This is a genomic window from Paenirhizobium cremeum, assembly GCF_047553425.1.
Classification (GTDB): domain Bacteria; phylum Pseudomonadota; class Alphaproteobacteria; order Rhizobiales; family Rhizobiaceae; genus Allorhizobium; species Allorhizobium cremeum.
In genome coordinates this window covers 1-56109 of record NZ_CP180218.1, presented here as the reverse complement: position 1 = coordinate 56109, position 56109 = coordinate 1, and the positions used below count along the sequence as shown (strand labels likewise).

Sequence of the window (56109 nt, the reverse complement as noted above, 5' to 3'; positions counted from 1 at the left end):
GACGGCTGAAATCGACCTGACGAAGACCTACACGAACGCGTTCGTCGACAAGGTCGGCACCGTCGTCGCCAACTGACAGGAGGAGGTCATGGCATTGGCTGTAGTGAAGACAAAACCCCCGGCGGACAGTCCGCGTCAGGCGAAGTCGATGGTTTCCATCGACAGCGTCACCATGTCCTTCGGCGCCTATGTGGCGGTGCAGGACGTGAATCTGAGCGTCGCCGACGGCGAGTTTCTCGCCATCGTCGGACCCACCGGCTGCGGCAAGAGCACTATTCTGAACGCGATCGCCGGCCTTCTGAAACCGTCGAGCGGCACAGTCTCGATCGACGGCCAGCCGGTGCGCGGTGTCCAGAACGACATCGGCTATCTGTTCCAGCAGGATGCGCTGCTTCCGTGGAAGACGGCGCTGGAGAATGTGGAGCTCGGCCCCATGTTCAAAGGTGTGGGCGCCGCGGAGCGACGCGAGCAGTCGATGACGTGGCTCGCGAAAGTCGGACTGAAAGGGTTCGAGCACCGTTACCCGCATCAGCTCTCCGGCGGTCAGCGCAAGCGGGTGCAGATGGCGCAGGCGCTGATTACCGGCCCCAAGGTCATCCTGATGGACGAGCCCTTCTCGGCGCTCGATATCCATACCCGACACCTGATGCAGAATGAGCTGTTGCGGCTCTGGCAGGAGGAACGGCGCGCCGTGGTGATGATTACGCACGACCTCGAAGAGGCAATTGCCCTTGGGGATCGGGTTGTGGTGCTTGCCGCCGGACCGCGCTCGCGCGTGATCGACAGTTTCCCCGTCGATCTCGAACGTCCGCGCGATGTCGCGGAAATCAAGCTCGATCCACGCTTCCTGGATCTCTATCGCAACATCTGGTCATCGCTGCGCGGCGAAGTGGAGAAAAGCTATGAACGCCATGACTGAACGTCTCATCCAGGTCGTGCTGCTGGTCGCCATTGTCGGCGGCTGGCAGCTCGGCGTCACGGCCGGCATCATCGACGTCTTCTTTTTCCCGGCTCCGGTCGACATCTTCAATCAAGTGGTATCCTGGATCATGGACGCCGGCTTCTACAGCCATGTGGCGATTACCCTGACGGAAACCGTGCTCGGCTATCTGGTCGGAACGGCCCTTGGCGTGGCGGCGGGCGTCTGGCTCGGCCTCAGCCGTTCGGCGGCGCGCATTCTGGACCCTTTCATCAAGGGCTTGAACGCAATCCCCCGCGTCGTGCTTGCGCCGATCTTCGTCCTCTGGCTCGGCCTCGGCCTCTGGTCCAAGGTGGCGCTCGCCGTGACGCTGGTGTTCTTCGTCACCTTCTTCAACGCCATGCAGGGTGTGCGTGAAGTGAACCCGGTGGTGCTGTCGAATGCCCGCATTCTGGGAGCCAGGCGGTCGGACCTGCTCCGCCACGTCTACTTCCCCGCGGCGGCAAGCTGGATTCTCTCGTCGCTGCGCACCTCGGTCGGTTTTGCCGTCGTCGGAGCGATTATCGGGGAATATCTCGGCTCCTCCGCCGGGCTTGGCTATCTGATCGCTCAGGCGGAAGGCAATTTCGATGCGGTCGGCGTCTTCGCGGGCATCCTGATCCTCGCGATCTTCGTGCTGATTATCGACAGCATCCTGGACATCGCCGAAAAGCATCTCATCAAGTGGCGCCCAAGCGCTTCCGAACGGCCTGCCTGACGATCTTACCGGCAATCGGCCAGCCTGTTGACAAGCGTTCTCCCTTTCACCCAGGAAGGGAGAACGAAGCCGTTTTGCACCTCCCGCCGGAGGTGACGACCTTCCTGCCCCCTCCAACGGTCCCGCCTCCCCAGCGGCGGCCCGCGCGCACCCATCCAGGGCTTGTGCACCTCGATATCCGGTCGGACGCGTAGTCCCGGACGATCCCGCATAGGACTGAAAACGCTCGATATTGTCTTTGCGACAGGGAGATCGGCCGGTACTGCCGGCGTATCGACAATGGCAAGGTCGTCAGTCGAAAAAGAGCCCGCTCTCCTCAAGGCTCGCAACTCATCCATCGCCGAAAATTCCGCGACGCGACAGCAATATGCCGATGCGCGATCCGTGGCTATTGACAAGACCTTTCTCATAGGACTTCATATATCAATCCAGTAAAACAGACATATGTCCGCTATATTGGATTGATAGACGACTTAAATCCAAGGGGAACCGCCATGAACATTTCCTTCCGCGCCGGCGTGATGTCGCTGGTCGCCGCCACCTTCCTTTCCGCCTCGCCGGTACTCGCAGACGGCAGCAAGCTTGACGAGGTTCTTGCGCGCGGCCATCTCGTGCTCGGCACGGGCAGCACCAATGCGCCCTGGCACTTCAAAAGCGCCGACGACAAGCTTCAGGGTTTCGATGTCGACATGGGCCGCATCGTGGCCAAGGCGCTCTTCGGCGACCCGGACAAGATCGAATATGTCAACCAGTCGTCGGATGCCCGCATCCCGAACATCACCACCGACAAGGTCGACCTGACCTGCCAGTTCATGACGGTGACAGGCGAACGCGCCCAGCAGATTGCGTTCACCATCCCCTACTACCGCGAGGGTGTAGGCCTGATGCTGAAGGCTGACGGCCAATATGCCGACTACGCGGCCCTGAAGGCGGCCGGCTCGTCCGTCACCATCTCGGTGCTGCAGAACGTCTATGCCGAAGACATGGTCCATGCCGCGCTGCCCGAGGCCAAGGTCGACCAGTATGATTCCGTCGATCTGATCTATCAGGCGCTCGAATCCGGCCGGGCGGATGCCGCCGCCACCGACCAGTCGTCCCTCGCCTGGTACATGACGCAGAACCCCGGCCGCTACAAGGACGCCGGATATGGCTGGAATCCGCAGACCTATGCCTGCGGCGTCAAGCGCGGCGATCAGGATTGGCTGAACTTCGTCAACACCGCGCTGCATGAAGCCATGACCGGGGTGGAATTCGACTTCTATGCCAAGTCCTACAAGACCTGGTTCGGCAAGGATCTGGCGCCGCCGCAGATCGGCTTCCCGGTCGAATACAAGTAAACCTCGAAACTCCCTTGGGACGGAGGACACCTGTCCTTCGTCCTCTCCCATTCCGCTATGGCAGGATGACACTATGGGCTACTCGCTCAATTTTGCCGCCGTCTGGCGCAGCTTCGACCAACTGCTCGAAGGCCTCCTGCTCAGTCTCGGCCTGGCTTTTGCTTCCATTCTGATCGGCGCCGTGATCGGTCTCTTTGTCGCCTTCGCGCTGATTTCGAAAAGCGGCTGGGTCAAGGCTCCGGCAGCCACCTACGTCACGATCATCCGGAACCTGCCGATCCTCGTCCTGGTTCTCTTTGCCTATTTCGCCTTGCCGCAGCTCGGCATACGTCTTGGCAAGATCGAGAGTTTCATCGCCGTGCTCGCGATCTATTCCGGCGCCTATCTCGCGGAAGTGTTTCGCGCGGGCCTCCTGTCGATCCCGAGGGGACTGACGGAAGCGGGACTGGCGATCGGCCTGACGCCGATGCAGATCCGCACCTCGATCATCGCGCCACTGATGTTGCGCAACGTCCTGCCGTCCTTGTCTTCAACGGTGATCTCGCTGTTCAAGGATACGTCGCTTGCCGCTGCGATCGCCGTTCCGGAACTGACCTTCGAAGCGCGCAAGATCAATGTCGAAACCTTCCGCGTTATCGAAACCTGGATTGTCGCATCGGCTCTTTATGTTGCCACCTGCTCCGTGCTTGCGGCGCTGATGCGTGTCGCCGAACGGCGTCTGGCCGTACCGAGGTAATGTCATGATGGATTTTCCCGCCTTCCTCGACCAGATCTGGCTCGCGCGCTACGTCATCCTCAAGGGCCTTGGCGTCACGACGTCGATCTCTCTTTTGTCGATCGTCGCAGGTTCGTTGCTCGGCGTCATCGTCGGCCTGTCGCTCGTCTATGGCAACCGGATGCTGCGGTTCGTCATGCGGACCTATACCGATTTCATCCGCGGCACGCCGGTGCTGGTGCTGGTTCTCGCAAGCTACTACGTGCTCTCGACCGTCGGCATTGAGCTTGGGCCATTCCAGGCCGGTGTCCTGGCGCTGGCCATCTTCTGCTCGTCGCATGTCGGCGAAATCGTCCGCGGCGGCCTGCAGGCCATCCCGAAAGGCCAGACCGAGGCCGCAAAGGCAATCGGCCTGACCTTCGGACAGACATTCGCCTACGTGCTCTGGCCACAGGCGCTGCGGCAGTTTCTGCCGGCCTGGGTCAACACGGCAGCGGAAATGGTCAAGGCCTCGACGCTGCTTTCCGTCATCGGCGTCGCGGAACTGCTCTTGCGCACACAGGAGATCATCTCCCGGAACTTCATGAGCCTGCAGTTCTATTTCTTCGCCGGGTTTCTCTATTTCGTCATCAACTATGGCATCGAACGCTTCGGCAAATATGTCGAGCGCAAGACCGCCGTCCCGTCCTGAGGCTGCATGTCATGAGCAAGGTACTTCTCGAAATCAAGGATCTGCACAAGCGATACGGGACGCTCGAAGTCCTGAAAGGCGTCGATTGCACCATGCAGGAGGGCGAGGTGATCTCGATCATCGGCTCGTCCGGCTCCGGCAAGACAACCATGCTTCGCTGCATCAACATGCTGGAGGAATTCCAGGGCGGGTCTATCCGGCTGGCAGGGGAGGAAATCGGCTACGAACATTCCGGGGCGAGCCGCAAGCGCAAGAGCGAAAAGGAAATCGCCCGCCAGCGCGCCATGACCGGCATGGCCTTCCAGCAGTTCAACCTTTTTCCGCATATGACGGCGCTGCAGAACGTCATGCTCGGTCTCGTGAAGGTCAAGAAAATGGGGCGGGACGAGGCCGAGGCCATCGCCGGAAAATGGCTTGATCGCGTCGGGCTCGGCACACGCGGGGGCCACTACCCCGGCCAGCTTTCCGGTGGCCAGCAGCAGCGCGTTGCCATCGCCCGTGCGATCGCCATGGCGCCGCGGCTTATGCTGTTCGACGAAGTGACGTCGGCGCTCGACCCGGAACTCGTCGGCGAAGTGCTGCAGGTCATAAAAGACCTGGCTGCCGACGGCATGAGCATGCTGCTCGTCACCCACGAGATGCGCTTCGCCTATGAGGTCTCCGGCCGCGTGATCTTCATGAATCAGGGCGTCATCTGCGAAGAGGGCGATCCCAAGGAAATGTTCATCAGGCCGAAGACGGAACGTCTTGCCGAATTCCTCAAGACATCCAGCTTCAACTAAAAGAAAAGAGAGAATGCAATGACGATAAAGCGTTACGGTGCAGGCGAAACCGGCGCGGGCGGACAGCCCCTTCCCTTCGCACGGGCGGTCGAAGCCAATGGATGGCTGCATGTTTCAGGCCAGGTTCCGATGGACAAGGGTGAAATCGTCCGCGGCGGCATCGTTGAGGAAAGCCGCAAGGCGATCGAGAACCTCATTGCCATCCTGCATGAGGCGGGTTACGGCATCGAGGACGTGGTGCGCGTCGGCGTCTGGCTCGACGATCCGCGCGACTTCTGGAGCTTCAACGGCGTCTATGCCGAGTACTTCGGCGAAAACCCGCCGGCGCGCGCTTGCGTCCAGTCGCGGATGATGGTCGATTGCAAGGTCGAGGTGGATTGCATCGCTTATCGCGCCGATCGCGCCTGAAAACACTATGGAGAAGAGCATGACGGAAGCCGTAGGCGACACGATCTCGCGACGCACGCGGGGACTGGATCGCGCTTTCGAGATACTCGAATTCCTGCGCGTGAAGCGTCAGCCCATGCGGCCGAACGAAATCGCGTCGGAAATCGGCGCGCCGCGCTCTTCGATCTATGAACTGGTCAACCTGCTGCTCAGTCACGGGATGCTGGATTACCAGGGGGGAGACGGCCGGGTATTTCTCGGTCGCCGCCTCTATTTCCTTGGAACGGCCTATGCCGAACAGTTCGACCTGATGCGGGAATGCGACCGCATGCTGGTGCGGCTGGCGGAGGAGACACGCGAGACGGCGCAGATGTGCTTGCTGGAAGGCCGCAAATACACCGTCGCCATGATGCGGGAAGGCATTCGGCCATTCCGCATCTCCTCCAATGTCGGTGAACTCGTCTCCATCGTCTGGACGGCTTCGGGTCGTCTGCTGGTCTCCCACCTGAGCGACCAAGAGATCGTTGACCTCATCCCGCCGGAGGACTTTGTCCTGCCGAGCGGCAAACGCATGGAGCCCCGAGACTTCATCGCACAGGTGCGTCAGGCGAGCCGCGACGGCTTCTTCACCTTCAACAGCGAAGTGGAGAACTTCACCCACTGCTTTGCCGTGCCGATCTTCCAGGCGGATGGCGTCTGCATCGCGACCCTGTGCCTCGTCACCCCGCGCGAAGACGGACTGCGCAATCGCGACGCCTATCTCGAAAGCCTTTTGACCGCAGCAAACGAGGTCTCCGAAAAGCTGGGCTACAACGCCAAGACGACCAGGTTCAGTTCTGCGGGCTAGAGCGGTTTCAACACAGTAGAAACAAGAAGACGAGCACTGAAGGCGGTCTTCTCTTCGCCGGAAATGCTTCAGGCCCAGGCATAACCAAGCAACACAATTAACAATTGTCAGATTGTATTGCTTGTCGCACGAAGCTCGCTATCCTGATCCTTCGATAGGCATAGCCAGTTAAGCGGCCGATGTCGGTCCGGCGGAAGGCGGGAAGATGGTGGAAGACGAGGTCCAGTTCGGCCCGTTCGTCTTGAGTCCGGGAAAGCGTACGCTGACGCGGGATGGCGATCCCGTTCCGTTGGGAAGCCGTGCGATCGACATTCTGGCTTGCCTGACCGCCAGCGCAGGGAAGTTGCTCACAAACGCAGAGATCATTCGCCACGCCTGGCCCGACACCTTCGTGGACGAAACCAATCTGCGCGTCCATATCTCCGCGATCCGCAAGGCTCTCGGAGACACCAAACGCGAACCCAGGTATATCAACAATGTCCCCGGTCGCGGCTATACCTTCATCGCTGCGGCAACGCCGCTCGCAAACCCCGTCTCGAAAATGGAGGTCCGGAAACCGGCTCAGCCGACACCTGCGGAACGCCGTATCAACGCCAGGGTCTTCGGACGCAGCCAGGTGGTGGAGGCACTGTCCGAGCGTTTGCTCAACGTGCGGCTTCTGACCATCGTTGGGCCCGGCGGCATCGGGAAGTCCACCGTGGCGCGTGCCGTGCTGGGGCGATCGTCCACGGAAGTCGTTTGGGTGGATCTCGCCGAATTGAGCTCGGGCGAACTCATCTCGACCGAAGTGGCGTCCAAGCTCGACATTCTCTCAAGGTCCGACGACATCGACCGGGAGATAGCGGATGTGATGGAGGAGCGCGACATCTGCATCGTGCTCGACAGTTGCGAACATGTCGTCGACGAAGCGGCACTTTTCGTGGAATCCATTCTTGGGCGCACATCGTCGGCGCGGTTCCTCGCCACAAGCCGGGAACCCTTGAGGGCTTACGGGGAATGGGTACACCGTCTCAGCCCCCTGGAACTGCCTGAAACCGGAACGTCGGCATCGGAGGCTTCCCTGTCGCCTGCAGTCCAACTTTTCGTGGAGCGCGCGGCCGCGTGCAGGGGCGGTTACCGGCTCGGCGAAGACGACGTGGTACACGTTGTGGAACTCTGCCGGCAGTTGGACGGTATCGCGCTCGCCATCGAGCTGGCGGCCGCACGAATGGACACCATGTCCGTGAAAGCCCTCTCGACATCCTTGAAGGAGAGTTTCAGGGTTCTCAGCAGAGGCAGGCGAACGGCGTTGCTGCGCCATCAAACGCTGCGGGCAACGCTCGACTGGAGCTACTATGTCCTTTCCCCCGTGGAGCAGACGGCTCTCCAGCGATTGTCCGTTTTCCGTGGCTGGTTTACGGCCGATGCCGCCACGGCGGTTCTTGCCGATCCCGAAGACGTTGTCGAAACCCTGGTTGCCAAGTCGCTCGTTGTCGCTGAAGCCCTGTCGGATACCACCCGGTACCGCCTTCTGGACACGACGCGCCTCTATGCCGCCGAGAAGCTCATGGAGAGCGGAAGCCATCGCTCGATCATGCTGCGGCTCGCCGAATATCTGTCCAGCCTTTTCGAGAGGGGCGAACAGGAACTCTACCTCGCATCGATGGACGATTGGTCCGAGGATTTTTCGCAGCATGTCGCAAGCCTGAGGCTCGCCCTGGAATGGGCGTTCGAGCCCGACGGCGACGAGATGACGGGCGTCCGGCTGACTGTCGCAGCCCTGCCGCTGTTCTTCCGTCTTTCGCTTCTCGACGAGTGCTTCACCGCCGTTACCAAGGCGATTGCCTATCTCGACGCCCACCCCGATGCCGACGAGCGGCGCCGGATGAAACTCTACGCCGCTTTGGGCTGGCCGCAGATGCGGTCGACCGAGATCCCGGAGAAGGGAATCAACGCGTGGACCGAGGCCTTGCGGATCGCGGAACGTCTCGGCGATGTCGACTATCAACTCCGTGCGATATGGGCCATGTGGGTCGATGCAATAAACCGCGCGCAGCCTCAGTTGGGGCTTGAATGCTCAAATCAGTTCGCGACTGTTGCGGCGGGTTCCCGCGATCCGGCGGACCGGATCGTCGCAAGGCGCATCCTGGGCGCGACATTGCATTGGCTTGGACGACATGCGCAGTCGCGCGAAATCCTGACGCAGATGATCGCCGAGTACGACGCTCTGCCGACCAGCCAGACGACCCGGTTCCAGTTCGATCAGCGGATCACCGCCAGAATCATTCTCGCTCGGGACCATTGGGTTCTGGGCGAGAGCGAACGGGCGCTGTCGGAGGCTCAGGCCTGTGTCGAACAGGCCATCTCCATCGGACATGAATTGTCCCTGGCCAACGTGCTTGCGGAGGCCGCGTGCCCGCTTGCGCTGCTGGCCGGCAAGATCGACCTTGCCAGGGACTATATCGCGCTGCTGAAAGACCATACGAAGTCGCTGTCGCTGGATGTCTGGCACTGCTATGCGAGTTGTTTCCAGGCGGAGGTGAAGCTCTGGGAGGGAAATGCCCCCGGATGCCTGGAGGAGCTTCGGGCCAGCATGGCCATCCTCGACCGCGCCGGCTTCGTCCTGTTCAAGACCTATTTCCAATCGGTCGAAGCGAAGGCGCTGGCGGCGTTGCGCCGTTTCGATGAAGCGGTGGTGAAGATCGAAGAGGCGCTTGCGCATTGCGAGACGTCGGGAGAGCGCTGGTGCAAACCGGAATTGCTTCGGATCAAGGGCCATCTGGTTCTTGAGGGTGGCGATCCAGACGGGTCCGCGCTTGCTGACGTTTGGTTCGAGGCAGGCAGGACCGAAGCGAGAACACAGGGCGCAATCGCATGGGAAAGACGGTTCGACCCGAGCCTCCCGTGGCTGCCGCCGGCTTTTGGCGCCGATGGAGAGAGCGAGATTGTCGACTTGCCCGCCGCCGAGCCTAACGCACCCGATCGCCGGGCTCTACACTGATCGGCCTCCTTTACTTCGATTTACAACGCCTCACTGGCTCGCCCGCAGCCGCGCTCATATTCTGTCGGCAACAGAGGCATTGGCATGGCGACCCTTCCCTTCAGAGCACTGATTATATTGGACGGCGAGGATAGAGCGGGTTTCCCCGACAGGGATCTTGCTCTGGACGTCGCAAGGAGCTGCAATGCCCTCCGGCATTCGGGAGTTGAGGTCGTGTTTGCTTGCGAAGGCGGCGGCTTCCCCGCCGTCGCCGGCCACATGCGCAAGTTTTCGGAAGAGCCGGAGATCGCAAAATTCCTGGGCGATAAAGTGGCCCGGAGCGACATCGCCGACGCGCTTACCATCGAACAGATCGTCGTCGACGACTTCGACTTTGCGGTTTTCTTTCCGGCCGAGCCGACGGAACCCGGTCCCGCGAGAGCGCTGAAACTTCTGTTTCTGGAAGAGGGCAGGAAAGTCGTGCCTCCGCACGCCTCGCCGGCGCGCCAGATCGGCCGGGGCCTCCTCATCGTTCGCACCGCGACTGCCGGTCTTGACGGGCTCACCTCATTCTTCGGTTAAGAAGACGAGGCCCTTTCGCACCGATTCACAAGCATTCACTCGGCCGCAGGCAGGCATGCGCCCAGAATTGACGTGTTCAACCCAATCTGTCGGAGACATGTCGATGACCAATTTTCACCCGTATGCGATCGATCGAAGGCAATTCCTCTCACTTGCGGCAGGCGCGGCGCTGGCAGGCGTGGCGGAAGTTCCCGCCTATGCTCAGGCCATGCATCGATTTGGCCACGGAGATTTCGATATCTCGGTCTTCAGCGACGGCTTTCTCACGCTTTCAGCCGAGATCCTGCTCCCTGACGCCACACCCGAGCTTCGCGAACCGATCCTGCAATCCATGGGCGGCGACAAGACGGGCGCGAGGGTCCAGGCAAATGTTCCCTTGATCCGCTACGGCCGCGACCTGATCCTGATCGACACCGGGGCCGGCGGCAACTTCCAGCCCAGTGCCGGACGCCTCGCAGACAATCTCAGGGCAAACGGGGTCGATCCTGCATCGATCACCAAGATCGTGTTCACGCACGCCCATCCCGACCACTCGGGTGCGACGACCGCCGCCGACGGGACGCTCCTCTATCCCAACGCCGAGTACTTCATCGGCCAGGCGGAGTGGGATTTCTGGACCGACAAGGACTTCGAAACGCGCCGGCCGGCCGCGCTGCATGGCTTCGCCAAGGGCGCCCGACGAGACCTTTTCGCCGTCGAGGACCGTATCACGCGGGTAAAGGAAGGAGATCAGATCGTCCCGGGGATGTCCATCGTCGATACGCCCGGCCACACGCCCGGCCATATCTCCATCGAACTCGCCGGCCGCGACAACCTCGTTATCACGGGTGACGCCTGCACAAGCGACGTCATCTTCTTTCAGCATCCTCGCTGGCATTTCGGATTCGACACCGATGCAGAGCTCGCACTCAAAAATCGGCGTGACCTGCTCGACCGCGCCGCAAATGAAAAGCTGAAGCTGCTCGGTTACCACTGGACCTATCCAGGCGTGGGATACGCCGAAAAAAAGGGCGATGCCTACAGGTTCGTCGCAGCCTGACGACAGTCCGATCGTGTTCCGGAGGGGACCGGGCCCACGCGGCCAGGTCCCTTTCCTTATGGCCGCACGCCACCCGGAACTTCGATTCTCAGAGATTTACGACGCTTTACTCGCGTTACATCGCCCGCTCCGCCAAGCTTCATCTCGTCGAACAGAGGCATTCAGCCCGCCAAGGAGACGACCATGAACGCCACCACAATCGCACAGGCTTCGTTCACCGCGACCCGGCGCGACATGCTTCTCGGAGGAAGCGCGGCGCTCGCCGTCGCGGCTCTCCCGAAGATGGCTCCGGCCGCCACCGCAGAAAAAGCAACCGAAGAAGGGAACTCGATCATGTCTTACATCACCACCGAGGACGGCACCGAAATCTTCTACAAGGACTGGGGCCCGCGCGACGCCCAGCCCATCGTCTTCCATCACGGCTGGCCGCTCTCTGCCGATGACTGGGACAACCAGATGATGTTTTTCCTCGGTCAGGGCTTTCGGGTCATCGCCCATGACCGCCGCGGTCATGGCCGCTCCACCCAGACCGACACCGGCAACGAGATGGATACCTACGCCGCCGACGTCGCGGCGCTCGCCGAAAAGCTCGACCTCAAGGGGGCCATCCATGTGGGTCACTCGACGGGTGGCGGCGAAGTCGTCCATTACGTCGCCCGCTCCAAACCGGGCCGCGTGTCCAAGGCCGTCATCATCGGTGCCGTCCCGCCGATCATGGTCAAGTCCGAAAAGAACCCCGGCGGCTTGCCGATCGAGGTTTTCGACGGCTTCCGCGCTGCGCTGGTCGCCAACCGCGCCCAATTCTTCCGCGACGTGCCGGCGGGTCCGTTCTACGGCTTCAACCGTCCGGGCGCCCAGGTCTCGGAGGGCGTGATCCAGAACTGGTGGCGGCAGGGCATGATGGGCGGCGCCAAGGCCCACTACGATTGCATCAAGGCCTTCTCGGAAACCGACTTCACCGAAGACCTCAAGAAGATCGATCTTCCGGTGCTGGTGATGCACGGCGACGACGACCAGATTGTGCCTTACGCCGATTCCGCACCACTGTCGGTCAAGCTGCTGAAGAACAGCACGCTCAAGACCTATGCGGGCCTGCCCCACGGCATGTGCACGACCCATCCGGACGTCATCAACGCCGACTTGCTGGCGTTCTTCAAGTCCTCGTCCTGAGACATCCGGGCCCGGACAGCACGACAAGGAGAATTCCGATGACGAAGACAATCATGCTCATCCACGGAGCCTGGCTGAATGCGAAGAGCTGGGAAGGCTTCAAGGCCCGCTACGAAGCCAAGGGTTACTCCGTCGTGACCCCGAACTGGCCGTATGACGACGGCGATCCGGCCGATCTGCGGGCCAATCCGCATCCCATGCTCAAGACGGTCGGCGTGAAGGCGATCGTCGACCACCTCGAAGCCGAGATCCGCAAGCTGCCGGAGCAGCCCATCCTGATGGGCCACTCTGCCGGCGGGGTCTGGACCCAGATACTGCTCGACCGCGGTCTCGGGGTCGCCGGCGTCGCGATCGATCCGGCGCCGACGACCGGAGTGCGCCTCGGCATCCATTCGATCGTCTCCGCCCTCCCGGTGCTGGCCTCCTGGGGCAGCTGGAAGCGAACCATGCATATGTCGCGCCGGTTCTTCGGCACGCGCTTCGCCAATACGCTCCCGAAGGATCGGGTCGACGATTACTACGATCGCTATATCGTGCCGACGGCTGGCAAGGTCTATTGGGACGGCATCCTGACGTCGGTCGGAAAAATCCGCTGGGACAATCCCGACCGCGCGCCGCTCCTCCTGATCGGCGGCGGCCTCGACCTCATCGCCGATGCCAGCATGACGAGAGCGATCTACGACAAGCAGAAGCGCGGGGCGTCTCGCACCGAACTCAAGATATTCGACGACCGTTCGCATTTCACCTGCATCGACGCGGGCTGGGAAGAGGTCGCCGACTTCGCGCTTGACTGGGCCGAGCGCCATGCGCGGCCCGCTGCGTCCCAGGTAAGCGCCCTCCCCGTCGGCCATGCCGCCTGACGCCCGATGGCGCGACCGAAAAGTTCACGCGCGGTAAGTCCCTGTCAGCCAATTTAAGGAGATTGCCATGACCAGACCCATTGCCATCGTCACGGGAGCATCCTCCGGCATCGGTTCGGTTTACGCCGACCGGCTCGCCGCCCGAGGCCATGACCTCATCATGGTCGCCCGAGACCCTGAACGACTGCGCAACGCCGCCAATAAATTGACTGAGCGTTACGCAGTCTCCACCACGCCGCTGTCTCTCGACTTGAGCAGGCATAGCGACCTCGACATTCTTCTCAAGCGCATCCGAGAAGAGGAGAATATCGAACTTCTCGTCAACAGCGCAGGCATCGCGCCGAGCGGCAGTGTCCTGGACTCCAGCGAGGAGGTCCTCGACCAAGTGGTGCATCTGAACGTCAATGTGCTGCATGCACTCACTGTCGCAGCCGCAAAGACATTCGTCGCCAAAGGCGCGGGAGCGATTATAAACATTGCGTCCGTCGTCGCTCTGATGCCAGAAAGCTTCAATGGAAGCTATGCTGCCGGAAAGGCGTTTGTGCTCTCGCTCACACAGGCGCTCGATGCCGAACTTCGGCCCAAGGGCGTCCGCATCCAGGCGGTTATGCCCGGCTTCACCAAGACTGAGATTTTCAAACGCGCCGGTCTCGACAGCTCCGTCATCCCCGCAGGAATGATGATGGACGCAGGGCAGATGGTCGATGCTGCGCTATCCGGCTTCGACGCTGGCGAACTCGTCACGATACCATCGCTCGGCAATGAAGGCCTCTGGAAGGCACTCAACGATGCCCGCCACGATTTGGGACCGCATCTCTCCCTCGACAGGCCAGCCGCCCGGTATCTCGGCTCGGCCAACCGCTATGACCTTGTCCCGCCGAACTAATCGATTTTGAAGTAAGCTCGCCCCTTTGATCGGCAATGGCGAATGAAAATGGTCGGGACCGGATAGTCCGCGGCCACAGGTCTTGAGGACGCACGGCCATCGCGGCGCATACCGGCCGCTAACGCGATGGCGCCTCTCCACGCATAGCCGCCAGTTGAATGCTGTCGTGCGAGGCGAATATGCGCACTTCCGAACCGTGATCCCGTTTGAGATCACGCAGTCTCTCGATGTTGTCGAGGCGGGCATACCGATCGGTGCTCATGATGGCCTGATAGATTTCGATCCCCGTTGGGCAGTACGGATGGACCCCATCGAGTTGCCGATCATGCATGAAGCTGTCTCCTGCATTCAGGAGCCAGCGGTCGCCCGACCTGATCGCGACCCCGGCATGGCCGGTCGTGTGGCCCGGCAGCGGAATCATCAGTATCTCGGGCGGAAGGCCATCGAGGTCGCGGACCGACCGAAACCCGAACCACGCTTCACCTTCCGCTTCGTACATTCGCCAATCCGTGACGTCTTTCCACATTGAAGGTCTGTAGCGCTGCCGAGCGACGAACCCTTTCGCGTTCTCCGCCGCTTTCCGTTCGCCGGTCATGACATGGACCCTCGCTTGCGGAAAATCCGCGATACCGCCCGCATGGTCGAAATCCAGATGCGTGAGTACGATGTGTCGCACATCCCGCGCCGAAAAGCCCAGCGCTTCGATCTGCCGGATAGCCGTGTCCCCTTCGCGCAGACGGGTGTTGAGGATGAGCGGCCATGTAAGCGGCAGTCTTCGCGCCGATGTCCGCATCACGTCCTTCAATCCATAGCCGGTATCGACAAGGACCAAAAAATCCGCGGTCTCGACGAGCAGGCAGTGCGTGCAGATATGTGCGAACAGCCCATTGCTCGTTCCGTCGAACAGGCGCCCTCCGACGGGACAATGCGAGCCGCAGTTGAGGTGGTGGATGCGCAAGACGAGTTCCCGACATCGTTCTCGAGGGCAGTTTGCGAAGAAGATCACAACCGCCATCGCCGATCAATTCTGCGGATGGATGCCGCATCGCCTCGGGTCCGTCTTCCCCGAAGGGCTTGACGGGCCACTCAGCCCGAATTACCAAATGGCCATCGCGAAAAGCGACCGCTTACCTTGATCCGCCAATGGCGCGAGTAAGCAGGTGGACGAATTGTCGTCCATGCGGTCAAGCACACGTCGGACCACATGAAATGTGAGCCGGCCAGCGTCTCCCTGAAACCTGCACCCGAGACATCTCGGGCTTCAATGGACGTTCCGGCCACGCACACCCGCGCGTCGCCGGCTGGCGTCCGGAGCGAACGCTATGACCAAACCTCTCCTCGTTATCCTGATAACGGTCGCCCTCGATGCGGTCGGCATCGGGCTGATATTTCCTGTCCTTCCCTCGCTGCTGAAAGACGTCACGCATGTTGGCGACGTTACCCCATACATCGGCATCATGATGGCGCTTTATGCCGCCATGCAGTTCGTCTTTGCTCCAGTGCTCGGAGCGCTCAGCGATAGCCATGGCCGACGTCCGGTCCTGCTGATCTCGCTCATCGGCGCGATGACCAACTACTTGTTCCTGGCGTTTGCCCCCAGCCTCTGGCTGCTGCTCCTTGGCCGGGCCCTTGCGGGCCTCACCAGCGCCAACATGTCCGTTGCTGCCGCCTACATAACCGACACATCGTCCGAGGAAATGCGACCGCGGCGTTTCGGGCTGCTGAATGCCATGTTTGGCATCGGCTTCATCCTCGGCCCAGTCCTCGGGGGACTGCTCGGCGATCATTGGGTCAGGCTGCCCTTCGTGGCAGCGGCGGTTCTGACCGGCATCAATTTCCTGCTGTGCATTCTCGCCTTGCCCGAGTCCCGTTCGCCCGCCGGCGAAAACGTCCGCGTCCGGGCATTGAACCCGCTTCTACCGCTCCGCTGGGCCTTCACAATCGAAGGCGTCCTGCCACTTGTGTTCATATTCTTCATATTCAGCGGCCTGGGTGAGGCTTACGGCACCTGCTGGGCCTTGTGGGGCAACGACGTCTTTCAATGGAACGGTTTGTGGATCGGTCTGTCCCTTGGCACCTACGGCACCTGCCAGACACTGGCACAGGCATTGCTCCCCGGACCTGCCACAAAGCGTCTCGGCGAGCGAGGTGCGATACTCACCGGAATTGTGAGCGCCTGCGCCGCGCTTGCCGTGTTTGCCGGCGCAAAACAGGGTTGGATGGTATTCGCGGCAATGCCGCTTCTGGCGCTCGGCGGCATAGGTGTCCCTGCTCTTCAGTCGCTTGCCACCCGCCAGGTGAGCGAGGCGGAGCAAGGGAAATTCCAGGGTGTGCTGCAATCGGCGGTCAGCCTCGCCTCCATCCTGGCTCCGCTCGGGTTTTCGAGCGCCTACCTCTCCCTGAGATCCGACTGGCCGGGAGCGATCTGGCTGCTGGTCGCCGCCCTCTATGGGATCGGCGCCATCATGATCCTGCGTTTGCGGTTCGAAAAGAAAGAGCCGCTTGCCGCAAGTCGCCAGGCCCGGGACTCGTCGGCTTGAGGGGCTGCGGATCGACGCAGGCAAGTTCTTGCCCGCCTCAAGCAACTTCTTGCCTAAATACATGGGGCAGAGATCTCGCTTTCTCGCCCCCCTCTTAAAAAATGACGTCTTTACAGCACGTTACAAATGGCCATGCGCCTCCCTCCCGTTCTGGCACGCCGTCTGCATAGAAGGGATCGACCCTAGGAGGGGTCTACCTGTTTTGGGAGGAAATCATGAAGACTTTGATGCGCCACCTTTTGGTGGCCACCGCACTCGTTGCCGCAACATCCGCGCAAGCCGCCGACAAGGTGCGGCTCGCCAATCTCAAGTTCGCACACTACGGCGCAATTTCCTACATGAAGGAACTGGCGCCGAAATATGACCTTCAGATCGAGGAGCGCTTCTTCGCCAAGGGCATCGACATCCTGCCGGCCATCGTCGCCGGCGAAGTGGATATCGCGGCCAGCGCCGTCGATGCCGCGATTGCCGGCCGCGCCTCCGGCGTGCCGATCTATGCCGTCGCCGGTTTCGCCAAGGGTGGCGCACGGATCGTGGCCGGCGAGAAGAGCGGCATCGGCTCGGTCGCCGACTTCAAGGGCAAGAAGGTGGGTGTCGCCCGGGGCGGCGCGCAGGAACTGCTGCTTCTGGCCGAACTCAGCAAGGCCGGCCTCACCTGGTCGGAAAAGCCCGGCAAGGATGTGCAGATCGTCTACATGGCTTTTGCCGATCTCAATCAGGCACTGATGGCCGGCAATATCGACGCCATGTGCCAGTCGGAACCGCAGGCGAGCCAGGCCGTCAACAAGGGCTTCGGCATCGAAATCCTCAAGCCTTACGATACGCCGCTCGGCATGCCCGTTCGTTCCCTGGTCTTTTCGGAAAGCTTCTACAACAACAAGGACGTCGCCGAGCGCACCATGAAGCTCTTCGTCGAGGCGACGAAGTATTTCATCGACCATCCCGCGGAAGCCGAGAAATACGTCATCAACGACATGTTCAAGGGCCAGATCACCGATCAGGACTTCAAGGACGCCATCGGCAACTCGCCCTATACCTATGAGATTACGGCCGAGCATGTGCAGATCACGACCGACCTGATGGTCAAGTTCGGCGTCGGCAAGCTCGCCAATCCGCCGAAGGCGACGGACTGGGTCAAGACCGACCTGCTCGACGACGCATTGAAGGCGAAATAAGCCATGGCCCGCACGCTCTTCAGAAATCTGGCGGTTCCGGTGGTATTGCTCGTGCTGTGGCAGTTGCTGTCACAGTCCGGCTTCATCAAACCGGTGATCCTGCCGTCCCCTCTCGCCATTATCGAGAGGCTGTGGATCTATCTCCTGCCGGCGCAGAACCTTGCGGAAAGCGCCGGCTTTGCCGACTGGATCTGGTCGAGCGAACTGCTCAGCGATCTCGTCGCCAGCATGCGTCGCGTCCTGCTCGGCTTTGCCGTGGGCGCGGGCCTCGCGCTGCCGCTTGGATTGCTGATGGGCACCGACCGGCGGTTCGAGGCCTATCTCAACCCGGTGGTCCAGTTTTTGAGGCCCATTCCGCCGATCGCCTATATTCCGCTGGCGATCCTCTGGTTCGGGCTCGGCGATCCGCCGGCGATCTTTCTGATCTCCATCGGGGCCTTTTTTCCCGTGCTGATCAACACGATTTCCGGGGTGCGCAACGTGGACAGCATCTATATCCGCGCGGCGACCAATCTCGGCGCCAGCCGCATGACCATGTTCCGCCGCGTCATCCTGCCGGCTGCCACGCCCTATGTGCTGACCGGCATGCGGATCGGCATAGGAACGGCCTTCATCGTCGTCATCGTGGCGGAGATGATCGCGGTCAACAGCGGCCTCGGCTACCGGATTCTCGAAGCTCGCGAATACATGTGGTCCGACAAGGTGATCGCCGGAATGATCGCCATCGGCCTTCTCGGGCTCGCCATCGATGTCGGCGTCAACCGCGTCAACAACCACCTGCTTCGCTGGCACCGGGGCATCGAATCCTGACGCTGCCGGAGCCCGCCTTCGCGGGCTCCCTTACCGACCGCTCATCGGCAAAGCGAGCAACAACTCAATCGGGAGGAGACATCATGAACGCGCATCACACCGTTTCGAAGGACATGGAAGCCGAGGTCAAGCCGCTGGTGCGGGCCGCAGGCGTCAACAAGATTTTCGGCGCAGAGCCGGGCGGGGTCGTGGCCCTGAAAGACATCGATCTGGAAATCCGGCCCGGCGAATTCGTCTGCCTTCTGGGGCCCTCGGGCTGCGGAAAATCCACCTTGCTCAATGCCATTGCCGGCTTCTCGCTGCCGACGTCGGGCACACTTGAAGTTTCCGACAAGCCAGTCACCGCGCCGGGGCCGGATCGCGGCATGGTCTTCCAGGAATATGCCCTGTTCCCCTGGATGACGGTCGAGGCGAACGTCGCATTCGGCCTTGAGATCCGCGGCACGGGAAAGGATCAGATCGCCCGCATCGTCAACGAACTGCTCGATATGCTGGGTCTCAAGGAATTCCGCCACCGCTTTCCGAAGGACCTTTCCGGCGGCATGCGCCAGCGCGTCGCGATTGCCCGCGTTCTGGCGCTCGATCCGCCGATCATGCTGATGGACGAGCCGTTCGGCGCGCTCGACGCGCTGACCCGCCGTTCGTTGCAGGACGAACTTCTGCGCATCTGGCGCAGCGTCGGCAAGACAATTGTCTTCGTCACGCATTCCATCGAGGAGGCCGTTTATCTCGGCTCGCGCGTCGTTATCCTGACCTATCGCCCAGGCACGATCAAAAAGGATGTCGCCATCGATCTACCCTACCCGCGCGACAGCAATTCGGTTGAGTTCAACGCCATCAAAAAGGAACTGGCGAGCCTCGTCCATGCCGAACATGACCGCTTCACCCTTGACGAACGCAAGGGACTGACCCTTGATTGACGCAAAGCGCACGGCGGGAGACCGTGCGGACAGTTTTCGCCTCATGGGCGAGGACGCGGGAGGAGGACGGGGATTGCGCGGTCGTTATCTGCCGCTCATGCTGATGTTTACGTTATGCTTGGTCGGCACCGCCCTCCTGGTTCGGGCGGTTGCCGTCGATTACGGGGCGCGCGACGTCTCCCGCACCGCGCAGGAGCGTCTTCGTCTCATCTCGGCGACGCTCTCGACCAGCATCGAGCGGTTTCGCTATCTGCCTGATGTCGTCGCCCGCTCACGGGAAATCGAAGACCTGTTCCGGCAGAATGCGACAGCGGATCAGCGTCTGGCCGCCAACCAGCTTCTGGAGCGCATCTCCAACGCATCGGGCGCGCTTGCGCTTTTCGTGGCCGACACATCGGGCCTGACCATCGCTTCCAGCAATTTCGGCAGTCCCGGCAGTTTCGTCGGACAGAATTACAGCTATCGTCCGTATTTCCAGGATGCGCTGGCCAAGGGCTTCGGCAATTATTACGCAGTCGGTGCGACGACCGGTCAGCCGGGCTATTTCCTCGCCACCCCGATCACCCTGGACGGCGCTGTCGTCGGCGTCGCCATCGTGAAGATCGACCTTCTTCCCGTTGAGCAGCAATGGCGCGACGCGGGCGAAACGGTTGCGATGAACGACAGCCAGGGCGTGATCTTCCTCTCCTCGAATCCGCAATGGCGCTACACGGCCATTGGCGCCGTCAGCACCGGGCAGCTGAAGCAACTGACCGACGAACGGCGCTACGGCGACGCCGCGATTGGCCTGGCAGGCATCGCGCTGAAGAACGAAGGCGGTTATGAGAAGGCCTCGTTCGGCGGTGCAGAGGCGCCCCAACGCCTGCGCGCTACGGCGGCTTTCGGCCCGGATGGCTGGGTCCTGAACTATTTCGCCGACCTCGGTTCGGTGGAACGGCTTGCCAATACGCTGGCGCTGGCCGCGGTTCTTGCCTTGATGCTAGCCGTGGCCGGGCTGATGATCCTGCTGCAGCGGCGCAAGGCGCAGGCGGTCGCGCGGCGGGCGCTGGAGGTTCTGGAGGCGCGCGTCGACGAACGGACAAGCGAATTGCGCGAGACGAACGCGCGGCTCGCCCTGGAGATTGCCGAACGGCAGGAGGCGGAACGACAACTGGACGTCACCCGCACCAACCTGACGCAGGCGGAGAAGCTGGCGGCCATCGGCCAGAGCTTTGCCGGGCTTGCCCACGAAATCAACCAGCCGCTCGCAGCCCTTCAGACCTATATCGCCTCGACCCGCCTTCTGGTGGAGCGAAGGAAGCTCGATGTCGCCAAGGGGAATTTCGACACGATGGGCGATATTGTCAGCCGCGTTTCGGAACTGACCAATCAGTTGAAGCGCTTGGCGCGCCGCAAGGACGAGGACTTTGTCGAGCTCGATCTCGCCCTCCAGGTCCGTCGCACACTGACGCTGCTGAAATTCCGCTTCGCCGATCTGGGTATTGCCGCCATCGACCGTTTGCAGGAGGGCGTGGTTGTCCACGGCAGCGGAACGCAGCTCGATCAGGTTGTTCTCAATCTCCTCAACAATGCCGTCGACGCGGTGCGCAATGTGGAAAATCCGCGAATAGAGGTGGCGATCGAGATCGGTGACGGGGCCTGCGCGCTCACCATTTCCGACAATGGCGCAGGCATCGATCCCGCCGAACAAACGCGGCTGTTCGAGCCCTTTCACACCACGAAGGCCGCAGGCGAAGGCCTTGGCCTCGGACTTGCGACGGCCAACCGCATCGTCACGGACCACCATGGCCGGCTGTCCTATTTCCCTTCACCGCTCGGTGGCGCGGGTTTCCGGATCGAACTGCCGCGCGTGGAGACGGATCGCGGGAGACTGCGCGCATGAACGCCGCCCCCGTTCTGCCCGCCCTTGTTCTTCTTGTCGAAGACGACCATACGCTTCGCCAGTCGATGGCTCAGTGGCTGGAGCTCAACGATCTCCGTGTCATTGAGGCCTCCAACGCCAAAGAGGCACTCAAGATGCTTTCGGCGGAAAAACCGGATGTGGTTCTCTCGGATGTTCGGATGCGCGGCATGTCGGGCCTCGAACTCCTCGACGCCATCAAGGCCAGCCACCCGACCTTGCCCGTGATTATCCTGAGCGGTCACGGCGACGTGCCCATGGCAGTCGCGGCGATGCAGGGCGGCGCCTTCACCTTTCTGACCAAGCCGTATCTGCCCGACCAGTTGATCGCGACGTTGCGAAACGCCGTCGAAAGCTCGAGCCTGCGCCGCAAGGTGGCCGCCTATGAGCGCAGCAACGAGATTGAGGCGCTGATCGAGCGTCATCTCATCGGCGAGGACCAGTCGACCGCGAGGCTCAAATCGGCCATCGCACGGCTGGCGGCGCTGCCTGTCGATGTGTTGATCCTTGGGGAGACCGGCACCGGCAAGGAGGTCGTCGCCCGGCTGCTTCACGATGGCAGTTTGCGCCGGGATAAGCCCTTCGTCGCCCTCAATTGCGCGGCCCTTCCCGCCGATATCATAGAAAGCGAGCTTTTCGGACATGAGGCCGGTGCATTTACCGGCGCAAGCGGGAGCCGGCTCGGCAAGTTCGAATTTGCCAATGGCGGGACCGTCTTTCTCGACGAAGTGGAGAGCATGCCCGCCGCCGCGCAGGCCAAACTCCTGCGCGTGCTTCAGGAACGCACGATCACCCGACTCGGCTCGAACAAGGATATCGGGATCGACATCCGCGTCGTCTCGGCCACCAAGGAAAGTCTCAAGAACCTTTCCGCACGCGGCGGCTTCCGCGAAGACCTCTATTACCGGCTCATGGGCGCGGAGATCTCGATCCCGCCGCTGCGCGAGCGCGGCCATGACGCAATCGTCCTCTTCAGCCACTTCACGGCGGCCATGGCCAGCCGCCTTGGGGTCCCAAACCGGCCCCTGACGGGCGAGGAGATGGAGAGAATTCTCTCTTATCCCTGGCCCGGCAATGTGCGTGAACTGAAACTGCTGGCGGAAAGACGGGCACTCGATCTGGACTGGGCGCCGGAGGGCGCCGCGAAATATGGTCATGACGTGCCCGGCACGTCTCTCGCCGAGCAGATGGATACCTTCGAACTGGGCGTTCTCAAGAACGCATTGGCCACAGCCGGAAACAGTGCGGATGCCGCAAGACTGCTGTCGCTTCCGCTTCGGACATTCAACGAGAAAATGCAGCGTCTGTCACGCCGGGCGAGGACGTGATGAAGCGCTTGCGTGGCTCTGCAATCCCGGCATCCCTCGACCGGCCTTCAGCCTTTCAACGTGATTGTCCGGGAGCCTGGGGTCCCTTCCCGGCATCGTCGAAGGACCGTCGCCGGTCCTCCCAAGGCTCGCAACACTCACATTCCGTGCACGCCTCACGTCAGACGGTCGGAACCGTGCCGCCGTCGATGACGAACTCGGCGCCGTGGATCGCAGCGGCGCGATCCGAGGCCAGGTAGGCGATGAGGTCGGCGACCTCATGGGGCTCGGCCGGACGTCCGATCGGGATGCCGCCCAGGCTGTCAAGGACGACTTGCCGCGCGTCCTCGATCGTGCCGCCATTGGCCGCCTGCAATCGTTTCAGAAAGTCCACGGAGGACTCGGTCATGATCCAGCCGGGGGAGACGACATTGATCCGCACGCCCTTGGGGCCGAGCTCCTTGGAGATGGACTTGCTGTAGGTCTTGAGCGCTGCCTTGGCGGCGGCATAGGCGGTGGTGGCTTCCGGCAGAGGCAGGACAGACTGGATGGAGGTCACATGCACCACCGCGCCGCTGCCGCGTTCGATCATCTGCGGGATCAGGAGACGATCGAGGCGAACGGCCGCCAAAAGGTTCAGGTTCAGTTCGGATAGCCAGTGCTCATCCGTCAGGGCGACGAAGCCGCCACCCGGTGTCGACGATCCGCCGAGAACATGCACGAGGATGTCCACTCCGCCCCGGCGTTCAAGCGCCGCCCTGGCCAGAAGTTCTCCTCCCTCGGCCGTCGTCAGGTCCGCCTGGACGAAGTCGACACCGTCGATCGGCTCCGGTGTTCCCCGGGCGGCGGTGATGACCCGGGCGCCGCCGGCCAGAAAGCGCTCGACCGTGGCGCGGCCCGCACCCTTCGTGCCGCCGCTGACGAGCACGCGCTTTCCCGAAAACTCGGTTGGATCAGCCTTGATATTCATGCCGTGATCTCCAGGGCCTTGATGGCGTCCTGTTCGAGCGTGAAACGATAGGTGAAGCGGATCGGGCTGCCCTTGAAGTCACCATGCGCAGGGCCTTCGACCACGACCTGACCGTCCTCGTGGCGAACGGTATCCGGCGTGAAGATCGCCTTTACGGCCACCGCCTCTTCGAGCAGCTTTCGCCGTTCGGCGGGGCCGTCGTAACGGTGTCCGTTGTCCAGGACGAGCGCATCGACGGAAAAGGGTTTCAGCATGCCGTCGAGGTCGAGCCTCGCGTTGGCCTCGACATAGTCGTTTATGGGTTTGGGCAGTGTTGGCGCCATGAGTGTTCTCCTTTGCTTGAGACGATAGCTAACACTGGACAATTGGATGAATAAGTGGGACAAACCGGCATGGCATGATGAAAAAATCGGGATAATGGACCAGGCGAGCCTGAAGGAACTTGAAGCCGCGATCGCGATTGCCCGGCGAGGGACATTCCGTGCGGCATCCATCGATCTCGGCATTTCGACGACCGCATTGAGCCACACGATAGGCAGGCTCGAGGCCGGGCTGGGCGTGAGGTTGTTCAACCGCACCACGCGGAGCGTTTCGCTGACGGACGCCGGTCGGCTCTTCATGCAGCAGGTCGCTCCATCGCTTCAGGATCTCCATGCAGCGCTGGAAGCCGTGCGCGAACAGCGTGAAACGCCGTCCGGAACCATACGGATTAACGCGGCGCCGTTTGCGGCCCGCGCGATCCTCACACCGCTCGTGTTTGAGTTCCTGCGCCGCTATCCCGAGATGAATGTCGATATCGTCACCGAAGGGAAGATGGTCGATATCGTCAGGGACGGGTTCGATCTGGGCGTCAGAGTTGCAGGCCTCGTTCCCAGCGACATGATTGCCGTTTCGCTCGGCCGGCCTCAGCGCCATGCCGTGGTTGCTTCGCCTGAATATTTCGAGAAGCACGGCATGCCTGTGGTTCCCCCGGATCTTCTCGGGCACAGGTGCATTCGTGTTCGACTGCCGGACGGCTCTCTGTTTCGATGGCGGTTTGAGAAGGACGGGGAGCAGGTTCAGATAGAAGTTCGGGGTCAGATCTCGCTCGATGAGACCAGCCTCACCCGGACTGCGGTGCTTGAAGGCGCTGGTGTGGGCTATCTGTTCGAGCAGGACATTCTTCCGGAAATCGAGGCCGGACGGGTCATTCGTGTACTGGAGGACTGGACGCCGCCATATCCGGGGCTCTGCCTGTATTATCCCGGTCGCCGCAATCTGTCGGCTGGCGTGAGAGCGTTTCTGGAACTGGCCCGTGAACTCGCTCGGCGTGATGTCGCCTGATTTTCCCAACCGGCCTGCACTTGGAAAACATTCCGTGCCGATGCCTTGCTACGGCAGGGAGCGCTTTTTTAGATAGTCTTCCACGAAATTCGCGAGGAAGACCGCGGCCGTTTTCCGAGTGTTCAGGACGGCGACGGTCTGGGGAATTTCGGAAAAGGCATCGGCCAGTGTGCGAAACGCCGGGTCATGCAGGGCGGCAGGTTCGAGGGATTGCCTCAGCCCCGCGGCCGCGTCGCAATCGCCGGCTTTCAGCATATCCACCGCTGCCGACGGGCTTTCGGCATAAACGATCGTCGCATTCTTCACCCGGCGTTCGATCTCTTTCGTGTAGGCGGCGTCTCGTGCGGTTGCTATCCGGCGGCCGGAAACGTCCACGTCCGCCGCATAGCGGACATCGGACCTCGCCGGAACGAGGTAGGTCGCCGTAGCAAACGCATAGGGTGGGGAAAATGCGAACCGATCCATCCGGGACGGATCTGCCGCGATCAGGGCGATATCCCATTCGTTCAGATCCGCCGACGCCAGGATTGCCGCCGCCGATCGATATTTCAGAACCGAAATCGGGCAGCCGATTTCTGCGGCCACGGCATTCGCCAGGTCGACACTCGGACCGGCTGGCGTTCCCGTGCGTTCATCGATACGGACGAGGGCGGCATTGCTGGTATTCACCGCCGCACGGATTGTCCCGGTCGGTGCAAGTTCGGCGACGATGTTCTCCGGTGCCGCCATTCGTCAAGCCCGATCCGAGAACCTGCCTGCCAGGGCTTCGGCGCCGCGCGCCAGCACGGCGACATCGACGCCGACCGCCGTAAACAGCGTTCCCAACTCCATGCACCGTGCCGCGAATTCTTCATCCGGCGTAAGAATCCCGGCCGGCTTGCCGAGCCGATTGAGCAGCACGATGGCCTTTTCGATGGCCTCGACCACTTCCGGGTGGCCGGGCTGCCCAGGATATCCGAAGCTGGCAGCAAGGTCGGCCGGTCCGATGAAGATGCCATCCACGCCATCGATCGATGCCATGGCTTCGATATGAGCCATCGCTTCGCGCGTTTCGACCTGGACGAGAACGCAGAGTTCCTGGGCGGCCTGTTGCGCGTAATTCTTCACCCTGCCAAAGCGGGTGGCCCGCGTGAGCGCTGAAACGCCCCTGATGCCCTCAGGCGGATATCGGGTTGCATCCACCGCGGCCTTTGCTTCAGCCGCGTTCTGAACATAGGGGATGAGCAGCGTCTGAACGCCGATATCCAGAAAGCGCTTGATGAGGACCGGATCGTTGGCCGCAGGCCGCACGACAGGCGCGACGTCATAGGCTGCCACGGCCTGCAACTGCGGCAAAACCGTCAGCACGTCGCTCGGGGAATGCTCCGTGTCGAACAGCAGCCAGTCGAAACCGGCCGGCGCGACGATTTCAGCCGCATAGCTGCCCGGAAGTCCGCACCAGAGGCCGATCTGGCTTTGCCGGCTGCGGAGCTTCGCCTTGAATTTGTTGACGGGAAGATCCATTTTTCAGCCTCACAAGAAAGAAACGCCGATGGAACCGACGGGACCGTAGTCGGCCTGGATCACATCGCCCGCAGCGATATCCACGGGGCGCGTAAACGAGCCGGCAAGGACGATCTGTCCCTTTTTCAAGCCGCCGCCTACGGCATGCAGCTTGTTGACGAGCCAGGCGATGCCGGCCGCCGGATGCCCCATGATCGCCGCCGAAACTCCGGACTCCTCGATAATGCCGTTCTTCGACAGGGTCGCCCCGACCCAGCGGATGTCGATATCCATGGGGCGAATGACACGTCCGCCGACCACGATGGCTCCGAAGGCCGCATTGTCGGCAATCGTATCGGTGATCGCCCGCGGCACCTCCGTCCGATAGTCGATGATCTCGAGGGCGGGCACGACGAATTCGGTCGCGCGCATGACGTCGTAGATCCGGGTGCCCGCACCCTTGAGGTCCTCGCCCATGATAAAGGCCAGTTCCACTTCAAGCCTTGGCTTTATGAAGAGATCCGCCTTGATCTGCGCTCCGTCGTTGTAGAGCGCGTCGTCCAGAATGACGCCGTAATCGGGTTCCGTCATCTTGGACGCCATCTGCATCGCACGCGAGGTGAGGCCGATCTTGTGGCCAACGATCCGCGCGCCACGGGAAACGCGCGACTGTGCCCAAAGCTCCTGGATGCGATAGGCGTCATCGAGATCGAGACCCGGATAGGTCTTGCTGGGCTGCACGATCGGCTTTCGCTCGGTCTCCGCTTTCAATATGGCGTCTGCCGCCGCCTGACGTTGCTCTTCGGTAATCATGAACTGGCTCCGGTCGTGACGTTACTTGATGGGCGGGCGCGGCAGGACGGCCTCGCCGGGCTCCATGACATAGGTGTAGTCGAGCGAAAACCAGGCTCCCTCGATGTCGCGGTCGGTCGGATGCGGCTCATCGTAGCGGACGAAATCCCCGGTGAGAGCCGCGGTCACGCCGAACTGAACATCCGATGCGATGTAGGGATCGCTGGGATCGAAGACCTGTGAAATCAGTGTCTTGTAACCCTGCTTGAAGATCAGGGCGTGCAGATGGGCCGGGCGATACGGATGACGGCCCTGGGCCTTGAGCAGACGGCCGACGACGCCATCGACGGGGATTGGATAGCCTACCATCTTCACGGTGCGGAACCAGAAACGCCCGTCCTCATCGGATATGAACTTGCCGCGCAAGTTCATATCCGCCTGGTCCGGGTCCTGGTTTTCGTAAAGGCCCACCGGCGATGCGTGCCAGACATCCACCTCGGCACCGGCAATCGGCCTGCCCTCCCGGTCGACCACCCGGGCATGCACGAAAAGCGGCGTGCCGGGCGTTTCGGAACGAATGATCGTTCCGCCGTTCTCGACTCTTGGAGAGTTGAGGCGCCAGAACGGACCGAGAAGCGACTGGGATGTCTCCGTCTGGCCCTTGTCCCCGTTGTTCAGCAGGCAGACAAGCGAGGAAACGCCGAGCGAGCCCGACATCAGTACGAACTCGTTATGACTGTCGGTCTGAAGTTTTCCGATTTCGTTCAGGATGGCGGTGGCCTCGCGAAATTCCGCCTCTGTCAGCCGCACCTCGCGCACGAAGGCGTGAAGATGCTTCACGAGCGCAACCAGGATTTCGCGCAGCCTTGGATCGGATGTCTGCTGCATCGCCGCGACCACGGCGGGCGTTACATCGCTTTCAGTTCTCATCACCATATGCTGCCACCTCCCGATGGGCGACCGATACAAGAATAATCGATTATCTGTCAAGCGCTCCCGAGCTGGACAAAATCATCGACCTTCAGAATGAAAGGGAAATCCCGTCATTTATTATTGATTTCATTGGATTTTACGGAAAAAATGTGCAAATATTCTCTCGAGAGCAACCGTAAATTTCTTGAAGGTTGACAATAATAATCGTTTATTCTAACCATCATCGACGACGGACGACGTCCGTTCGGGAGGACACCATGAAGCAGCAGGACGGCGCGGCGGGCCCAGCCGAGATCGGCAGTTTTTCCGACGACGGGAAAAATACGATCGGCAGCCAGTTGGCATCCCGGCTGCGGGAAGCGATCATTTCCGGCAGCCTGCAAGCCGGTAGCAAGATCAATCTCGACAAGGAACGGCAGGCGTTCAACGTGAGCCTGAGCCCCCTGCGCGAAGGATTGGCGCGCCTCATTTCCGATGGCCTTGTCGAATTCGAGGACAATCGCGGCTATCGGGTTTCCCCGGTCTCGCTGGCGAACCTCGAGGAAATCACCGTGCTTCGTGAGGAGTTCGAGATTTTCGCGCTCAAGGAATCCATTCGGCTCGGAGACGTGGAATGGGAGGGCAATGTCATGCGCGCGCTTCATAAGCTGAACCGCGCCGAGCGCGATGCGAGCAGGCCCGAAACGCTGGAGCATTGGGAAGCCGTCCACCGCGACTTCCACCTCACCCTTATTTCAGGCTGCGGCAAGCCGCTTCTTCTTCACTTCTGCAAGACGCTGCTCAATCTCAACGATCGCTACCGCAGGACATTTCTCAAACAGACATCCGGCGACAGAAACGTGAGCCAGGAGCATAGCGAGATTGCGCAGGGCGCGGTGGCCCGCGACAGCGACTATGCCGCCGAAAAACTACGCCAGCATATCCATCGCACGGGCACCAATCTTCTGGCCCACCTCGCCCGCACCGGAGCGGTCCGATGACCGACGCCCGGCAGATGCAGAAAAACCCGATCGGCGTCGCGCATTTCTCGGCGATCCAGTTGCCGCCGCAGGAATTCGTCCGGCAGGCCGCCGCCGCCGGGTTCGGCTCGGTCGGGCTTCGACTCCATCCGGCCTTTGCCGGCGCGCCTTACTACGAACTGCCGCAGGGCAGTCGGGCGGCGTCGGAGTTCCGATCCCTGCTCGACAGCGAAGGCATGAAGGTCTTCGACATCGAGTTCTTCATTGTCGGCCCGGATTTCCAGGCGGCCTCCGTCGAGCACATCGTTGCAGCCGCAGCGGATATTGGCGCAAAACGGCTGTCCGCCTGTGGCGACGATGCGGATCGCAGCCGTCTGATCGAAAATTTCAATGCATTCTGTCAGCTCGCCGGGCGGTACGGCATGGCTGTCGATATCGAAAACATGGGCTGGCGCGCCGTCAGCAGCTACAGCGAGAGCGCCGCACTCGTTCATGCATGCGGACAGGACAATGCCGGCGCCCTGGTGGATGCCATTCATTTCTTCCGCAACGGCGGGGATGTCGATGAGATCGATGTCGATATCGTGCGGCACGTTCAGCTTTGCGATGTGGTCGGCCCGCCGCCGAAGGGTGCCGAAGACATGATGAAGGAGGCACGGAGCGGGCGCCTCGCGCCAGGCGATGGAATACTGGCGCTCAAGGACCTGATTGCGAAACTTGACGGCAAGGCCGCCATTTCGGTGGAGGTGCCGCTGGTCGGCGACACACCGGCATCGGCGCATCTGCGAAATCTCAATCTGAAAACGCGGGAAGTTCTTCAGGCAGAGACTTAGACATTCCTGATCTGGCGCAGTGGAGGCTGCGCCCGGAGCAGGAAGACCCTTTCATGAATTACCAGTTCGACTTCGGTGCGGTCTTGGAGCGCGCCCCGGAATTGCTATGGGCTATATCGGGCTCTTCCAGGGCACGCCGCTGCTGATGCATCTCTTCGCGGTCTATCACGGCGTCGCGCTGCTCGGCATCGATGTGAGCGCGTGGCTGGCGGTCGAGATCGCCTTCAGGCTGCATGCGAGTGCATTCCTCGGCGAAATCTGGCGCGGCTCCATCCAGGCTGTGCCAAAGGGACAGACCGAGGCCGCCAACGCGCTCGGACTTCATTCCGTGTCGCGGATGAAAGATGTCATCCTGCCCCAGGCACTCAAGATTTCCCTGCCGGCAACCATCGGCTTCCTGGTACAACTCATCAAGGGCACGTCGCTTGCGGCAATCGTTGGATTTGTCGAACTCGCCCGCGCCGGACAGATCGTTTCGAACCAGACGTACCGCCCGCTGCTGGTCTTCGGCATCGTCGGCGCGATCTATTTCGTCATTTGCTGGCCGCTCTCCCATTTCGGAGCGGCTCTCGAGAAACGGATGGCCAAGGCCACCCGCTGACACCCCACACAACGATACCAAAGAGGAGGAAATGAAATGCAATACAATCGCAGGAAATTCATCGGCGTGACGCTTGCAACGACGGCATTGGTCCTCTTCGACGCCGCCGCGGCATCCGCCGCAGGCGTCGAAGAGGTGAAGGCCAAGGGCACGATCGTCGGCGGCAACCAGTTCTAGGGCCAGCGGCTCGAGGCTGCGGCGCCCGGCACATACGAACGCAAGATCGATTTCCTGACGACCTATAACGGCGTCGGGACGCACCTGGGCGAAGAGGACTGGAACGAAACCGTCAACGCCTTTCTCGACAAAATCAAGGCGAATGGCGAGCTGGCCGCCATCACCAGGAAATGGATGGGAATCGATCTTCTGCAATTCCCGGAATCCATTCCCAACATCCCCTTCACCGTGAACTGACATATCGAGGGAGGCGTCGTGCCTGCTTCTGCCAATACTCAATCCATGCTGATTTCACTTGAGAAAGTGGAGAAGTGGTACGGCGCCTTTCATGCTCTGAAGGACATCATCGACAGCGGCCGACTTGGGCAAGTGCTGGTCGTCAACGCGATGTTCTGGCTTTTCAAGCCGGACGACTATTTCGATATCGAGTGGCGACGTCAGGCCGGGGCCGGGCCGATCTTCCTGAACCTCATTCACGACATCGACAATCTTCGTTATCTCTTCGGCGATATCAGCGCCGTTCAGGCGCGGGAATCCAATGCCGTTCGTGGCAATGCGGTCGAGGAGACGGCCGTGATCCTCATTGAATTCGAGAACGGTGTTCTTGCAACCGCGTCCGTTTCCGACGCCGTCGTGGCGCCTTGGAGCTGGGAGATGACGACGGGCGAGAACCCGGTTTATCCGAAAACGACGAAGCCTGCTACGTCATTGGCGGGACGCACGATTCCCTCACCGTCCCGTCCCTGACGGTCTGGCGCAACCCGTCGAAGCGCAGTTGGTGGGAGCCCCTCGAGACGGAGGAGGCCGCGTATATCGAGGAGAACCCGCTTGCCCTGCAGATCCGGCAGTTCTGCAAGGTCATCAGCGGTGAGGAACGCCCACTCGTCAGCGGTCGCGAGGGGCTCCAGACGCTCAAGGTCATCGACGCCGTGAAGAGATCGGCGAGGTCGGGAGAGCGTATCCTGTTGAGTTCACGCCAGATTGCCCAAACAGCCGACGGTTTATATTCGCAGTCGCATCAATTCTTTCGAATTCATCGCACCAGGCGACATAATGAAAAGGGCGGCCGAAGCCGCCCTGCTCCGTAGCCTTCGTCAGGCGGCGCCCGGTCGATTGATTGTCAGGAAATGACGAACGACAGGTTTGTCGGGTCCGACATGGTAGGCCAGAACCTTTCCCTGGAGGTCGGCATCGGCATTCGAAACCCGCTTGTGCTGGCGAAGGTGCTCGGCCCAGGATTCGACCATGAACCATTCGACGATCTTTTCCGGGTCGGCGGCGTCTTCGGTGACACCCCATCCATAGGCACCATCGCGGCGACGTTCGTGCGAAAGTTGATCGATGGCACGCAGGAAGGCGCTGCGGTGATGTTTCTCCACCCTGTATTCGATCAGGATCAGGACCGGACCACGGTCATGTGCAACGGGTTCGGCGACGAGCGGTTCGGGCCAATGGTTCGACGGCACCATGTCGGCATCGCCAGCGGGAAGCTTGATGCGGTGCATGATGATACCTGCGACAATCAGGCCAGCGGCACCGATGAGCAAGGTCGAACGGATGCCGACAGCCTCGCCGACCGCACCCCAACCGAGGCTTCCGGCGGTCATCGCACCGTTGAAGACGGTCAGGTAGACGGCAAGACCGCGACCACGCACCCAGTTCGGGAGCACCGCCTGCGCTGCGCCGTTCAGTGTCGTCAGCGCGGTGATCCAGGCAGCCCCGAGAAAGAGAAGAGCGATGATCGCGACGATCTTCGGCGGGGCAAGCGACAGGGCGCCCATGACGGCTGCGGTGATCAGGGCCGCGCCAAGCAGAAGGCCGTCGGAACTCAGGCGTTCACGCAGTCTCGGCATGACCAGCGCACCACCGATCGCGCCGGCGCCAACTGCCCCAAGCAAAATGCCGTAGAAGCTGGCATCGCCGCCCAGAAGCTGTCTTGCGACAAGCGGAAGGAGCGCCCAGACGGCACTGGCGAAAGCGAAGAAAATCGCCGCACGCAGCAAGACGACATGCAAGGGGCGGCTCGAGCGGGTGTAACGAAGTCCTGCCCGGAAGGCGCCGAAGAAGTTTTCCTGAAGCGCATCGTTGCCGCTCTTTGCACGTGGCCACCAGACCAGAGCCGCAATGACGACGACATAGCTCGCAACGTCAACCCCATAGGTGATCCCCGCTCCGAAGGCGGCAAGAAGCAGACCACCGGCGGCAGGCCCGATGGAACGGGCGATATTGATGCCGAGCGAGTTGAGAGCGACCGCGCTCTTGACGTCCTCTCGCTTCACCAATTCGGGAACGATCGCCTGCCAGGTCGGCCCCATCAGGGCGGCGCCAATGCCGCCGAGGAAAGTCAGGCCGATCAGCGCGCTGACCGAAAGCATACCCATCTGGGACAGAGCCATCAGCGAAATGCTCACAAAGGCCAGAAGAAGCTGGACTGCGATCAGGAATTTGCGACGGTCGAGAATGTCAGTCAGTACGCCCGCCGGGATGGCGAGCAGGAAGATCGGCAACGTTCCGGCTGCCTGGATCATGGCGACTGCGGCAGGCGATGCGGAGAGATCGGTCATCAGCCATGAACTGGCGACGTCGCGCATGAAACTGCCGGTGTTGCCGAGGACGGTGGCAGTCCAGAGAACCGCGAAGACAGGCTGCGCAAGGGGAGCGAATGTGCCCCCGGATGTTTTGGCGGCGCTCATTTGCCTGCTCCCCTGCTAAGATCGAAAGCTGCGACGAAGACGAACGCGCCTGCGAGGCCGAGGTGCTCGAAGAAGGCATTGGTCGCCATCATGCGGTCCATTCCTGGAGCCATTTCCCAGAAGCGCAGCGCAATGAAGGTGGCCATCAGAGTGAAACCGGCCAGCGCCAGGGCCCCCGCCCAACGGAAGAAACCGGAGACCACCAATGCCGACGCCGTCAGTTCGAACACGATGACGGCGACCGCGAAGAACGCGGCCGGATGGAGACCGAAGTGATCCATTTCGGCCAGGGCCCCGTTGAAATCGAAGATCTTGGTCAGCGGACCCTGGATATAGGCGGCGCAGAGCGCCAATAGCGCGATGGTGCGCGTCGCAGGCGCGGCGGTGACGCGGGCGAGCAAGCTGCCCTTGCGTGTTGCGGCTGGAGAATGATCGGTCATGTCTGCTCCTGTTGGGTTTGGCCGGTCGAGCCGAGCGGCGCTGTATTGGGCTGATGGAGCGATATTGGCCGGAGAGATTGCCGCCAACAATTGCATTAAAAATTCAGATTTAATTGCGATTTCCGCAATTAATGCCGAATGGGCAAACACTGCCTGCCCAATGGCACTGATAGAGGAGCAGAGCTATCGCATATGAACGCGAGGCCCCCACCCCTCCCCACAAGGGAGAGCCTAACCCACCCTATCCGCCGAAACCCAATGAGACGGAGCGGTTGCCGCAAATTTCCCCTTGGGGGGAGATGGCCGGCAAGCCGGAAGGGGGCTGGCGTCTTAGACGATAGCCCTTTGATGTCCCGGCCTCACACGGCCCAACAGGAGCAACCGAGTGCACCGAAGAAACCCTTGAGGTCAGCGATCGGAAGCTTCGACGTCCATGCCGATGCGTGATCGTGTCCATGCACACCGCAATCGCTGGCGCAGCCGCAGGTGGAGATGGCGGTACGGCGCAGCGAACGGGCACCCGCGCCCTCCGGTTCGCCCCAGACAGCGTAACCGCCGAACTTGCGGACGGGCGACCAGTCCGGCATCGCCGGTGGAATGGAGGTTTCGTCGAGCGTCTTGAAGTCTCCGGCACCATAGACGATCTTGCCGCCGACCATGGTCAGTTCCGAGACGATGAAGGAGATTTCGTCTTCGGCGCAGGAGAAGAAGTCCTTGTCCGGCACGACGAGGTCGGCGAACTGACCCTTTTCAATGCGGCCCTTTTTTCCCTCCTCGTTGGAGAACCATGTGACCTTCTCGGTCCACATCCTGAGCGCCGTCTCGCGGTCGAGGCAGTTGGCGCGCGGATAAAGCTGCATGCCGCCGACTGTCTTGCCTGTCACCATCCACGAAAGCGAGACCCACGGATTGTAGGAGGCGACGCGGGTGGCGTCGGTACCGGCCGAGACATTCACGCCCTTGTCGAGCATCTTCCTGATCGGCGGTGTCGCTTCCGCAACGCCATGGCCGTAGCGCTCGACGAAGTACTCGCCCTGATAGGCCATGCGATGCTGGGTCGCGATGCCGCCGCCGAGAGCTGCAATGCGGTCGATAGAGCGCTCCGAAATGGTTTCGGCATGATCGAAGAACCAGTTCAGTCCCTCGAGTGGAATATCCCTGTTGACCTTTTCGAAGACATCGAGCGCTCGCGAGATGGTCTCGTCATAGGTCGCATGCAGGCGCCAGGGCCAGCGGTTTTCCGCCAGAATGCGCACCACGGCTTCCAGTTCGCCCTCCATTTCCGGCGGCATGTCCGGGCGCGGCTGACGGAAATCCTCGAAATCGGCGGCGGAAAAGACCAGCATCTCGCCGGCCCCGTTATGACGGAAGTAGTCGTTACCCTGCTTGTATTTGACCGACTGCGTCCAGACGAGGAAGTCTTCCTTCTCCTGCTTCGGCTTCTGGGTGAAGAGGTTGTAAGCCAGCCGAACGGTCATCTGGTTCTCATCTGACAGCTTCTGGATGACCTCGTAGTCGTCTGGATAATTCTGGAAGCCGCCACCCGCGTCGATCACGCCGGTCACGCCAAGCCGGTTCAACTCGCGCATGAAGTGGCGAGTCGAGTTGACCTGGTAGTCGAGCGGCAGCTTCGGCCCCTTGGCAAGCGTCGAATAGAGAATGCCGGCATTCGGCTTGGCCAGCAGCAGCCCCGTCGGATTACCGTTCGCATCACGGGCGATTTCGCCGCCGGGAGGGTTGGGCGTATCCTTCGTATACCCCACTGCACGCAGGGCGGCGCCGTTCAGCAGTGCGCGGTCGTAAAGATGCAGCAGGAAAACCGGGGTGTCGGGCGCCACGGCATTGATTTCCTCGATGGTCGGAAGACGCTTTTCGACGAATTGATGCTCGGTGAAACCGCCCACGACCCTGACCCATTGCGGTGCCGGCGTGATCGCCACCTGACGCTTCAGCATGTCCATGGCATCGGCAAGCGAGCGTACGCCGTCCCAGCGCAGTTCCATGTTGAAGTTCAGGCCGCCACGCACGACGTGGGTATGGTTGTCGATCAGGCCGGGCAATACCCGCTTACCCTTGAGATCGATGATCTTCGTGTCCGGTCCGGCAAGCGCCATGACCGCGCTATCCGACCCAACCTCCAGAAAAAGCCCATCCTTGATTGCGACTGCCGTCGCGTTCGGATTGGTCCGGTCAAGCGTGGTGAAGCGACCGTTATGGAGAATGAGGTCGGGATGCATATCGTCTACTCCGGGTTGTTGAGGATCGGCGGCATTGGCCGTGGAAAAGAGGCTCGAAAACGCGAGACCTGACGCCGCTCCAAGAAAGGTCCGACGTGTCGTCATTGGCAAGACTCCTGTAGATAGCTTTGAATGCGACGAGTTCAGGCCGACGTTACCGCTTAGACGACCCCACACCGCTGTTGTCCACGAAAGACCGGAGCCGCGACGACGATCGCGGCCCCGGGATATCCTCAGGACTGGATGAATTCCAACAGGTCTGCATTGAGGACATCTGCATTGACCGTGAGCATGCCGTGCGAGAAGCCCGGATAGGTCTTCAGCGTGCCGTTCTTCAGGAGCTTGACCGACTTGTGAGCCGAAGCAGCGATCGGCACGATCTGGTCGTCTTCGCCATGCAGGACCAGCGTCGGCACGCCGATGGCCTTCAGATCGTCCGTCTGGTCCGTTTCCGAAAAGGCCTTGATGCCATCGTAATGGGCCTTTGCACCGCCCATCATGCCCTGCCGCCACCAGTTCTGGATCACGCCTTCATGCACCGTCGCACCGTCGCGATTGAAGCCGTAGAAGGGGCCAGCCGGAACGTCGCGGAAGAACTGCGCACGATTGGCGGCCAGCGCAGAGCGGAAGCCATCGAAGACTTCCATCGGCAGACCTTCCGGATTCGAGGCCGTCTTCAGCATGATCGGCGGAACGGCGGAAACGAGTACCGCCTTGGCAACGCGGCCCGACGGCTCGCCGTGCTTCGCGACATAGCGGGCAACTTCGCCGCCGCCTGTCGAATGTCCGATGTGGACCGCGTTCTTCAGATCCAGCGCTTCCACGACCGCGAAGGCATCGGCTGCGTAATGGTCCATGTCATGACCTTCGGAGACCTGCGCAGAGCGGCCGTGTCCACGGCGGTCATGAGCAACGACGCGATAGCCCTTCGACAGGAAGAACAGCATCTGCGCGTCCCAGTCATCGGAAGACAAAGGCCAGCCATGGTGGAACACGATCGGCTGGGCATCCTTCGGACCCCAATCCTTGTAGAAGATGTCAACGCCGTCCTGGGTGGTTACATATGCCATGGTCTTGTTTCCTTCGTGTGAGGTTGTGGCGGAAGCAGCATTCGCTGCGAAACCGAAAGCGGGTGAAATTGCGACGGTCACTGCAGCAGCACCCGTCGTCAGCAGCACGTTGCGGCGCGTCATGGAAGTGAAGCTCGAGGTCATGTCAGCCTCGCTTTTCACGTTGTTCGTCTGCTCCAAGAGCGACGGCAAGATTTTCACGGCCTTTTGGCAAATGACCGAACATGTGCGGTTTGATCTGATGAATCCAGGAAATTGCAGCAGGCTCTTTTGCCCAGAGCGATCTTGCCAGAGGAATGATCTGTTCACCAACCAGGATGCCGAGGAGCCCGACGAGCGCGATGACCGGCGGGGCGGGCGAGCGAACATTGAGAAGGCTGTAAATGATGCCGACGAGCAGGCCTGCGCCGAGAGACAGAAGATAAATTTTCATGGGATGTTCTCCACGAAGTGAGAAAAAGGCCGCTTCGACGGGGTCCTCGAAGCGGCCCGCCAGGATCGTTATTTCGCGGGGTTCGGGCCGATGCGCTTGCCATGCTTGACGCGTTCTTCAGCGCCGTGAACCATGGTGTAGGCGTAATCGATACCCATGCCGTAGGCACCGGAGTGTTCCTTAACGAGCGTGGTGACCGCGTCGTAGGTTTCCTTGCGAGCCCAGTCGCGCTGCCACTCGAGCAGGACTTGCTGCCAGGTGACGGGGATCACCCCTGCCTGCACCATCCGGTCCATGGCGTATTTGTGCGCGTCGGCGGAAGTGCCGCCGGAAGCATCGGCGACCATGTAGATTTCAAAATCAGGGCGATCATGCAGCGCCGAAAGCGCGAAGGTCGTATTGCAGACTTCTGTCCAGAGACCGGAGACAACAATCTTCTTGCGGCCCTGGGCGGCGTTCTTGTCGAGCGCATCGCGAACGTTCTGGTCGTCCCAGGAATTCATCGAGGAGCGCTCGAGAATATCGTTCTCCGGGTAGACCGCAAGCAGTTCGGGGAAAGTGTTGCCCGAGAAGCTCTTGGTTTCGACCGTGGTGATCGTGGTCGGGATGTTGAAAATTTTCGCTGCCTTGGCAAGCCCGACAACGTTGTTCTTCAACGTCTGACGGTCGATCGACTGCACGCCGAAAGCCATCTGCGGCTGCTGGTCGATGAAGATGAGCTGGCTGTTTGCGGGGGTAAGAACTTCGAGCTTGGACATGGTCTTTCCTCTTTGGTTGTCTGAACCGCGTGTTGCGGTGTGAAAATGGGCAGCAGCTATCGATCGGACGACGCGGTGGCGCCGTCTTTCCGAAATCCTTGAAGTGTTGCCGGTTTCGTTTGGAAGCCGTTCACTTGTTGCCTTGGCTGCTGAATAGAAATCTAACGCAGCAGACCCATGCACGGAATTGCAATATTAATTGCGAATGAATTGCGAAAACCGCAACAATCTTCACATGGCGCCGGATGTCCGTATCGTTTATGGCAAGCGCCCATCGCTGGCCGAACACGGAGATTTCTGGCGCGAACCGGCTAAGCGGTCTTGTTGATTAGTCAGGTTCATGGAATGAAATGCAGGTAAATTCTGCATGGCAATGCAAAAGGCCGCATGCGCCTCGCAAATGCAATCCGCCACATTCAGGCGTTGCGCCGCCAGATGCCGGGCGTGGTCCCGACGAGGTTCACGAACACGCGCGTGAAGTGGCTCTGATCGGAAAATCCGCAGGAGATGGCAATTTCGGAAATTGCGACATCCGTCTCCAGCAGGAGCGTCCGCGCTCTGGCAATCCGCTCCCGCAACAGCCATTGATAAGGGGTCATTCCCGTCGTTTCGCGGAAGGCGTGGATGAAATAGCCACGCGAAAGGTTACAGGCCCGGGCGAGTTCCGCAATCGATACGTTGCCATGAAGATTGTCGAGAATAATCGACTTGGCGACATTCTCCTGGGCACGGGACAGTTTTCGCGCGCGAGTCCCGGAAGCGGCGGTCCGATGACCGTACTTCTGGATCACATGGGTGCCGATCGCCGTCGTCAGTTGATCGACAAACAGTCTGCTCGCCTGCTCGGGATTTTCGAGTGCCGGTATCAGGGCGCGTGCGAGATTGGCGAGAACCGGATCGGGATGACCCGTTATGGTGTTGAGCACGGACACCGCCCGCAGATCGGCTTCCTCGGCGATCGTCGCAAGCGCGGCAGGAGAAATCTCGAAGAGAAGAAAGTCGAAGGCATTCCGGAGATCGGCTTTGTATCTCTCGTCCAGGCTCCGGATATATACCGAGTCCTGTTCGAAGACATGTGTCGTCGCGTGATGCTCGTGGAAGATCCGCCGGGTATGGCCAGGAAGCGTGGAGACGCCGATGACAAATCCGCGATTGCTGGCTTCCGTGGATACCTGCTGAGACAAGCCTTCCCGCACCCCCTTGCGAAGCACAGTCAGGCCGGCACCGCGAAGTGTCTGGTTCGTGGACAGCTTTTCGAGCGAACAACCGAAGCTGTCGGTCGATGCGTCAGCAGGTTTTTCAAAGGGAGTGGTGGATTTCCTCATCAAACACGCTACCTTCCGTTCGATAAAAACCAGCAGGCGGGTCTCTTCCGTTGCCATGCGGGAAAGACGAGGACTTTAACTATCCCAATATGGCCGGACGCGCCACAACGGTGGATTGAACGGCATCTTTACAACCACGGCCCGACATGTCTCTTCGGCATCATTGGCCATCCCGATACGAGTTTATTGTGGCTACAGCATCGGCGGTCACCGACAAGATGGGCGAATGGTTCAGGGTGGGCGACGCGCCCACGCTCGTCGTCAGGCCGCTCCGGGAAGCCGAGATGACGATAATCCACGTCTGTCGCGAGTATCCCCTTTCAGGTCCATCGGTCGTCATCCCGGCAGAGGATGCGTTTCTCCTCGTGCTCTACCTGAGGGACACCGAGCATTCCGACATTTTCCAAGACAGGCCGCCGGCCCCCTTCAGGATCTATCCCAAAGGATCGATATGTCTCATCAATCTTGCGGCAGGCGCTGCGATTTCCGTTCGCGGACAGTTTGAAGCGCTCGCGATCCATCTGCCACGCAAGCATCTGGCCGAGCTGGCCGAACAGACCGAAGCGCCGTCGGTCGACGATCTCGCGGTTTGTCGCGGCAGGGATGATCCGACGGTTCGCGACATCGGCGCGGCACTCCTTCCCTTGATCGGCCAGCGTGATGTGGACCGATCGCTGGTCGCCCATATCGCTCTCGCGCTCAATGCACACATCGTCCATTGCTACGGTCGTACGCGCAGGACGCACTAAAGCGCCGCGCACCCGAGGGTCGCGACGCCTTCGGTTTCAATCCCTGGCCTCGTCTCAGGCGGCAAGGGGTACGAGATTGGCCCGGATCTGATCCCGGTACGCTTCGTATCGACTTGGCAGCTTGAGGGCTTCACCGAGATGAGCAGTGTCCTCGTCGCGATTGAAGCCAGGCTCGTTCGTGGCAACCTCGAACAGGATACCGCCCGGCGTGCGGAAGTAGATCGCCCAGAAATAATCGCGATCGATGACCGGCGTCACCTGATAGCCCGTATCCATCAGTGCCTTGCGCACTTCGAGTTGTTTTTCGCGATCGTCAACGGCAAACGCGACATGATGAACCGAACCGGCACCTTGTCGCGCGAACGCCGTCTTCGGCAGCGCCTCGAGATCGATCATATCCGCTCCGTTTCCTCCCGGAATGATGAAACGGGTCACGTCACCTTGTTTTTCGGCGCGCTGATAGCCCATGAAACCGAGCAGTTCCTCGGTCGCAGCGCTGTCATGCAGACTGAAACGCGCGCCAGCGAACCCGCGGATGGCCACATCGCTTGGGATGCCGGGAGAAAGCCTTGGAGCGCGGTTGTCATCGTGAGCCTCGACGAGCGCCAGGCCATCGCCGTCGGGTCCCCTGAAGCGAAGTCGGTTGGCGCCGAATATGACATCCGATTCCAGACCGCCGACTCCCTGGGCTGTCAAGCGATCCTGCCAGAACGTCAACGCACCCTTCGGCACGGAGAACTGTGTCTCCCCAACTTCGCCGACGCCGCGGCGGCCCTGCATCATGTTCTGGAACGGAAAGTAGGTCATGACGGTGCCGGCCGAGCCGTTCTCGTCGCCATAATAAAGATGGTAGACGCTCGGGTCGTCGAAGTTGACCGTCTGCTTGACGCGGCGCAGACCGAGCGTCTCGGTGAAGAAGCGGTTGTTCTGCCGAGCATCCGAAGCCATCGAGGTCACGTGATGCAGTCCCTTGATATCCTTAATCATGTCGACGCCTTTCAATGGCCGTTGGGTTCAAGTGTTAAAATGACTGTATCCAGCTTGAATGCTGAAAATAATTGCAATATTTGTTTCGATTTAGTTGCAATAAACGAAACAATAACATGAACGATTACAAAGCTCTTCGAACCTTCCTTCTTGCTGCGGAGAAGCGGAATTTTGCTCAGGTCGCCCGCGAACTGGACATGACACCAGCAGCGGTGACACGTGCCATCGCAGCGCTTGAGGCTGAACTCGGCGTGCAGCTCTTCGTACGCACGACCCGGCAGGTGTCGCTGACGACCGATGGCGCCATCTTCGCCGCGCAGATTCAGCCCGCGGTGAAGGCGCTGGAAGATGCAAGGCGCGAGGTGATGAATGCCCACAAGGCTGATGAAGGGCGGCTGCGGATCAGCGCGCCGACATGGTTCGGCAAGACGGTGCTGCCGCCGATCCTGTCCGGCTTCAAGGAACGCTATCCGAAGATGAGCTTCGAGATCTCGTTGTCCGATGGGCTGGTGAACATCGTCGACGACGACTACGATCTCGCTATCCGCATTTCCTCGCAGCCTTCCGACAAATTCACGATCTGGAGAAAGATCCGAAGGGTGCCGCGCATCTTGGTCGCCGCACCGGGCAGTCGCTTCACCTCCATGGAGCACCCGAACGAACTGAAACCAGACGACTGCCTTGCCTATAGCGGGGAAAGCCGACGCGAGAACTGGGTGCTGTCGGACGGCGGATCGAGCATCACGATTGCTGCAGGTCGGGCGTTCAGCGCCAACAGCGGCGAGGTTCTGGCCGACATGGCGGCGGACGGCGCCGGTGTTGCCCTGTTGCCAGGCTTCAACATCGCCGACCATATCAGGAGCGGCCGCCTCGTCCACGTCTTCAAGGGCTGGGCGCCGCCGGAGCTGTGGCTGACGCTGTTCTATCCGCCATACCAGGCTCTGCCTCCGAGGATCGCCTCATTTTCGAAATTCTTCGAAGAGCAGGTTGCCGCCCACATGGTGATGCTGGACTGACGCACTCCGGTGCGGTGCGTTGCACTGATCGCATAAGGCGTCCGGATCCAGATCGAAGACCGATCAGATCTCCGGCAACGCAGTCAATCTTGCACCACACCTGCGGCAAGGTCGACATCGCGGAAGCGGAATTCGCCCCACCCGGCCCTCGTCGCCGAAGGCTCCGGCTTCGTCGGTCGAGACCTCATCCGCCGCCTGCTGGCCGATGGCCGATGCGTCCGCGCGCTTGCTCGCAGCGCTGGTGCGCGGACCCAGGTTCAGGCGGTCGGCGCCGAGGCGGTCGTCATGGGCCGCCCCGAACCGGGTTACGCGTCTGAGCCGCCTTGCCGGGATCAAGGCGCAGATTGGCTAAAAACGCCGTCCCGGCATCTACGGCGGCAGGCCTTCCGTCGCTATCGACAACACGCTCGACCGGCAGTTCGACGTGGCGGCTCCGGACAAGTCGTGGGGCACGGACATCACCTACATCCGGACCTGCGAAGGTTTTGCATATTTGGCCGTCGTCATCGACCTCTATTCCCGCCGGGTGATCGGCTGTGCACTGCAGAGTCGCCAAACTACCGACGTCGTGCTGCAGGCTCTGCTCATGGCGGTTTGGCGACGCAAACCGAAGGACAAGGTGCTGATCCACTCGGATCAGGGCTCGCAGTTCAGCGGAACATCTCCTCCAGATCTCTGTAGCTGAGCGGATAACGAAGATACCAGGTCACCGCTTGCAAGATCAGCCACGCCTCGAAATGCCACCCTTTGAAATCGTCTTTAGATTGGCGCTTCAATTTCTCGGCAATGGAATTCAGAATCATGGCTACGCCCCGCTACATCGGGAGCGGAATTCCCCAAGCTTGGTGAACAGCCCGTTAAGCGCAAAAATTTGCGACAAGCCCGTCATGAGGTCAGCCATGCATCCCGGTAGTCTTTCAACGCCAGCGAAGGGGTATAGCGTATGGAACCCGAGATCGGCAGCTTCATCCCCGCCAGCATCGCGGCCCCAAGAGCAGTGCCACTCAAGGATTCCCCGGACTGGACGATAACATCGCGACCTGTGGCCGCCGCCAGCGCCTTCAAATAGACCGTGTTCCGGCTCATCGGCCCCTCCACGATGATCTCCCCTTGCGCGCCGATCAGATCGAGGCAGACCTCCGTCATCAGTGCTATGTAGAGCGACGCCGCAACGACCTTTTCAGCGCCCGAAGCCGGCGACCCAACCCATCGCATGCAACGTCCAGGAAAAGGACCGGACCCCTCGACGACATTCGGCAGGATCATCAGAGACTTGCCGATAACCCTGTCGATAACATCATCCAGATCGCCGTCCGGCATGGCGAGGCCATGCATCAAAACTTCGAATTCGCGGCCGCCCATGAAACGCGCCGAAGGCGTGGCCTTGCCAAAGGCATTGACGTTGGCCAAGCTGTCGCGCTCCGGCGTTAATTTCTCGATGTTGCCAGGTGTTGCGAAACACACCACCCAGGTCCCCGTCGAAACCACCGAGAATGGCGGTTTGCGGAGGATCAGGTGAGGCAGTAGCGATGCGTTGGAATCGTGAATGCCGCAATAGACCGGTACCGGGCGCGACAGCCCCAGCACCGCGCATAACTCGGGCAGAACAGGCCCCAGAGCGTCGAATGCCGAGCGGACCGGAGCCATCCTGTCGCGGATACCGAGACGATCCACCAGCGACGAGAACTCACCCTTCGCGGGGTTCCAGAGATCCGTGTGGCAACCGAGCGAGGTCGCCTCGTTGGCCACCACTCCACTCAGCCGCCACGCCCAGTATTGCGGGTAGGTGAAAATGACCCAGACGCGTTCGAATGCTTCTGGAAAGGCATTCTTCTGGAAATGCAGCTGCGCACCGAGATTGAGGCCCGCGGAAAGGGCGGGCGAGCATGTCTCGGAGAACTCCGGCCGGAGCCTTGCATAGGCTTCGCGGATCGCCTGCGGGTATTCGAACTCGTAATCCAGCACCGGCAGCGCCAGTTCTCCGTCCTTGCCCAGCAGCACCGCGCTCGCACCGTGGGTGGTGATGGAAATCGCGTCGAAGCCCGGAGCACGGGCGAACTCCGCAAGCGTTGCCTGGATGAAGGACCAGAGTGCCTCTATGTCATAATGCGGATAGGGCGGTCCGGCAATGACTGTGTTGGGCGTCTTGCGCACAGCGATTTCGGCGCCGCTTTTCCCATCCAGCAAGACCACCTTGGCATTGGTTTTGCCGATATCGATGACGGCGACCCGCTCGTATTTCGTATCCGTCATGGCAGGTGGAACACCGTGACGAGATCGGTGGCGACAGGCGAATTGTCCGGATTGCTCTCCATGATGTCGGCCATATGAGCCCACCAGCGCTTCATCACCGGATGCTCCGGAAGGCTCGCCATGCCATGGGTTCTCGGGCGCGTCAGGACACCGAACAGCGTGTTGGTCTCGCGGTCCAGATGGATCGAATAATCGCTGACGCCAGCCTCGTGCAGAAGGTCGACAAGATCCGGCCAGATCTCGTCATGACGCTTCTTGTATTCGGCCTCCATGCCGGGATTGAGCTTCATCTTGAAGGCATGCTTTTCCAGCTCGGACATCACCTCTTCCTTGCGTTGCGAATGCGACGCCCGATGATGGGCAGTGCGATGGTAACGATCAGAAGCAGGCCGATGAAGATCGACATGACGATGCCCGGCACATTGAGAAGGCCGAGGCCGAAGGTGACTAGGCCCATAACGAAAGCGGCGATGACGACGCCCGCGATGGTGCCCGCCCCGCCGAGGATCGAGACCCCGCCGAGGACCACCATGGTCACAACCTCGAGCTCCCAGCCTTGAGCAATCGAAGGACGGGTCGAGCCGAGACGCGAGGTGAGGCAGACGGCCGCGATTCCGCTCATCAGGCCGGTGAGCACGAACAGGATGAACTTCACCCGCTCGACCGGAATGCCGGAAAAACGTGCCGCAAGCGGGTTGTTGCCGATCACGTAGACCTGCCGGCCGAAATTCGTCGCATGCAGAAGAACGGCGAAGACACCGGCGAGAACGAGGAAAAGCACGAATTCGAAGGAGAAGACCCAGAAGACATAGCCCTGGCCGAAATAGCCGAAATCGGCGGGATATTTGCCATAGGCCTGATCGCCGAGCACGATATAGGAAATACCGCGGAAGAGGCTCATCGTGCCGATGGTGACCACGATGGACGGCAGTTTCAGCCCCGCAACCATCAGACCGTTGAAAGCACCACAGGCAAGGCCGACGCCAATGCCGATGGCGACGAGGCCGGACGTGCCGACACCCATCTGAACGGCAGCACCCATGGCGGTCGATGCAAGCGCAATGATGGCGGCGACCGAGAGATCGATTTCGCCGGCGATGATGAGCAGCGCCATGGCAAAGGCGATCATCGCCTTTTCAGTGAAGTTGAAAGTCGCGTCCGACAGGTTCCAGGCATCCAGGAAGTAGGGCGAAGCCAGCGAGTTGGCGATAAAGATCACCACGGCGACGCCGAACAGAAGGACCTCCCAGCTTCCCATCAACCGCTTGAAGGGCGTGCCCAGCCGATCCGGAATCTGGCGGCGTGTCACGACGTTTTCGGAAGCTGCAACGGTCATGCGGTCACCTCATGGGTATCCTTGGCTGCGCGATCACGCAGGATGATGCGGCCCCTCTTGCGTTCGGCGCGGGCATTGAAGACAACGGCCAGCACGATGACGATGCCGGAAATGGCCATCTGGGCAAAGGGCGAGATGCCGATCACCGGCAGCGCGTTCTTGATGACGCCGAGGAAAAGCGCGCCGAGAACGGTTCCGACCACGGTCCCGATACCGCCGGCAATCGACACGCCCCCGATGACATTGGCCGCGACGCTATCGAGTTCGAAACCGGCGGCGATATCGACATAGGCGACCGCATAGCGCGAAACCCAGAGATAGCCGGCAAGCCCCGCAAGCGCGCCCGAAAGCACGAAGGCAAGAAAGCGCGCCCGGCCGATATCGATGCCGGCATAAACCGCAGCCGTCGGGTTGCCGCCGGCGGCATAGGTCGAGCGGCCGAAGGGCGTGCGGGTCAGGACGAACCAGATCAGGAAGACGATGGCGATCGACACCCAGGACAGGATCGGCAGCCCGAGCACGACGAGACGCGGCAGATTGAGAAAATCGGGAGTCATCTGATGCGCATTCACCCAGCTGCCGCCGGAAAGTACGAAGGCCATGCCGCGATAGATCGTCAGCGTACCGAGCGTAACCACGATCGGCGGGATCTGCAAAAGCCAGACGAGGAAGCCGTTGATCGCGCCAAGGGCTGCACCGATCACGACGGCCAGAACGATCAGCAGCGCCAGCGGCAGGCCCGGATAGGCGGCATCGAGCATCGCGACCGCCATGCCGGTAAAGGCCAGATTGGCGGCAACCGAGAGATCGATCGATTTGGTCAGGATGACCGTCATCTGGCCGAGCGCCAGGATGATCAGGATCGACGTGTCGTTGAAGATGTTGGCGAGGTTTCCGGGCGTGGCGAAATTGGATGCCCGGGTCGAGAAGCCGACGATCATCACGATGATGATCAGGCCGAGTAACAATTCGCGGTTTTTCAGGAGACGTTGCATTGAAATGTCCTTACGCATTGCCGGTCGCGGCGCGCACCAGCGTCTCGGCGGTGAGGCCCTGACGCTGATAGATGCCGGCCTGAAGACCTTCGCGCATCACCATAACGCGATCCGACATGCCGAGAATCTCGGGCAGTTCGGAGGAGATCATGATGATCGAGAGGCCTTCGTTCGCAAGTTCGGAGATGAAGCCATGGACGGCGGCCTTGGAGCCGATGTCGATGCCCTTGGTCGGTTCGTCGAGAATGATGACCTTCGGCTGGGTGGCGAGCCACTTGCCGATGACCACCTTCTGCTGGTTGCCGCCCGAAAGCGTTCCCACCGGCACGGAAAGGGCAGCGGCGCGAAGATCCAGCCGTTCGGCATACTTGCGGGCGAGCGAGAACTCGTTGATCGCTTTCAGAAAGCCCCTTGCCGACGTACGGGCCAGCGACGGCAACGACATGTTCTGGTAGATTGGCATTTCAAGCGCCAGACCATGGCGACCACGCTCTTCCGGCACATAAACGATGCCAGCGGCGATGGCGTCTGCAGGGGAGCGGATCACGACGTCGCGTCCATCGAGTTTCAACGCCCCGGACGCCGGCATGGTGATGCCGAACAGTGACTGGCAGAGCTCCGAGCGACCGGCACCGATGAGGCCGTAAACGCCGAGGATCTCGCCCTTCTTCAGCTCGAAGGAAATATCGCGGAATTCCGTCTCATGGCAGTAGCGCTCGACGGCAAGCACCGTGTCGCCGATGGCAACCTCCACCTTTGGGAAAACGTCGTGCACGTCGCGCCCGACCATCAGGCGGACGATTTCATCCTGCGGCGTGTCCTTCAGAACGCCGGCGCCGACCATCTTGCCGTCGCGGAAAACGGCATAGTTCTCGGCAATCTCGTAGACCTCGTCGAACTTGTGGCTGATGAACAGGATCGCCTTTCCCTGACGTTTCAGACCTTCGACGATGCGGAAGAGATCATCGATTTCCTTGCGCGAAAGAGCCGCGGTCGGCTCGTCCATGATGACGATGCGCGCTTCGACCGAAAGAGCACGGGCGATTGCCACAAGATGGCGCTGCGCGATCGAAAGATCCTTCAGACGGATCGTCGGATCGATATTGCTTTCAAGCTCCGCCATCAGCTCGCGAGCGCGCTGGTTGATGGTCTTCCAGTCGATCAAGCCGAAACGCGTGCGGGGCGCATGGCCGAGGAAAATGTTCTCGCCGACCGTCAGCTCGTCGAAAAGCACGGTTTCCTGATGGATCGCGGTTACACCCGCATCGATCGCGGCCTGCGCGCTGGCAAAGGTCATCGCCTGGCCATCGATCAGGATTTCGCCCTCGTTCGGGCGATAGATACCGGTCAGGATCTTCACGAGCGTCGACTTGCCCGCACCGTTCTCGCCAATCAACGCCGTCACCTTGCCGGGATAGAGCGCGATGTTCACGCCATCGAGCGCCTTCACTCCGGGAAAGATCTGGGAAATGCCACGCATCTCGAGGATGGGCGTGTCAGCGGGTTCAGCGCCCGCGCCGATTTTTGAAGCTTGAACGGTCATCATCCCGTGCATCCGAAAATAGAAAAGGGCCCGGCGGCCAACGCCGCCGGGTGTTTTGGTGTCCGAGGATCAGAAGATCTTCGAGAACTGATCGATGTTTGATGCGTCGTAGACGAAGGGATCCGCCATTGCAGCTTCCCCGGTATCGCCGATCTTGATCTTGCCCATGCGGCCGGCTTCGATTTCCGAACCCGGAGCGCCGTCGGTGTCGCCCTTGACCAGGTGATAGGCGATCTGGGTCGCCGAATAACCGAGGTCGATCGGGTTCCAGATGGCGAATTCCTTGGTCGCGCCGGACTTGATGGCGCCGGCCATTTCCGAAGGCAGGCCAAGGCCCGTCACGTAGACGTCACCGATCTTGCCCGCATCCTTCACGGCCTGGGAGGCCGCGAGAACGCCGACGGTGGTCGGAGCAACGATGACCTTCACGTTCGGCGAGGACGACAGCAAGCCGTTGGCTTCGCGGTAGCTCTTGTCGGCGAGGTCATCGCCGTAGACCGTGGTCACGAGGTTGAGGCCGGGGAAGTCCTTCAACTGCTTCTTCATTTCCTCGATCCAGATGTTCTGGTTGGTCGAGGTCGTGGTGGCCGACAGGATGGCGAAGTCACCCTTGCCTTCCGGCAGGTGGTCGGCGGCAAGCTTGAGGCACATCTTGCCGATCAGCTCGTTGGAAGACGGGTTCAGGTGCATGATGCGGCCTTCCGGAGCAACGCCGGAGTCCCACGAGATGACCTTGATGCCGCGCTGGGCAGCCTTCTTCAGCGCCGGAACGACCGCATCCGGGTCGTTGGCGGAAATCGCGATGGCATCGACGCCCTGCGCGATCAGCGAGTTGATGACTTCGATCTGGCCTTCGGCCGTCGTGGATGTCGGACCGGTGTAGATGATCTCGACGCCGCCGAGTTCCTTGGCGGCTTCCTGCGCACCCTTGTTTGCAGCTTCAAAGAAGCCGTTGCCGAGCGACTTGACCACGAGCGCGATCTTCATATCAGCGGCACTTGCGGCTGAACCCATGGCCATGGCGGCAAGGGCGACGCCTGCGAGCAGTGTCTTGGCTAGTTTCATTTGATGTTCCTCCCAGGTTGATGGACTGCTTGAACTCCCCACGCAGCCGCGCCTCTCATGCGACCGACGTGGTATCCTCCTTCTCGGTCGAGGCCATCGGCTTGACCGTTATGAGCTTTATGCCTGAATTGGTGACCATCGCGGCCGCCTCCTCCGGAATCTTGTCATCCGTGATGATCGTCGAGACGTTGTCGAGCGAACACAGGATCAGGCTGGAACGCCGTGAAAACTTGCTGGAATCGACCATGACGATCAGCTCTTCGGCCTGTCGGACCAGCTTCTGCTCGCTCTGGATCACCAGCGCATCCGATTCCATAACGCCGAGCGCGTTAATGCCCTGCGCGCCGATGAATATGCGGCGAGCGTAGAAATTGCGGATCGCGTCGTTGTCGAAAGGCGAAAGGATCAGACTCTGGTCGCGATAGATCGCGCCGCCGGGAACCGAAACCGTGCATTTCGAATTTTTCACCAGATGCTCGGCGATGGCGAACGAATTGGTCATGACCTGCAGACGGCGAGCAGACATGAAGTGCACCATCTGGAAGGTGGTCGTGCCGCCATTGATGATGATCGAATCGCCTTCTTCGCAGAGATCGACGGCTGCGCGCGCAATTGCGCGTTTCTTATCGATATTGACTGATTCCGACACCCTGAACGGCCGTGCCGCGAGATTTCCAAGCTGCGGAGGATGCACCGCCTCGGCGCCACCGCGTACCCGGCGCAGTTTGCCCTGCACATGAAGCGACGCGATATCCCTACGGATCGTGGCCTCGGAAGCCTCCGTCAGCTCAGCGATATCCTGCACGGTGATGACCGGCTTTTCCTGGATCGCGCTTAAGATAATGCGATGTCGTTCGCGTTCGTGCATGGGCCCCTCCTGAGCTTGATTTATTCGTATTGCTTTTACGCTGTCAATCAAAAACGATCAAAAAAGATAATATTGCACCGCACAATGAGCATTTATGATCGAAATTGATTGACAACAGTCGGATCGATGCGCGATACCGTCGACCAGAAGGAGATGGGCCGCTCAGTGAAGCGGCCCATGAATCGACACGCAAGGGAGGAAGCAATGACGGGCCAAACCCGCCTTCTCGAAAACCGTTGGGACGACGCTTACGCTGCAAAGCTCGATGAACCGGGCAAGCTGCTCTATCGCTCCAATCTGCTCGGCGCCGACAAGCGCATCACCAATTACGGCGGCGGCAACACCTCTGCGAAGGTGCTCGAAACCGATCCGCTCACGGGCAATCAGGTCAGCGTCATGTGGGTGAAGGGCTCCGGCGGCGACGTCGGCACCATCAAGCTCGATGGTTTTGCCACCCTCTATATGGAAAAGCTCGAAGCTCTCAAGGGCATCTACAAGGGCGTCCACGACGAAGACCGTATGGTTGGCTTCCTGCCCCATTGCACCTTCAATCTCAACCCGCGCGCAGCCTCGATCGACACGCCGCTGCACGGTTTCGTGCCGTTCACGCATGTCGACCACATGCATCCGGACGCGATTATCGCGATCGCCGCCTCGAAAAACTCGAAGGAACTGACCCGGAAGATCTTCGGGGAAGAAATCGGCTGGCTGCCTTGGCGCCGCCCGGGCTTCCAGCTCGGTCTCGACCTCGAAGCCTTCGTCAAGGCCAATCCGAAGGCCAAGGGCGTCGTGCTCGAAAGCCACGGCCTGTTTACCTGGGCGAACGACGCCAAGGAATGCTATCTGCTGACGCTCGAAATCATCAACAAGGCGATCGAATGGTTCGCCAGGGAGACGGACGGCAAGACGATCTTCGGCGGCGCAGTCGCCAAGAGCCTGCCGGAAGCCGAACGTCGCGCCATCGGTGCACGGCTGATGCCGGAAATCCGCGGCCGCATCGGCAAGGCTGAGCGCAAGCTCGGTCACTTCGACGACCAGCCCGCCGTTCTAGAATTCGTCAATTCGAAAGACCTGAAGCCGCTCGGCAGCCTCGGCACGTCCTGCCCCGACCACTTCCTGCGTACCAAGATCCGCCCGCTGATCGTCGACTTCGACCCGGCCAAGCCGGATGTCGACACTGTTATCGCCGGCCTCGACAAGGCTCTCGAAGACTACCGCGCCGACTACACGCGCTATTACGAGACCTGCAAGCACGACAATTCGCCTGCCATGCGCGATCCAAACCCGGTCATCTTCCTGGTTCCGGGCGTCGGCATGCTGTCCTTCGCCAAGGACAAGGCGACCGCCCGCATCGCCGGCGAATTCTATGTCAACGCCATCAACGTCATGCGTGGCGCCTCGACGGTCTCCGAGTATCAGGGTCTGCCGGAACAGGAAGCCTTCGACATCGAATACTGGCTGCTTGAAGAAGCCAAGCTCCAGCGCATGCCGAAGCCGAAGTCGCTTGCAGGCCGTGTGGCCTTCGTTACCGGCGGCGCCGGCGGCATCGGCCGGGCAACGGCTGAACGGTTGATGTCCGAGGGCGCATGCGTGGTGCTCGCCGACATCGACGCCAACGCACTGTCCGACACGCTTGCCGATTTCTCCAAGCGCTACGGCGCGGATGCCGTTCGCTCCGTCACTCTCGACGTGACAAAGGAAGAGGCCGTCGCTTCGACCTTCGCTGAAGCCTGCGTCGAATTCGGCGGTGTCGACATTCTCGTTTCCAACGCCGGCATTGCCTCCTCTGCGCCGGTCGAGGACACCACGCTTCAAATGTGGAACAAGAATATCGACATTCTGACGACTGGTTACTTCCTCGTCTCCCGCGAAGCGTTCCGCCTGTTCCGCCGGCAGGCGATCGGCGGCAATATCGTCTTCGTCGCTTCGAAGAACGGCCTCGCCTCCTCGCCGAACGCCTCGGCCTATTGCACAGCGAAGGCCGCCGAGATCCATCTCGCCCGTTGCCTGGCCCTGGAAGGGGCGGAAGCCGGCATCCGTGTCAACACCGTCAATCCTGACGCCGTCCTGCGCGGCTCCAAGATCTGGAACGGTGAATGGCGCGAACAGCGTGCGGCTTCCTCGAAGATCGAGGTCACCGATCTGGAGGAGCATTACCGCAAGCGCTCGATGCTGAAGCTCAATGTCTTCCCGGAAGACATTGCGGAAGCAATTTACTTCCTTGCCTCCGATCTCTCGGCCAAGTCGACCGGTAATATCATCAACGTCGATGCTGGTAACGCCCAGAGCTTCACGCGCTGAATAATAACAATTGCCTGCTGCCGACGCTCCCAAGGTCGGCGGCAGGCCCCTCGCGGTTTGGAAAGTTGCAACGTCTTCGACGCGGCCTCATGCTCGCGCAGCGTTGCGGGGAGGATGATATGACAGAACAGAAGATCGCCGCCGACGTGATTTCGGCCGAGAACGAAAAGCGCGCCGGCGCGCTCAAGTCCGACTATGCAGCCCTTGGCGAAAAGCTCGCCCGCAACAATATCGACATCGACGCCGTCACGAAGCAGGTCGCCGAGTTCTTCGTCGCTGTTCCCTCCTGGGGTGTAGGCACCGGCGGTACGCGTTTTGCCCGTTTTCCCGGCCTCGGCGAGCCGCGCCATATCTTCGACAAGCTGGAAGACTGCTCGGTCATCAACGAACTGACCCGCGCCACGCCGACGGTTTCGCTGCATATTCCGTGGGACAAAGCGGACCCGAAGGACCTGAAGGCAAAGGGCGATGCGCTCGGCTTAAGCTTCGACGCCATGAACTCCAACACCTTCTCCGACGCGCCGGATCAGGCCCATTCCTATAAATACGGCTCGCTCAGCCACATAGACGCGGCAACCCGCGCGCAGGCCGTCGAACACAACATCGAATGCATCGAGCTTGGCAATGCCATCGGCTCGAAGGCGCTAACCGTCTGGATCGGCGATGGTTCGAACTTCCCGGGGCAGTCGAATTTCACCCGCCAGTTCGAGCGCTACCTCGCCTCCATGGCCGACATCTACAAGGCTCTGCCGGAAGACTGGCGGCTGTTCTCCGAACACAAGATGTACGAACCGGCCTTCTATTCGACCGTCGTGCAGGACTGGGGCACCAACTTCCTGATCGCCCAGACGCTTGGCCCGAAGGCTTTTTGCCTCGTCGACCTCGGCCATCACGCTCCGAACACCAATATCGAGATGATCGTCGCCCGCCTGATCCAGTTCGGTAAGCTCGGCGGCTTCCATTTCAACGACTCGAAATACGGTGACGACGACCTCGATGCCGGCTCGGTCGAGCCTTACCGCCTCTTCCTCGTCTTCAACGAACTGGTTGATGCCGAGCATCGCGGGGTCAAGGGCTTCCACCCGGCCCACATGATCGACCAGAGCCACAATGTCACGGATCCGATCGAGAGCCTGATTTCCAGCGCCAACGAGATCCGCCGCGCCTATGCCCAGGCGCTTCTGGTCGACCGCACGGCACTGGAGGGCTTCCAAAGCGAAAACGATGCGCTGATGGCGACGGAAACGCTGAAGCGCGCCTATCGCACGGATGTCGAGCCGATCCTGGCCGAAGCCCGCCGCCGCGCCGGCGGCGCTATCGATCCGGTCGCCACCTATCGCGCCAGCGGCTATCGCGCCCAGGTCGCGGCGGAACGACCGGCTGTGAAGGGTGGCTCGGGCGGCATCGTTTGATCTGTTCCGGGCCCGCGGCCCTAAATGCTGGATACACACACCCCGATTATGGCGCCGGCCATTCAAGTGCCGGGGTCACGATGAACGGCTCTACTGATTGCGTATCTTTTCAATGATTCCGCAAAAGATAAAGGATCGAGGGTCCCATCCAGAGTCTCGAGCGCGTCCCGGACGGACAATCTAGGACGTTGTCCTGAACGTGTCGTCGTCCCAGTCATGATCCTCCTCCGGCGCCCCCTCTTCTTCGCCTTGGCTTTGATCCTCATCTGTATCCACCGCGGAGTCCGCTTTCCGGCTGAGCAGCCCCGCATCCTCGAGTGCCTCGATATCCGGAAGGTCGCGGAGCGTCTCGAAGCCGAAAGCAGAGAGGAATTGCTTTGTCGTGACATAGGTGTAAGGAGCTCCGGGCGAGGGACTGCGCGGACCGGAGGCGAGAAAACCCGCAGAACGGAGATCGGCAATCGTGTCGCGGGAAATCTCCTTGCCGAAGACCTTCATCAGTTCCGCCCGGGTCACGGGCTGAAAGTAAGCGATCGCCATCAAGACGGCAGCCTCGTGCTCCGAAAGGTTCGCGGAAATCGAGCGCGTCGGTGCGAACGAGGCACGGATGATCGGCCCATAACTGGCGCGTGTCCGATGCTGCCAGCCGCCTGCGACGGAAACGATATCGTATGGTCTGCCGACGAGATCTTCGCGCAGGTCCTCCACCAACAGGTCGATACTGCAGTCCCGCCCCACCACCCGGGCCAGCGTCTCGCGATCGACTGGCTCGATCGAGGCAAAGATCACCGCCTCGACCCGCAGCATCCATTCGCGCCAGCGTAGTTCCGGGGGCAGATCCTGAAGTTCACGATCGATGAGGACCTCGCTTCGGGTTTTGGTCTTCCTCATCGCTCTTTCCAAATGCGGTTCCCCCATGGTTACACCCCGTAAATCCGGAAGCTCGTTCGACCCGACAGTTCACGCACGGCACCAAAACCCTGAAGCCGTTCGAACATGCGGCTGCTGGCCCAACGCGACAGGTTGGTTCCGGGAGCAGATGCCGCGATAGCATCGTCATCGAGCAGTTTGCGGATGACCGCCTCCGCCCCCTTGGTGCGCACCTTCGGCGCGACCAGGAGGAGGCTTTCGGCGCGGCGTCCAATATCGCCGGCACTCCGTAGCGCCGCATCGATGGCCTCAACGAGCGCCAGACATACCGCCCGCCCGAATACGTCATCGCCAGGACGAATACGCCCCCTGCCCCCGAGCGTGCGGAAGGCCGGACCGTAACGCTCGGCCATCAGCAGCGGCACGGGCCGTTCCCATTTGAGTTTCGCGGCGATCAGGATATCGGCGAGCGCCCATGCCAGCGGCTCGGCGTCCGGGCGGACGGCGACAATTGCCGTCACCAGGTCCGCAGCGGCGAAGAGCGCCGGCCGGCCCGACTGCAGCGCCACATCGGCAAGATCGACGGCGGTGGCCAGCCGCCCGTCCCATGCCAAGCCCAACAAATCGGCGAGTTCGGCCAGGGCCTTCGAGGAAAAGCCGGGTTTTCGGGTTGCAAGCCCTTTATAGGCGAGAAACACCTTGCCGGCCGGTCCTGGATCGTCGCCAACTGCGGTGAGCAGAACGGCGTCGCGCAGCGCGTTTTCGTCTTCGTTCCGGCCCATCAATCGCACCGCTGCCGCGGCGCATTTGAGGGCCTGACGGGCGCGCCAGCAGCCGGCCCAGGCTGGGCTTGACCGCACCAGATCATCGAGTGATTTCAAGGCAACGCCGGCGGCGAAGGCGGCGTCTGCGTTGTCGGGATTTGGGCGGGGCTGCCTCGCCCAACTTGGCAGGCGGGAGAGAACCGGGGTCAGAATATCGGTCGGGCGCGTGGTCGAATCCATGGGAGAGAGGATAGCAGAGGCGAGCGATTATTCCAGCAGTTTTGCCGACAAACCGCACAGCTCGTCTCGATTCTATAACGACAGATAATCTTGCATTATCG

Annotated in this window: 52 protein-coding genes and 5 pseudogenes (1 of these 57 only partly in view); 32 read left to right on the top strand and 25 right to left on the bottom strand. The window is 61.0% G+C overall.

Annotated features, from left to right (window positions below; genetic code table 11):
- From ACLBKR_RS20540 to ACLBKR_RS20470, 15 genes are all read left to right on the top strand, one after another.
- Window positions 1-76: the 3' portion of an ABC transporter substrate-binding protein gene (locus ACLBKR_RS20540; RefSeq protein ID WP_414901993.1), read on the top strand. 926 nt of this gene lie to the left of the window's left edge; 76 of the gene's 1002 nt are visible here — the last part of the coding sequence; its start codon lies beyond the left edge, outside the window; the stop codon is at window positions 74-76.
- Between the two features lie 12 nt (window positions 77-88).
- The gene (locus tag ACLBKR_RS20535) at window positions 89-919 is read left to right on the top strand and encodes an ABC transporter ATP-binding protein (protein ID WP_112826999.1); all 831 of its coding nucleotides are present in this window, start codon (window positions 89-91) and stop codon (window positions 917-919) included.
- Window positions 903-1676 carry an ABC transporter permease gene (locus tag ACLBKR_RS20530; protein ID WP_112826998.1) on the top strand — a complete coding sequence of 258 codons (774 nt, stop codon included), beginning with the start codon at window positions 903-905 and terminating at the stop codon, window positions 1674-1676. The genes ACLBKR_RS20535 and ACLBKR_RS20530 overlap by 17 nt, the downstream gene beginning before the upstream one ends.
- Window positions 1677-2170: 494 nt before the next feature.
- Entirely contained in the window at window positions 2171-3013 is an 843-nt protein-coding gene (locus ACLBKR_RS20525) for a transporter substrate-binding domain-containing protein (protein ID WP_112826997.1), read from the top strand.
- Window positions 3014-3086: 73 nt separating this feature from the next.
- A complete protein-coding gene (locus tag ACLBKR_RS20520) occupies window positions 3087-3749 on the top strand; it encodes an amino acid ABC transporter permease (protein WP_112826996.1) in 663 nt (220 codons plus the stop codon).
- A gap of 7 nt (window positions 3750-3756) precedes the next feature.
- Complete coding sequence (locus ACLBKR_RS20515) at window positions 3757-4419, top strand: amino acid ABC transporter permease (protein ID WP_414902067.1); 663 nt, start codon at window positions 3757-3759, stop codon at window positions 4417-4419.
- A gap of 11 nt (window positions 4420-4430) precedes the next feature.
- A complete protein-coding gene (locus ACLBKR_RS20510) occupies window positions 4431-5201 on the top strand; it encodes an amino acid ABC transporter ATP-binding protein (RefSeq protein WP_112826995.1) in 771 nt (256 codons plus the stop codon).
- 18 nt (window positions 5202-5219) lie between these two features.
- Window positions 5220-5609 carry a RidA family protein gene (locus ACLBKR_RS20505; protein ID WP_112826994.1) on the top strand — a complete coding sequence of 130 codons (390 nt, stop codon included), beginning with the start codon at window positions 5220-5222 and terminating at the stop codon, window positions 5607-5609.
- 19 nt (window positions 5610-5628) lie between these two features.
- A complete protein-coding gene (locus tag ACLBKR_RS20500) occupies window positions 5629-6435 on the top strand; it encodes an IclR family transcriptional regulator (RefSeq protein WP_113339926.1) in 807 nt (268 codons plus the stop codon).
- 205 nt (window positions 6436-6640) lie between these two features.
- Complete coding sequence (locus ACLBKR_RS20495; protein ID WP_414901988.1) at window positions 6641-9415, top strand: ATP-binding protein; 2775 nt, start codon at window positions 6641-6643, stop codon at window positions 9413-9415.
- 213 nt (window positions 9416-9628) lie between these two features.
- Window positions 9629-9976: a hypothetical protein gene (locus ACLBKR_RS20490; RefSeq protein ID WP_162757787.1), complete on the top strand. Its 348-nt coding sequence runs from the start codon at window positions 9629-9631 to the stop codon at window positions 9974-9976.
- 103 nt (window positions 9977-10079) lie between these two features.
- A complete protein-coding gene (locus ACLBKR_RS20485) occupies window positions 10080-11015 on the top strand; it encodes an MBL fold metallo-hydrolase (RefSeq protein ID WP_414901985.1) in 936 nt (311 codons plus the stop codon).
- 183 nt (window positions 11016-11198) lie between these two features.
- The gene (locus ACLBKR_RS20480; protein WP_113448021.1) at window positions 11199-12185 is read left to right on the top strand and encodes an alpha/beta fold hydrolase; all 987 of its coding nucleotides are present in this window, start codon (window positions 11199-11201) and stop codon (window positions 12183-12185) included.
- 38 nt (window positions 12186-12223) lie between these two features.
- Window positions 12224-13045 (top strand): alpha/beta hydrolase, encoded by an 822-nt coding sequence (locus ACLBKR_RS20475; RefSeq protein ID WP_113438294.1) that lies wholly within the window; start codon window positions 12224-12226, stop codon window positions 13043-13045.
- A gap of 67 nt (window positions 13046-13112) precedes the next feature.
- On the top strand, window positions 13113-13931 hold the full coding sequence (locus ACLBKR_RS20470) for an SDR family NAD(P)-dependent oxidoreductase (RefSeq protein WP_113438293.1): 819 nt from the start codon (window positions 13113-13115) through the stop codon (window positions 13929-13931).
- Between the two features lie 118 nt (window positions 13932-14049).
- On the opposite strand, the gene ACLBKR_RS20465 is transcribed toward ACLBKR_RS20470, so the two are convergent.
- Complete coding sequence (locus ACLBKR_RS20465) at window positions 14050-14889, bottom strand: MBL fold metallo-hydrolase (RefSeq protein WP_113339923.1); 840 nt, start codon at window positions 14887-14889, stop codon at window positions 14050-14052.
- A gap of 364 nt (window positions 14890-15253) precedes the next feature.
- Between ACLBKR_RS20465 and ACLBKR_RS20460 the strand changes: the two genes are divergently transcribed.
- The 6 genes from ACLBKR_RS20460 (at window position 15254) to ACLBKR_RS20435 (ending at window position 22604) form a co-directional block, all read left to right on the top strand.
- Window positions 15254-16471, top strand: a complete 1218-nt coding sequence (locus ACLBKR_RS20460) for a TCR/Tet family MFS transporter (protein WP_113339792.1) — start codon at window positions 15254-15256, stop codon at window positions 16469-16471.
- 215 nt (window positions 16472-16686) lie between these two features.
- Window positions 16687-17646 carry an ABC transporter substrate-binding protein gene (locus ACLBKR_RS20455; RefSeq protein ID WP_414901982.1) on the top strand — a complete coding sequence of 320 codons (960 nt, stop codon included), beginning with the start codon at window positions 16687-16689 and terminating at the stop codon, window positions 17644-17646.
- A 3-nt stretch (window positions 17647-17649) separates the two neighbouring features.
- The gene (locus ACLBKR_RS20450) at window positions 17650-18456 is read left to right on the top strand and encodes an ABC transporter permease (RefSeq protein WP_112826987.1); all 807 of its coding nucleotides are present in this window, start codon (window positions 17650-17652) and stop codon (window positions 18454-18456) included.
- Between the two features lie 113 nt (window positions 18457-18569).
- Window positions 18570-19376: an ABC transporter ATP-binding protein gene (locus ACLBKR_RS20445; RefSeq protein ID WP_414902064.1), complete on the top strand. Its 807-nt coding sequence runs from the start codon at window positions 18570-18572 to the stop codon at window positions 19374-19376.
- Window positions 19369-21258, top strand: coding sequence for an ATP-binding protein (locus ACLBKR_RS20440; protein ID WP_414901979.1), 1890 nt, complete (start codon window positions 19369-19371; stop codon window positions 21256-21258). The genes ACLBKR_RS20445 and ACLBKR_RS20440 overlap by 8 nt, the downstream gene beginning before the upstream one ends.
- A complete protein-coding gene (locus ACLBKR_RS20435) occupies window positions 21255-22604 on the top strand; it encodes a sigma-54-dependent transcriptional regulator (RefSeq protein WP_414901977.1) in 1350 nt (449 codons plus the stop codon). The genes ACLBKR_RS20440 and ACLBKR_RS20435 overlap by 4 nt, the downstream gene beginning before the upstream one ends.
- A 160-nt stretch (window positions 22605-22764) precedes the next feature.
- Here ACLBKR_RS20435 and ACLBKR_RS20430 read toward each other — a convergent pair whose 3' ends face one another.
- The gene (locus ACLBKR_RS20430; protein WP_113448020.1) at window positions 22765-23553 is read right to left on the bottom strand and encodes an SDR family oxidoreductase; all 789 of its coding nucleotides are present in this window, start codon (window positions 23551-23553) and stop codon (window positions 22765-22767) included.
- Window positions 23550-23876: a nuclear transport factor 2 family protein gene (locus tag ACLBKR_RS20425; protein ID WP_113426286.1), complete on the bottom strand. Its 327-nt coding sequence runs from the start codon at window positions 23874-23876 to the stop codon at window positions 23550-23552. The genes ACLBKR_RS20430 and ACLBKR_RS20425 overlap by 4 nt, the downstream gene beginning before the upstream one ends.
- A gap of 46 nt (window positions 23877-23922) precedes the next feature.
- Here ACLBKR_RS20425 and ACLBKR_RS20420 point away from each other — a divergent pair, with 46 nt between their 5' ends.
- Window positions 23923-24876, top strand: a complete 954-nt coding sequence (locus tag ACLBKR_RS20420) for a LysR family transcriptional regulator (protein ID WP_113448019.1) — start codon at window positions 23923-23925, stop codon at window positions 24874-24876.
- A gap of 48 nt (window positions 24877-24924) precedes the next feature.
- On the opposite strand, the gene ACLBKR_RS20415 is transcribed toward ACLBKR_RS20420, so the two are convergent.
- Genes ACLBKR_RS20415 through ACLBKR_RS20400 form a run of 4 tightly spaced genes read right to left on the bottom strand, consistent with a single transcriptional unit; the run spans window position 24925 to window position 28086 of the window.
- A complete protein-coding gene (locus ACLBKR_RS20415; protein WP_113448018.1) occupies window positions 24925-25605 on the bottom strand; it encodes a transporter substrate-binding domain-containing protein in 681 nt (226 codons plus the stop codon).
- A 3-nt stretch (window positions 25606-25608) separates the two neighbouring features.
- Window positions 25609-26379 carry a 4-hydroxy-2-oxoheptanedioate aldolase gene (hpaI, locus tag ACLBKR_RS20410; protein WP_113448017.1) on the bottom strand — a complete coding sequence of 257 codons (771 nt, stop codon included), beginning with the start codon at window positions 26377-26379 and terminating at the stop codon, window positions 25609-25611.
- 9 nt (window positions 26380-26388) lie between these two features.
- A complete protein-coding gene (hpaH, locus tag ACLBKR_RS20405; protein WP_113442415.1) occupies window positions 26389-27171 on the bottom strand; it encodes a 2-oxo-hept-4-ene-1,7-dioate hydratase in 783 nt (260 codons plus the stop codon).
- 21 nt (window positions 27172-27192) lie between these two features.
- Window positions 27193-28086 (bottom strand): intradiol ring-cleavage dioxygenase, encoded by an 894-nt coding sequence (locus ACLBKR_RS20400; RefSeq protein WP_113448016.1) that lies wholly within the window; start codon window positions 28084-28086, stop codon window positions 27193-27195.
- A gap of 254 nt (window positions 28087-28340) precedes the next feature.
- Between ACLBKR_RS20400 and ACLBKR_RS20395 the strand changes: the two genes are divergently transcribed.
- The 5 genes and pseudogenes from ACLBKR_RS20395 to ACLBKR_RS20375 all read left to right on the top strand — a co-directional run.
- Window positions 28341-29063, top strand: coding sequence for a GntR family transcriptional regulator (locus ACLBKR_RS20395; protein ID WP_113426282.1), 723 nt, complete (start codon window positions 28341-28343; stop codon window positions 29061-29063).
- The gene (locus ACLBKR_RS20390) at window positions 29060-29875 is read left to right on the top strand and encodes a sugar phosphate isomerase/epimerase family protein (protein ID WP_113448014.1); all 816 of its coding nucleotides are present in this window, start codon (window positions 29060-29062) and stop codon (window positions 29873-29875) included. Before ACLBKR_RS20395 ends, ACLBKR_RS20390 begins: the two co-directional genes overlap by 4 nt.
- 109 nt (window positions 29876-29984) lie before the next feature.
- A pseudogene (locus tag ACLBKR_RS20385) lies at window positions 29985-30476 on the top strand (amino acid ABC transporter permease); the annotation flags it as partial.
- 99 nt (window positions 30477-30575) lie between these two features.
- Window positions 30576-30890 (top strand): annotated as a pseudogene (locus ACLBKR_RS20380) (ABC transporter substrate-binding protein); the annotation flags it as partial.
- A gap of 99 nt (window positions 30891-30989) precedes the next feature.
- Window positions 30990-31624, top strand: a pseudogene (locus ACLBKR_RS20375) (Gfo/Idh/MocA family protein); the annotation flags it as partial.
- A 123-nt stretch (window positions 31625-31747) separates the two neighbouring features.
- Here ACLBKR_RS20375 and ACLBKR_RS20370 read toward each other — a convergent pair.
- The 7 genes from ACLBKR_RS20370 to ACLBKR_RS20340 form a co-directional block, all read right to left on the bottom strand.
- Window positions 31748-33346, bottom strand: a complete 1599-nt coding sequence (locus tag ACLBKR_RS20370) for an MFS transporter (protein WP_113339400.1) — start codon at window positions 33344-33346, stop codon at window positions 31748-31750.
- Window positions 33343-33786 (bottom strand): DoxX family protein, encoded by a 444-nt coding sequence (locus tag ACLBKR_RS20365; protein ID WP_113339401.1) that lies wholly within the window; start codon window positions 33784-33786, stop codon window positions 33343-33345. The genes ACLBKR_RS20370 and ACLBKR_RS20365 overlap by 4 nt, the downstream gene beginning before the upstream one ends.
- Window positions 33787-34145: 359 nt before the next feature.
- Window positions 34146-36128, bottom strand: coding sequence for an amidohydrolase (locus ACLBKR_RS20360; RefSeq protein WP_113488142.1), 1983 nt, complete (start codon window positions 36126-36128; stop codon window positions 34146-34148).
- A gap of 128 nt (window positions 36129-36256) precedes the next feature.
- Window positions 36257-37093 (bottom strand): alpha/beta fold hydrolase, encoded by an 837-nt coding sequence (locus ACLBKR_RS20355; protein ID WP_414902062.1) that lies wholly within the window; start codon window positions 37091-37093, stop codon window positions 36257-36259.
- Between the two features lie 145 nt (window positions 37094-37238).
- The gene (locus ACLBKR_RS20350; protein WP_112826969.1) at window positions 37239-37526 is read right to left on the bottom strand and encodes a XapX domain-containing protein; all 288 of its coding nucleotides are present in this window, start codon (window positions 37524-37526) and stop codon (window positions 37239-37241) included.
- A 68-nt stretch (window positions 37527-37594) separates the two neighbouring features.
- A complete protein-coding gene (locus ACLBKR_RS20345; RefSeq protein ID WP_112826968.1) occupies window positions 37595-38284 on the bottom strand; it encodes a hydrolase in 690 nt (229 codons plus the stop codon).
- 416 nt (window positions 38285-38700) lie between these two features.
- Window positions 38701-39609 (bottom strand): AraC family transcriptional regulator, encoded by a 909-nt coding sequence (locus tag ACLBKR_RS20340; protein ID WP_342346001.1) that lies wholly within the window; start codon window positions 39607-39609, stop codon window positions 38701-38703.
- A 188-nt stretch (window positions 39610-39797) separates the two neighbouring features.
- On the opposite strand from ACLBKR_RS20340, the gene ACLBKR_RS20335 reads away from it, so the two are divergent.
- Window positions 39798-40358, top strand: coding sequence for a hypothetical protein (locus tag ACLBKR_RS20335; protein ID WP_162759224.1), 561 nt, complete (start codon window positions 39798-39800; stop codon window positions 40356-40358).
- Between the two features lie 54 nt (window positions 40359-40412).
- Here ACLBKR_RS20335 and ACLBKR_RS20330 read toward each other — a convergent pair whose 3' ends face one another.
- Complete coding sequence (locus ACLBKR_RS20330; protein WP_113448007.1) at window positions 40413-41345, bottom strand: VOC family protein; 933 nt, start codon at window positions 41343-41345, stop codon at window positions 40413-40415.
- 116 nt (window positions 41346-41461) lie between these two features.
- On the opposite strand from ACLBKR_RS20330, the gene ACLBKR_RS20325 reads away from it, so the two are divergent.
- Complete coding sequence (locus ACLBKR_RS20325; RefSeq protein WP_113448006.1) at window positions 41462-42361, top strand: LysR family transcriptional regulator; 900 nt, start codon at window positions 41462-41464, stop codon at window positions 42359-42361.
- 298 nt (window positions 42362-42659) lie between these two features.
- Window positions 42660-43016: pseudogene (locus ACLBKR_RS20320) on the top strand (DDE-type integrase/transposase/recombinase); the annotation flags it as partial.
- Between the two features lies 1 nt (window position 43017).
- On the opposite strand, the pseudogene ACLBKR_RS20315 reads toward ACLBKR_RS20320, so the two are convergent.
- The 8 genes and pseudogenes from ACLBKR_RS20315 to ACLBKR_RS20280 form a co-directional block, all read right to left on the bottom strand.
- A pseudogene (locus ACLBKR_RS20315) lies at window positions 43018-43164 on the bottom strand (IS6 family transposase); the annotation flags it as partial.
- A gap of 82 nt (window positions 43165-43246) precedes the next feature.
- Window positions 43247-44614 (bottom strand): FGGY-family carbohydrate kinase, encoded by a 1368-nt coding sequence (locus tag ACLBKR_RS20310; RefSeq protein ID WP_113448005.1) that lies wholly within the window; start codon window positions 44612-44614, stop codon window positions 43247-43249.
- Window positions 44611-44934 (bottom strand): L-rhamnose mutarotase, encoded by a 324-nt coding sequence (rhaM, locus tag ACLBKR_RS20305; RefSeq protein ID WP_113448004.1) that lies wholly within the window; start codon window positions 44932-44934, stop codon window positions 44611-44613. The genes ACLBKR_RS20310 and rhaM overlap by 4 nt, the downstream gene beginning before the upstream one ends.
- Complete coding sequence (locus tag ACLBKR_RS20300) at window positions 44934-45950, bottom strand: ABC transporter permease (protein ID WP_113448003.1); 1017 nt, start codon at window positions 45948-45950, stop codon at window positions 44934-44936. The genes rhaM and ACLBKR_RS20300 overlap by 1 nt, the downstream gene beginning before the upstream one ends.
- Window positions 45947-46945, bottom strand: coding sequence for an ABC transporter permease (locus tag ACLBKR_RS20295; protein WP_113448002.1), 999 nt, complete (start codon window positions 46943-46945; stop codon window positions 45947-45949). The genes ACLBKR_RS20300 and ACLBKR_RS20295 overlap by 4 nt, the downstream gene beginning before the upstream one ends.
- Window positions 46946-46955: 10 nt before the next feature.
- Window positions 46956-48491 (bottom strand): sugar ABC transporter ATP-binding protein, encoded by a 1536-nt coding sequence (locus tag ACLBKR_RS20290; RefSeq protein ID WP_113442391.1) that lies wholly within the window; start codon window positions 48489-48491, stop codon window positions 46956-46958.
- A gap of 66 nt (window positions 48492-48557) precedes the next feature.
- Window positions 48558-49553: a rhamnose ABC transporter substrate-binding protein gene (gene rhaS / locus ACLBKR_RS20285; protein WP_112826960.1), complete on the bottom strand. Its 996-nt coding sequence runs from the start codon at window positions 49551-49553 to the stop codon at window positions 48558-48560.
- A gap of 55 nt (window positions 49554-49608) precedes the next feature.
- Complete coding sequence (locus ACLBKR_RS20280; RefSeq protein ID WP_112826959.1) at window positions 49609-50421, bottom strand: DeoR/GlpR family DNA-binding transcription regulator; 813 nt, start codon at window positions 50419-50421, stop codon at window positions 49609-49611.
- 204 nt (window positions 50422-50625) lie between these two features.
- Between ACLBKR_RS20280 and ACLBKR_RS20275 the strand changes: the two genes are divergently transcribed.
- Both ACLBKR_RS20275 and rhaI read left to right on the top strand, forming a co-directional pair.
- Window positions 50626-52722, top strand: coding sequence for a bifunctional rhamnulose-1-phosphate aldolase/short-chain dehydrogenase (locus tag ACLBKR_RS20275; protein WP_112827130.1), 2097 nt, complete (start codon window positions 50626-50628; stop codon window positions 52720-52722).
- Between the two features lie 119 nt (window positions 52723-52841).
- Entirely contained in the window at window positions 52842-54134 is a 1293-nt protein-coding gene (gene rhaI, locus ACLBKR_RS20270) for an L-rhamnose catabolism isomerase (RefSeq protein ID WP_113448107.1), read from the top strand.
- Between the two features lie 180 nt (window positions 54135-54314).
- On the opposite strand, the gene scpB is transcribed toward rhaI, so the two are convergent.
- Together scpB and ACLBKR_RS20260 are read right to left on the bottom strand one after the other, a co-directional pair.
- Window positions 54315-55025 carry an SMC-Scp complex subunit ScpB gene (scpB, locus tag ACLBKR_RS20265; RefSeq protein WP_414901964.1) on the bottom strand — a complete coding sequence of 237 codons (711 nt, stop codon included), beginning with the start codon at window positions 55023-55025 and terminating at the stop codon, window positions 54315-54317.
- A gap of 29 nt (window positions 55026-55054) precedes the next feature.
- Entirely contained in the window at window positions 55055-56008 is a 954-nt protein-coding gene (locus tag ACLBKR_RS20260; RefSeq protein ID WP_113448914.1) for a DUF1403 family protein, read from the bottom strand.
- Window positions 56009-56109: the final 101 nt, after the last annotated feature.

What these genes read in the sequence shown, in the direction of transcription:
- ACLBKR_RS20535 (WP_112826999.1), top strand. Translation starts at nt 89, where the DNA reads ATGGCATTGGCTGTAGTGAAGACAAAACCCCCGGCGGACAGTCCGCGT.
- ACLBKR_RS20530 (WP_112826998.1), top strand. Translation starts at nt 903, where the DNA reads ATGAACGCCATGACTGAACGTCTCATCCAGGTCGTGCTGCTGGTCGCC.
- ACLBKR_RS20525 (WP_112826997.1), top strand. Translation starts at nt 2,171, where the DNA reads ATGAACATTTCCTTCCGCGCCGGCGTGATGTCGCTGGTCGCCGCCACC.
- ACLBKR_RS20520 (WP_112826996.1), top strand. Translation starts at nt 3,087, where the DNA reads ATGGGCTACTCGCTCAATTTTGCCGCCGTCTGGCGCAGCTTCGACCAA.
- ACLBKR_RS20515 (WP_414902067.1), top strand. Translation starts at nt 3,757, where the DNA reads ATGGATTTTCCCGCCTTCCTCGACCAGATCTGGCTCGCGCGCTACGTC.
- ACLBKR_RS20510 (WP_112826995.1), top strand. Translation starts at nt 4,431, where the DNA reads ATGAGCAAGGTACTTCTCGAAATCAAGGATCTGCACAAGCGATACGGG.
- ACLBKR_RS20505 (WP_112826994.1), top strand. Translation starts at nt 5,220, where the DNA reads ATGACGATAAAGCGTTACGGTGCAGGCGAAACCGGCGCGGGCGGACAG.
- ACLBKR_RS20500 (WP_113339926.1), top strand. Translation starts at nt 5,629, where the DNA reads ATGACGGAAGCCGTAGGCGACACGATCTCGCGACGCACGCGGGGACTG.
- ACLBKR_RS20495 (WP_414901988.1), top strand. Translation starts at nt 6,641, where the DNA reads ATGGTGGAAGACGAGGTCCAGTTCGGCCCGTTCGTCTTGAGTCCGGGA.
- ACLBKR_RS20485 (WP_414901985.1), top strand. Translation starts at nt 10,080, where the DNA reads ATGACCAATTTTCACCCGTATGCGATCGATCGAAGGCAATTCCTCTCA.
- ACLBKR_RS20480 (WP_113448021.1), top strand. Translation starts at nt 11,199, where the DNA reads ATGAACGCCACCACAATCGCACAGGCTTCGTTCACCGCGACCCGGCGC.
- ACLBKR_RS20475 (WP_113438294.1), top strand. Translation starts at nt 12,224, where the DNA reads ATGACGAAGACAATCATGCTCATCCACGGAGCCTGGCTGAATGCGAAG.
- ACLBKR_RS20470 (WP_113438293.1), top strand. Translation starts at nt 13,113, where the DNA reads ATGACCAGACCCATTGCCATCGTCACGGGAGCATCCTCCGGCATCGGT.
- ACLBKR_RS20460 (WP_113339792.1), top strand. Translation starts at nt 15,254, where the DNA reads ATGACCAAACCTCTCCTCGTTATCCTGATAACGGTCGCCCTCGATGCG.
- ACLBKR_RS20455 (WP_414901982.1), top strand. Translation starts at nt 16,687, where the DNA reads ATGAAGACTTTGATGCGCCACCTTTTGGTGGCCACCGCACTCGTTGCC.
- ACLBKR_RS20450 (WP_112826987.1), top strand. Translation starts at nt 17,650, where the DNA reads ATGGCCCGCACGCTCTTCAGAAATCTGGCGGTTCCGGTGGTATTGCTC.
- ACLBKR_RS20445 (WP_414902064.1), top strand. Translation starts at nt 18,570, where the DNA reads ATGGAAGCCGAGGTCAAGCCGCTGGTGCGGGCCGCAGGCGTCAACAAG.
- ACLBKR_RS20435 (WP_414901977.1), top strand. Translation starts at nt 21,255, where the DNA reads ATGAACGCCGCCCCCGTTCTGCCCGCCCTTGTTCTTCTTGTCGAAGAC.
- ACLBKR_RS20430 (WP_113448020.1), bottom strand. Translation starts at nt 23,553, where the DNA reads ATGAATATCAAGGCTGATCCAACCGAGTTTTCGGGAAAGCGCGTGCTC.
- ACLBKR_RS20425 (WP_113426286.1), bottom strand. Translation starts at nt 23,876, where the DNA reads ATGGCGCCAACACTGCCCAAACCCATAAACGACTATGTCGAGGCCAAC.
- ACLBKR_RS20420 (WP_113448019.1), top strand. Translation starts at nt 23,923, where the DNA reads ATGAATAAGTGGGACAAACCGGCATGGCATGATGAAAAAATCGGGATA.
- ACLBKR_RS20415 (WP_113448018.1), bottom strand. Translation starts at nt 25,605, where the DNA reads ATGGCGGCACCGGAGAACATCGTCGCCGAACTTGCACCGACCGGGACA.
- hpaI (WP_113448017.1), bottom strand. Translation starts at nt 26,379, where the DNA reads ATGGATCTTCCCGTCAACAAATTCAAGGCGAAGCTCCGCAGCCGGCAA.
- hpaH (WP_113442415.1), bottom strand. Translation starts at nt 27,171, where the DNA reads ATGATTACCGAAGAGCAACGTCAGGCGGCGGCAGACGCCATATTGAAA.
- ACLBKR_RS20400 (WP_113448016.1), bottom strand. Translation starts at nt 28,086, where the DNA reads ATGGTGATGAGAACTGAAAGCGATGTAACGCCCGCCGTGGTCGCGGCG.
- ACLBKR_RS20395 (WP_113426282.1), top strand. Translation starts at nt 28,341, where the DNA reads ATGAAGCAGCAGGACGGCGCGGCGGGCCCAGCCGAGATCGGCAGTTTT.
- ACLBKR_RS20390 (WP_113448014.1), top strand. Translation starts at nt 29,060, where the DNA reads ATGACCGACGCCCGGCAGATGCAGAAAAACCCGATCGGCGTCGCGCAT.
- ACLBKR_RS20370 (WP_113339400.1), bottom strand. Translation starts at nt 33,346, where the DNA reads ATGAGCGCCGCCAAAACATCCGGGGGCACATTCGCTCCCCTTGCGCAG.
- ACLBKR_RS20365 (WP_113339401.1), bottom strand. Translation starts at nt 33,786, where the DNA reads ATGACCGATCATTCTCCAGCCGCAACACGCAAGGGCAGCTTGCTCGCC.
- ACLBKR_RS20360 (WP_113488142.1), bottom strand. Translation starts at nt 36,128, where the DNA reads ATGACGACACGTCGGACCTTTCTTGGAGCGGCGTCAGGTCTCGCGTTT.
- ACLBKR_RS20355 (WP_414902062.1), bottom strand. Translation starts at nt 37,093, where the DNA reads ATGGCATATGTAACCACCCAGGACGGCGTTGACATCTTCTACAAGGAT.
- ACLBKR_RS20350 (WP_112826969.1), bottom strand. Translation starts at nt 37,526, where the DNA reads ATGAAAATTTATCTTCTGTCTCTCGGCGCAGGCCTGCTCGTCGGCATC.
- ACLBKR_RS20345 (WP_112826968.1), bottom strand. Translation starts at nt 38,284, where the DNA reads ATGTCCAAGCTCGAAGTTCTTACCCCCGCAAACAGCCAGCTCATCTTC.
- ACLBKR_RS20340 (WP_342346001.1), bottom strand. Translation starts at nt 39,609, where the DNA reads ATGAGGAAATCCACCACTCCCTTTGAAAAACCTGCTGACGCATCGACC.
- ACLBKR_RS20330 (WP_113448007.1), bottom strand. Translation starts at nt 41,345, where the DNA reads ATGATTAAGGATATCAAGGGACTGCATCACGTGACCTCGATGGCTTCG.
- ACLBKR_RS20325 (WP_113448006.1), top strand. Translation starts at nt 41,462, where the DNA reads ATGAACGATTACAAAGCTCTTCGAACCTTCCTTCTTGCTGCGGAGAAG.
- ACLBKR_RS20310 (WP_113448005.1), bottom strand. Translation starts at nt 44,614, where the DNA reads ATGACGGATACGAAATACGAGCGGGTCGCCGTCATCGATATCGGCAAA.
- rhaM (WP_113448004.1), bottom strand. Translation starts at nt 44,934, where the DNA reads ATGTCCGAGCTGGAAAAGCATGCCTTCAAGATGAAGCTCAATCCCGGC.
- ACLBKR_RS20300 (WP_113448003.1), bottom strand. Translation starts at nt 45,950, where the DNA reads ATGACCGTTGCAGCTTCCGAAAACGTCGTGACACGCCGCCAGATTCCG.
- ACLBKR_RS20295 (WP_113448002.1), bottom strand. Translation starts at nt 46,945, where the DNA reads ATGCAACGTCTCCTGAAAAACCGCGAATTGTTACTCGGCCTGATCATC.
- ACLBKR_RS20290 (WP_113442391.1), bottom strand. Translation starts at nt 48,491, where the DNA reads ATGATGACCGTTCAAGCTTCAAAAATCGGCGCGGGCGCTGAACCCGCT.
- rhaS (WP_112826960.1), bottom strand. Translation starts at nt 49,553, where the DNA reads ATGAAACTAGCCAAGACACTGCTCGCAGGCGTCGCCCTTGCCGCCATG.
- ACLBKR_RS20280 (WP_112826959.1), bottom strand. Translation starts at nt 50,421, where the DNA reads ATGCACGAACGCGAACGACATCGCATTATCTTAAGCGCGATCCAGGAA.
- ACLBKR_RS20275 (WP_112827130.1), top strand. Translation starts at nt 50,626, where the DNA reads ATGACGGGCCAAACCCGCCTTCTCGAAAACCGTTGGGACGACGCTTAC.
- rhaI (WP_113448107.1), top strand. Translation starts at nt 52,842, where the DNA reads ATGACAGAACAGAAGATCGCCGCCGACGTGATTTCGGCCGAGAACGAA.
- scpB (WP_414901964.1), bottom strand. Translation starts at nt 55,025, where the DNA reads ATGAGGAAGACCAAAACCCGAAGCGAGGTCCTCATCGATCGTGAACTT.
- ACLBKR_RS20260 (WP_113448914.1), bottom strand. Translation starts at nt 56,008, where the DNA reads ATGGATTCGACCACGCGCCCGACCGATATTCTGACCCCGGTTCTCTCC.